This is a genomic window from Pseudonocardia sp. (genome assembly GCF_025965585.1).
Lineage (GTDB): Bacteria > Actinomycetota > Actinomycetes > Mycobacteriales > Pseudonocardiaceae > Pseudonocardia.
This window is the reverse complement of sequence record NZ_JAOPWR010000059.1, coordinates 1-48,983: the sequence shown is the minus strand read 5'-3', so window position 1 is coordinate 48,983 and position 48,983 is coordinate 1. Positions and strand designations below refer to the sequence as shown.

Annotated in this window: 42 protein-coding genes and 1 riboswitch; of the genes, 23 read left to right on the top strand and 19 right to left on the bottom strand. The window is 73.1% G+C overall.

All coding sequences use genetic code 11. From position 1 onward, the window contains the following. Window positions 1–5: 5 nt before the first annotated feature. Window positions 6–953 (bottom strand): type I pantothenate kinase, encoded by a 948-nt coding sequence (gene coaA / locus JWR81_RS03710; RefSeq protein ID WP_297646572.1) that lies wholly within the window; start codon window positions 951–953, stop codon window positions 6–8. Window positions 954–1,209: 256 nt separating this feature from the next. Here coaA and JWR81_RS03705 point away from each other — a divergent pair, with 256 nt between their 5' ends. From JWR81_RS03705 to JWR81_RS03695, 3 genes are read left to right on the top strand one after another with little or no spacing between them, the layout of a single operon-like run. Next, window positions 1,210–2,658 carry a hemolysin family protein gene (locus tag JWR81_RS03705; RefSeq protein ID WP_297646570.1) on the top strand — a complete coding sequence of 483 codons (1,449 nt, stop codon included), beginning with the start codon at window positions 1,210–1,212 and terminating at the stop codon, window positions 2,656–2,658. A 7-nt stretch (window positions 2,659–2,665) separates the two neighbouring features. Further along, window positions 2,666–3,715, top strand: coding sequence for a hemolysin family protein (locus JWR81_RS03700; RefSeq protein ID WP_297646578.1), 1,050 nt, complete (start codon window positions 2,666–2,668; stop codon window positions 3,713–3,715). 33 nt (window positions 3,716–3,748) lie between these two features. Then, complete coding sequence (locus tag JWR81_RS03695; protein WP_297646568.1) at window positions 3,749–4,153, top strand: PPOX class F420-dependent oxidoreductase; 405 nt, start codon at window positions 3,749–3,751, stop codon at window positions 4,151–4,153. Between the two features lie 4 nt (window positions 4,154–4,157). Here JWR81_RS03695 and JWR81_RS03690 read toward each other — a convergent pair whose 3' ends face one another. Next, window positions 4,158–5,150, bottom strand: coding sequence for a right-handed parallel beta-helix repeat-containing protein (locus tag JWR81_RS03690; protein WP_297646566.1), 993 nt, complete (start codon window positions 5,148–5,150; stop codon window positions 4,158–4,160). Between the two features lie 66 nt (window positions 5,151–5,216). Here JWR81_RS03690 and JWR81_RS03685 point away from each other — a divergent pair, with 66 nt between their 5' ends. Continuing rightward, window positions 5,217–6,119 carry a 3-methyladenine DNA glycosylase gene (locus tag JWR81_RS03685; RefSeq protein ID WP_297646564.1) on the top strand — a complete coding sequence of 301 codons (903 nt, stop codon included), beginning with the start codon at window positions 5,217–5,219 and terminating at the stop codon, window positions 6,117–6,119. 199 nt (window positions 6,120–6,318) lie between these two features. On the opposite strand, the gene gcvP is transcribed toward JWR81_RS03685, so the two are convergent. Then, on the bottom strand, window positions 6,319–9,174 hold the full coding sequence (gene gcvP, locus JWR81_RS03680; RefSeq protein ID WP_297646563.1) for an aminomethyl-transferring glycine dehydrogenase: 2,856 nt from the start codon (window positions 9,172–9,174) through the stop codon (window positions 6,319–6,321). Between the two features lie 152 nt (window positions 9,175–9,326). After that, a riboswitch (glycine riboswitch) is annotated at window positions 9,327–9,435 on the bottom strand. A gap of 202 nt (window positions 9,436–9,637) precedes the next feature. Between gcvP and JWR81_RS03675 the strand changes: the two genes are divergently transcribed. Genes JWR81_RS03675 through JWR81_RS03665 form a run of 3 tightly spaced genes read left to right on the top strand, consistent with a single transcriptional unit; the run spans window position 9,638 to window position 11,947 of the window. Further along, on the top strand, window positions 9,638–10,057 hold the full coding sequence (locus JWR81_RS03675; protein ID WP_297646561.1) for a DoxX family protein: 420 nt from the start codon (window positions 9,638–9,640) through the stop codon (window positions 10,055–10,057). A gap of 38 nt (window positions 10,058–10,095) precedes the next feature. Continuing rightward, complete coding sequence (locus tag JWR81_RS03670) at window positions 10,096–11,241, top strand: acyl-CoA dehydrogenase family protein (RefSeq protein WP_297646576.1); 1,146 nt, start codon at window positions 10,096–10,098, stop codon at window positions 11,239–11,241. Window position 11,242: 1 nt separating this feature from the next. Then, window positions 11,243–11,947: a GntR family transcriptional regulator gene (locus JWR81_RS03665; protein ID WP_297646559.1), complete on the top strand. Its 705-nt coding sequence runs from the start codon at window positions 11,243–11,245 to the stop codon at window positions 11,945–11,947. A gap of 206 nt (window positions 11,948–12,153) precedes the next feature. Here JWR81_RS03665 and JWR81_RS03660 read toward each other — a convergent pair whose 3' ends face one another. From JWR81_RS03660 to JWR81_RS03640, 5 genes are all read right to left on the bottom strand, one after another. Further along, window positions 12,154–12,732 (bottom strand): MerR family transcriptional regulator, encoded by a 579-nt coding sequence (locus JWR81_RS03660; RefSeq protein ID WP_297646557.1) that lies wholly within the window; start codon window positions 12,730–12,732, stop codon window positions 12,154–12,156. A 170-nt stretch (window positions 12,733–12,902) separates the two neighbouring features. After that, entirely contained in the window at window positions 12,903–13,376 is a 474-nt protein-coding gene (locus tag JWR81_RS03655; RefSeq protein ID WP_297646555.1) for a bifunctional nuclease family protein, read from the bottom strand. Between the two features lie 131 nt (window positions 13,377–13,507). Then, a complete protein-coding gene (gene garA, locus JWR81_RS03650) occupies window positions 13,508–13,945 on the bottom strand; it encodes a glycogen accumulation regulator GarA (protein ID WP_297646553.1) in 438 nt (145 codons plus the stop codon). 124 nt (window positions 13,946–14,069) lie between these two features. After that, entirely contained in the window at window positions 14,070–14,474 is a 405-nt protein-coding gene (gene gcvH / locus JWR81_RS03645) for a glycine cleavage system protein GcvH (protein WP_297646550.1), read from the bottom strand. Next, on the bottom strand, window positions 14,467–15,120 hold the full coding sequence (locus JWR81_RS03640) for a CDP-alcohol phosphatidyltransferase family protein (protein WP_297646548.1): 654 nt from the start codon (window positions 15,118–15,120) through the stop codon (window positions 14,467–14,469). Before JWR81_RS03640 ends, gcvH begins: the two co-directional genes overlap by 8 nt. Before the next feature lie 73 nt (window positions 15,121–15,193). On the opposite strand from JWR81_RS03640, the gene JWR81_RS03635 reads away from it, so the two are divergent. The 5 genes from JWR81_RS03635 (at window position 15,194) to JWR81_RS03615 (ending at window position 20,412) form a co-directional block, all read left to right on the top strand. Continuing rightward, complete coding sequence (locus tag JWR81_RS03635; protein ID WP_297646546.1) at window positions 15,194–15,715, top strand: OsmC family protein; 522 nt, start codon at window positions 15,194–15,196, stop codon at window positions 15,713–15,715. Beyond that, entirely contained in the window at window positions 15,712–17,274 is a 1,563-nt protein-coding gene (locus tag JWR81_RS03630; protein WP_297646544.1) for an acetolactate synthase large subunit, read from the top strand. The genes JWR81_RS03635 and JWR81_RS03630 overlap by 4 nt, the downstream gene beginning before the upstream one ends. Window positions 17,275–17,528: 254 nt before the next feature. Continuing rightward, window positions 17,529–18,428, top strand: a complete 900-nt coding sequence (locus JWR81_RS03625) for an MEDS domain-containing protein (RefSeq protein ID WP_297646541.1) — start codon at window positions 17,529–17,531, stop codon at window positions 18,426–18,428. After that, the gene (locus JWR81_RS03620; RefSeq protein WP_297646540.1) at window positions 18,425–19,375 is read left to right on the top strand and encodes an ATP-binding protein; all 951 of its coding nucleotides are present in this window, start codon (window positions 18,425–18,427) and stop codon (window positions 19,373–19,375) included. The genes JWR81_RS03625 and JWR81_RS03620 overlap by 4 nt, the downstream gene beginning before the upstream one ends. A gap of 203 nt (window positions 19,376–19,578) precedes the next feature. Beyond that, window positions 19,579–20,412 (top strand): BTAD domain-containing putative transcriptional regulator, encoded by an 834-nt coding sequence (locus JWR81_RS03615; protein ID WP_297646538.1) that lies wholly within the window; start codon window positions 19,579–19,581, stop codon window positions 20,410–20,412. Here JWR81_RS03615 and JWR81_RS03610 read toward each other — a convergent pair. Beyond that, window positions 20,409–20,636, bottom strand: coding sequence for a hypothetical protein (locus JWR81_RS03610; RefSeq protein WP_297646536.1), 228 nt, complete (start codon window positions 20,634–20,636; stop codon window positions 20,409–20,411). The genes JWR81_RS03615 and JWR81_RS03610 overlap by 4 nt on opposite strands. A gap of 216 nt (window positions 20,637–20,852) precedes the next feature. Here JWR81_RS03610 and JWR81_RS03605 point away from each other — a divergent pair, with 216 nt between their 5' ends. Further along, window positions 20,853–21,041, top strand: a complete 189-nt coding sequence (locus JWR81_RS03605; RefSeq protein ID WP_297646534.1) for a hypothetical protein — start codon at window positions 20,853–20,855, stop codon at window positions 21,039–21,041. Here the strand turns inward: JWR81_RS03605 and JWR81_RS03600 are convergent. Both JWR81_RS03600 and fgd read right to left on the bottom strand, forming a co-directional pair. Then, window positions 21,038–21,829 (bottom strand): enoyl-CoA hydratase-related protein, encoded by a 792-nt coding sequence (locus JWR81_RS03600; RefSeq protein WP_297646532.1) that lies wholly within the window; start codon window positions 21,827–21,829, stop codon window positions 21,038–21,040. The two genes, JWR81_RS03605 and JWR81_RS03600, sit on opposite strands and share 4 nt — an antisense overlap. 114 nt (window positions 21,830–21,943) lie before the next feature. Further along, a complete protein-coding gene (fgd, locus tag JWR81_RS03595) occupies window positions 21,944–22,948 on the bottom strand; it encodes a glucose-6-phosphate dehydrogenase (coenzyme-F420) (RefSeq protein WP_297646530.1) in 1,005 nt (334 codons plus the stop codon). 138 nt (window positions 22,949–23,086) lie between these two features. Here fgd and JWR81_RS03590 point away from each other — a divergent pair, with 138 nt between their 5' ends. Together JWR81_RS03590 and JWR81_RS03585 are read left to right on the top strand one after the other, a co-directional pair. Further along, the gene (locus JWR81_RS03590) at window positions 23,087–24,952 is read left to right on the top strand and encodes an ABC transporter ATP-binding protein (RefSeq protein WP_297646529.1); all 1,866 of its coding nucleotides are present in this window, start codon (window positions 23,087–23,089) and stop codon (window positions 24,950–24,952) included. After that, window positions 24,949–26,787: an ABC transporter ATP-binding protein gene (locus JWR81_RS03585; protein WP_297646528.1), complete on the top strand. Its 1,839-nt coding sequence runs from the start codon at window positions 24,949–24,951 to the stop codon at window positions 26,785–26,787. Before JWR81_RS03590 ends, JWR81_RS03585 begins: the two co-directional genes overlap by 4 nt. 174 nt (window positions 26,788–26,961) lie before the next feature. Here JWR81_RS03585 and JWR81_RS03580 read toward each other — a convergent pair whose 3' ends face one another. After that, window positions 26,962–27,951, bottom strand: coding sequence for a DUF5937 family protein (locus tag JWR81_RS03580; protein ID WP_297646526.1), 990 nt, complete (start codon window positions 27,949–27,951; stop codon window positions 26,962–26,964). A 57-nt stretch (window positions 27,952–28,008) separates the two neighbouring features. On the opposite strand from JWR81_RS03580, the gene JWR81_RS03575 reads away from it, so the two are divergent. Next, window positions 28,009–29,217, top strand: a complete 1,209-nt coding sequence (locus JWR81_RS03575) for an MFS transporter (RefSeq protein WP_297646525.1) — start codon at window positions 28,009–28,011, stop codon at window positions 29,215–29,217. Window positions 29,218–29,266: 49 nt separating this feature from the next. Then, window positions 29,267–31,102 carry a DNA helicase RecQ gene (gene recQ / locus JWR81_RS03570; RefSeq protein ID WP_297646523.1) on the top strand — a complete coding sequence of 612 codons (1,836 nt, stop codon included), beginning with the start codon at window positions 29,267–29,269 and terminating at the stop codon, window positions 31,100–31,102. 302 nt (window positions 31,103–31,404) lie between these two features. Here recQ and JWR81_RS03565 read toward each other — a convergent pair whose 3' ends face one another. Further along, the gene (locus tag JWR81_RS03565) at window positions 31,405–33,819 is read right to left on the bottom strand and encodes an FAD-dependent oxidoreductase (RefSeq protein ID WP_297646521.1); all 2,415 of its coding nucleotides are present in this window, start codon (window positions 33,817–33,819) and stop codon (window positions 31,405–31,407) included. Window positions 33,820–33,875: 56 nt separating this feature from the next. Here JWR81_RS03565 and JWR81_RS03560 point away from each other — a divergent pair, with 56 nt between their 5' ends. The 4 genes from JWR81_RS03560 (at window position 33,876) to JWR81_RS03545 (ending at window position 37,708) form a co-directional block, all read left to right on the top strand. Continuing rightward, on the top strand, window positions 33,876–34,781 hold the full coding sequence (locus JWR81_RS03560) for a choline/ethanolamine kinase family protein (protein WP_297646519.1): 906 nt from the start codon (window positions 33,876–33,878) through the stop codon (window positions 34,779–34,781). Between the two features lie 13 nt (window positions 34,782–34,794). Further along, the gene (locus tag JWR81_RS03555) at window positions 34,795–36,159 is read left to right on the top strand and encodes a glutamine synthetase family protein (protein ID WP_297646518.1); all 1,365 of its coding nucleotides are present in this window, start codon (window positions 34,795–34,797) and stop codon (window positions 36,157–36,159) included. Beyond that, window positions 36,140–36,862 (top strand): gamma-glutamyl-gamma-aminobutyrate hydrolase family protein, encoded by a 723-nt coding sequence (locus JWR81_RS03550; protein WP_297646516.1) that lies wholly within the window; start codon window positions 36,140–36,142, stop codon window positions 36,860–36,862. The genes JWR81_RS03555 and JWR81_RS03550 overlap by 20 nt, the downstream gene beginning before the upstream one ends. A gap of 78 nt (window positions 36,863–36,940) precedes the next feature. Then, window positions 36,941–37,708, top strand: a complete 768-nt coding sequence (locus JWR81_RS03545; RefSeq protein ID WP_297646514.1) for a 3-oxoacyl-ACP reductase — start codon at window positions 36,941–36,943, stop codon at window positions 37,706–37,708. Between the two features lie 27 nt (window positions 37,709–37,735). Here the strand turns inward: JWR81_RS03545 and JWR81_RS03540 are convergent, their stop codons facing one another. The 6 genes from JWR81_RS03540 to JWR81_RS03515 form a co-directional block, all read right to left on the bottom strand. Further along, a complete protein-coding gene (locus JWR81_RS03540; protein ID WP_297646574.1) occupies window positions 37,736–40,012 on the bottom strand; it encodes an ATP-binding domain-containing protein in 2,277 nt (758 codons plus the stop codon). 212 nt (window positions 40,013–40,224) lie between these two features. Continuing rightward, a complete protein-coding gene (locus JWR81_RS03535) occupies window positions 40,225–40,770 on the bottom strand; it encodes a type 1 glutamine amidotransferase domain-containing protein (protein WP_297646512.1) in 546 nt (181 codons plus the stop codon). A 54-nt stretch (window positions 40,771–40,824) separates the two neighbouring features. Next, window positions 40,825–41,181, bottom strand: coding sequence for a TraR/DksA C4-type zinc finger protein (locus tag JWR81_RS03530; RefSeq protein WP_297646510.1), 357 nt, complete (start codon window positions 41,179–41,181; stop codon window positions 40,825–40,827). 77 nt (window positions 41,182–41,258) lie between these two features. Beyond that, window positions 41,259–43,619 (bottom strand): glycoside hydrolase family 65 protein, encoded by a 2,361-nt coding sequence (locus JWR81_RS03525; RefSeq protein WP_297646508.1) that lies wholly within the window; start codon window positions 43,617–43,619, stop codon window positions 41,259–41,261. Further along, window positions 43,616–44,362: an HAD family phosphatase gene (locus tag JWR81_RS03520; RefSeq protein WP_297646506.1), complete on the bottom strand. Its 747-nt coding sequence runs from the start codon at window positions 44,360–44,362 to the stop codon at window positions 43,616–43,618. The genes JWR81_RS03525 and JWR81_RS03520 overlap by 4 nt, the downstream gene beginning before the upstream one ends. A 64-nt stretch (window positions 44,363–44,426) precedes the next feature. Further along, the gene (locus JWR81_RS03515) at window positions 44,427–46,019 is read right to left on the bottom strand and encodes a histidine kinase (RefSeq protein WP_297646505.1); all 1,593 of its coding nucleotides are present in this window, start codon (window positions 46,017–46,019) and stop codon (window positions 44,427–44,429) included. A 72-nt stretch (window positions 46,020–46,091) separates the two neighbouring features. On the opposite strand from JWR81_RS03515, the gene JWR81_RS03510 reads away from it, so the two are divergent. After that, window positions 46,092–48,629 (top strand): RNA helicase, encoded by a 2,538-nt coding sequence (locus JWR81_RS03510; protein WP_297646503.1) that lies wholly within the window; start codon window positions 46,092–46,094, stop codon window positions 48,627–48,629. Window positions 48,630–48,716: 87 nt separating this feature from the next. Further along, window positions 48,717–48,983 (top strand): hypothetical protein (locus JWR81_RS03505; protein ID WP_297646501.1); only part of this gene is annotated, 267 nt, incomplete at its 3' end.

Genomic DNA, 48,983 nt, shown 5'->3' with positions numbered 1-48,983 from the left:
GCCGGTCACACCTTGCGCAGCCGGATGCCCGTCACGTTGTGGTCGGGCCCCTTGCGCAGCACCAGGCTGGCGCGGCCCCGGGTGGGGCGGATGTTGTGCTGCAGGTTGGGGCCGTTGATCTCCGACCAGATGCTCTCGGCCCGGGCCACGGCCTGCTGCTCGTCGAGCGCGGCGTAGCGGCGGAAGTACGAGTCGGGGTCGCGGAACGCGGTCTCGCGCAACCGCAGGAACCGGTCGACGTACCAGCGCCGGATGTCGTCGGTGGCGGCGTCGACGTAGACGGAGAAGTCGATGAAGTCGCTCACCGCGAGCGATCCCGAGACACTGGGCTGCAGAACGTTGAGGCCCTCGAGCAGCAGGATGTCCGGCCGGTGCACGGTCAGCCGTTCGTCCTCGACGATGTCGTAGACGAGGTGCGAATAGACCGGGGCGGTCACCTCGGCCCGCCCCGCCTTCACCGCGGTGACGAACCGCAGCAGCGCGCGCCGGTCGTAGGACTCGGGGAAGCCCTTGCTCGCCATGAGGCCGCGCCGCTCCAGCTCGGCGTTGGGCAGGAGGAAGCCGTCGGTGGTCACCAGCTCGACGCGCGGGTGCTGGGGCCAGCGGGCGAGCAAGAGCCGCAGCAGGCGCGCGGTCGTGGACTTGCCGACCGACACCGACCCCGCGATCCCGATGACGAACGGCGTGCGCGCGGTGTTCGCCCCGAGGAACGTGCGGTAGGCGCGGTAGAGCCGCCCGCCCTCCTGTACGTGCAGCGTGAGCAGCCGCGACAGCGGCAGGTAGACCTCGCGGACCTCGTCGAGGTCGACGGCGTCACCGAAGCTGCGGACGCGGTCGAGCTCCTCCGCCGTCAGGGGAAGGGGGGTGTTCTCACCGAGCTTCGCCCAGGACGTCCGGTCGAAGTCGACGAACGGCGAGGACGACTCGCGCGCACCCGTGCGGCTGCCGTTCATGACGTGTCAACCTAGATCCCGCTCGGACCCGGGTCGCACGGAGGTGACGCGCGGCTCACCACCCGCGGCGGTACGCGGAGGTCACCTGGGCGCCGTCCGGTAGGGCGCGCCGGGCCCCCCTACACTGGCCGGACCCTTCTCGAGGAGTCCCTCTCGTGCCCACCGCACGTCCCGCCGAGCCGGGCTGCAGTACGACGCCGGGCCCGTTCCGGCTCCTCCGCGCCATCGTCGGCGCCCCCACCCCCGTGGTCGCGCCGTGAGCGTCCTGTGGTCGCTGCTCGGCCTGCTCGCCGTCGTGGCCCTGACGGCCGGCACCGCCGTGTCCGTCGCGTCGGAGTTCGCCCTCACCGCGCTGGAGCGCAGCCAGGTGGACGCCCACGTCGCCGAGTACGGCGACCGGGCGGCCCGCCGGGTGCAGCGCGCCCACCGGGCCCTGTCGTTCCAGCTGTCGGGCAGCCAGCTGGGTATCACCGTCACCACGCTCGTCACCGGCTACGTGGCCGAGCCCGCCATCGCGTCGCTGTTCCAGCCCGGCCTCACCGCCCTGGGCCTGCCCGACGGCGTCGCCTCCGGCATCGCCACGGTGCTGGCACTGCTGCTGGCCACGACGGTGTCGATGGTGTTCGGCGAGCTCGTGCCGAAGAACCTCGCGATCGCCGACCCGCTGCGCGTCGCCCGCGCCGTCGTATGGCTGCAGAGCGGGTTCGCCCAGACGTTCCGCTGGCTGATCAGCGCGCTCAACGCCTCGGCCAACGCCATCGTCCGCCGGCTCGGGGTGGAGCCCGCCGAGGAGCTGCGCTCGGCCCGGTCGCCGCGGGAGCTCAGCTCGCTCGTGCGCAGCAGTGCCCAGCACGGCACCCTCGACGCAGGCACCGCGACGCTGCTGGACCGGTCGCTGCGCTTCACCGACCGCGTCGCCGAGGACCTCATGACGCCACGCGTGCGCGTCGAGTCGCTCGACGCCGACGAGACGGTGGCCGACCTCATCGCCGTCTCCCGGCGCAGCGGCTTCTCCCGCTTCCCGGTCTACGACAGCGACCCCGACGCCGTGCTCGGCGCAGTGCACGTCAAGCAGGCGTTCGGGGTCGCGGCGGCGGACCGCGCACGGGTCACCGTGCGCGAGCTGACGCAGTCCGTGCCCACCGTCCCGGAGTCCCTCGACGGCGACGCGCTGCTCACCAGTCTCCGCGAGTCGGGCTTGCAGGTCGCCGTGGTCGTGGACGAGTACGGCGGCACCGCGGGCATCGTCACGCTGGAGGACCTGGTCGAGGAGATCGTCGGCGACGTCCGCGACGAGCACGACCGGGCCGAGCAGGCCCGCGTGCGGCCGATGGGCCGCGGCGTCTGGCTGGTGTCGGGCCTGCTGCGCGGCGACGAGGTGGCCGACGCCACCGGGTTCGAGATGCCCGACGGGGCCTACGAGACCCTGGCCGGGCTCGTGCTGTCCCGGCTGGGGCGCATCCCCGACGTCGGCGCCGACGTCGCCGTCGACGGGTGGACGCTCACCGTGATGCGGCGCGACCGCCATCGGATCGCCGAGCTGCGGCTCGCCCGTCCCGATGCCGTCGACGGGCCCGAGGCGGTTGCCGCGACCCCGCGGCTCGTCCCCGTCGACCGCCCGCGCGACCGGGCCGCCACCCCCGAGCGGCCCCCCGGGAACGTCAACGGGAACGTCACCGACGACCGGGAGCACGTCCGTGGGTAACGACCTGATGGCCCTGCTCGCCACCGTCGCGTTGCTGGGGGCCAACGCGTTCTTCGTCGGCGCCGAGTTCGCGCTGGTCTCCGCCCGGCGCGACCGGCTCGACGCGATGGCCCGCTCGGGTGTCGCGGGCGCCGCCACGGTCCTCCGCGCCGGTGCCGACCTCTCGCGCATGCTCGCGGCGTCGCAGCTGGGCATCACGATCTGCTCGCTGCTGCTCGGCCGTCTCGGCGAGCCCGCTGTTGCACACCTCATCGAGGCTCCGTTCGCCTGGGCCGGGCTGCCGAGGGAGATCCTGGACCCGGTCGCGTTCGCACTCTCCCTGGCGATCGTCGTGATGGCCCACATGGTGATCGGCGAGATGGTGCCGAAGAACATCGCGATCGCCGGCCCGGAGCGCACCGCGATCAAGCTCGTGCCCCCGTTCCTCGTCTTCACCACGGTCATGCGGCCGCTCATCGAGCTGTTCAACGTGATGGCCAACGGCGTGCTGAAGCTGCTGGGGGTGGAGCCCCGCGACGAGCTGGAGGCGGCGTTCACCTCCGGTGAGCTGGCCGACCTCATCGCCGAGTCCGGCCGCGAGGGCCTCCTCGACGACGACGAGCACCGGCGCCTGGAGCGCACGATCAACTCGGTCGAGGCGATGGTGGCCGACGTGCTGGTGCCCCGGGACGAGCTGGTCACGCTCGGGGTGCGGCCCACCGTCGGGGACGTGGCCGTCGCCGTGGCCGACACCGGCTTCTCCCGCTTCCCGGTGCTCGCCGCCGATGGCCGGTTCGCCGGGTACCTGCACGTCAAGGACATCCTCGACCTCGTCGACGACCCCGAGGCCGAGGTGCCGCCCGAGCGCGTCCGGCTGCTGCCGGAGGTGCGCGCGGCCGCCCGGCTGGACGAGGCGCTGGCCGAGCTCCGCCGCACGGGCGCGCACCTGGGCCGGGTGAACGACACCCGCGGCGTCACGGTCGGGGTGGTGACGCTCGAGGACCTCATCGAGCACTACGTCGGCACGGTCTCCGACTCCACCCACACCACCGCGTCTGACGGGGTAGACCTGCCTTGACCTGAAGCCGGGTTCACGTCCGACGATGACGCCATGAGCACCTTCACCGCAGCCGAGCTGGACTACCTGCGCGGGCAGCACCTGGCCCGCCTCGCCACGATCGGCCCCGGCGGAGCGCCCCAGGTGCGCCCCGTCGGCTTCCTGGTCGACGCCGAGACCGGCACCATCGACATCCCCGGCCTGAGCAACCCCGACACCCAGAAGTGGCGCAACGTCGAGCGCGACGGTCGCGTGTCGCTGGTGGTCGACGACGTCGTGGCCGAGCCGCGGCAGCCGCGGGCGCTGGAGATCCGCGGGACCGCCGAGGTGCTGCCCGACGAGCACCCCGTGGCCGCCTTCCCGGGCGTCGCACCGGGCGTCATCCGGATCCATCCGCGCCGGATCCTCGCCTACGGCATCGAGGCCGACGGCCCGGGCAACCGGACCGTCGGCTCCTGACCGCTCAGCGGCAGGCCACGTTGGAGTAGCCCTTGGCTGCCTTGGTCACCGTGTTCGTGCAGGTCACGCGGTTGCGGTCCTTGTTGGTGGTGACGAGGAACCCGTAGCCGGTGCCGTTGACGGTGGCCTTGTTGCCGCTGAACACGTTGTCCAGCGCCCAGCCCGCGAGCACGGCGTGCACCTGGAAGCCGTCCACCGAGCTGGTGGTGCCGGTGTTCTCGCTGATCGTCCAGCCGTTGCCCTTGACGTCCACCCACGAGTCGGCGGCCGTCGTGCCGGCGCCGGTGAACGTGTTCTTGCGCAGGATCCCGCCGGTGGTGCCCTCCTTGATGTCCACCGCCTCGGCCGTGGTCGCCGAGACGGCGTTGAGCTCGATCACGTTGCGGTCGCTGCGGTCGGGCCCGCACGCCGTGAGCTCGCACCAGTTGCTCTGCGCGCTGCCCACGTACACGCCCTCGCCGATGGACGGCGTGCGCAGCCCGGCGCGCTGGATGGTGTTGGCGCGCACGAGGTTGTCGCTGCTGTTCGTGCGCAGGTGCAGGGCCTCGTCGCCGACGCCGTCGATCAGCAGGCCCTCGATGCGGTTGCCCTGGGCGTTGTCGGCCATCACGCCCTTCATGCCGCCGCGGACGGTGAAGCCGCTGACCTGCCAGTACGCCGCGCCGTCGAGGTGGACGGTGTAGCCGCGGTCGATCGCGCCCGCGGTGAGGACGGCCGTGCGCGGGCCGCAGAGCGCGATGGGCTTCGCGCTCGTGCCCTTCGCGCGGGCGACGAAGGTGCCTGCGTAGGTCCCGGGCGCCAGGGTGATCATCGTGCCCGGCACGGCCGCCGCGAGGGCCTTGGTCAGGGCGGCCGCGGTCGAGACCTTCACCGCCGTGGACGACGAGCACGTCGTGGACGGCGGCGGCGTGGCCGCGTGCGCCACGCCGGCGGGGAGGAGCACCGCCGCGACGGCCGCGACGACACCTGCGGCGAAGGTCCTGATCGTTCGGTTCACGGGTGCTCCTGCATTCGGCGTAACGGCGCTGGCGACAGTGCTGTCGAACGGGACCTTCCGGACGTTATGGCCGAGGGATCCGCTTCATCAGAAACAGGTACGGTCGAGCCCGTGGAGCTGCTCGACGGGCCGGTGTGGCGTGCTCGCGCCGATGCCCACCGGGCGCGCGTCGAGCGTTGGACGCTCCCCCACCGCGAGCGCAGGCGCCGCCACGAGGCGCACCCGGTGATGGATTTCCTCTTCACCTACTACTCGCTGCGCCCGGTACGGCTGGAGGAGTGGCACCCCGGCCCCGGGGTGGCGCTCCGCGACGCGGAAGAGTTCCTCGACCGGCCGGGCTACGTCCGCGACGGAGACGGTCTGCGCCTCGACCCGGCGCAGCTCCCCGAGCGGCTGGGGTCCACGGCGGAGTTCGTGCGGGCCCTGCTCGTCGCCACCGCGTCCCGGCCGCCGCGGCTGGGCTGCTTCGGCCTGCACGAGTGGGCCATGGTCTACCGCACCGACGCACCCCGCCACGGCGCCGTCCCGCTGCGGCTGGGTGCCGCGGGCACCGACGCGGTCGTCGAGCAGCTCCCGATCCACTGCACGCACCACGACGCGTTCCGGTTCTTCACCGTCGCCGCGCGCCCCCTCAACGCGCTGACGCCCGAGCGCGCCGACCAGGCGGAGCACGAGCAGCCCGGCTGCCTGCACGCCACCATGGACCTCTACAAGTGGGCGTACAAGCTCGCTCCCGTCACGCCGTCGGAGCTGCTGGCCGACTGTTTCGCCCTCGCCGTCGACGTGCGCGAGCTCGACATGCGGGCGAGCCCGTACGACCTGGCCGATCTCGGCTACCCGCCGGTCCGCATCGAGACCCCCGCCGGCCGCGCCGAGTACGCCCGCGCCCAGGCGGGCTTCGCCGAGCGTGCCGCTCCCCTGCGGTCCCGGCTCGTCGCGGTGTGCGACGAGCTCGCCGTCACGATCTGATCCCGCCGCTCCCCTCGTCGTGGTCGAGGCGTTGCCGGTCGGTCATCGTTTGATCGACGATTCGATGGCGTCAATGATTGCTTGACACCGAAAGATACGGGCGACGAGGTATCACGGCGCGGATCCGCGCCTCATGGAGATGGCGGGTGGGCGCTGGAGGGGGCCCACCCGCCAGGGTGTTCGGCCCGCCGTCAGCGGCTCAGGAGTACGCCTCCACGGGCGGACAGCTGCAGACGAGGTTGCGGTCGCCGTGGGCGCCGTCGATGCGCCGGACCGGCGGCCAGACCTTGTGGTCGTGCACACCCGGCGTCACGCCGGTCGGATAGGCGGCGAGCTCGCGGCTGTAGGGGTGGTTCCACTTGTCGGCGATGCACGCCGCGGTGTGCGGGGCGCCGCGCAGTGGGTTGTCCTCCACCGGCCACTCCCCCGCCGCCACCCGGTCGATCTCCCCGCGGATGCCGATCATGGCGTCGACGAAGCGGTCGATCTCGGCGAGGTCCTCGCTCTCGGTGGGCTCCACCATGAGCGTGCCCGCCACCGGGAAGGACATCGTCGGGGCGTGCAGGCCGTAGTCGGCGAGCCGCTTGGCCACGTCGTCGACGGTGACGCCGGAGGCCTTCGTGATGCCGCGCAGGTCGAGGATGCACTCGTGGGCCACGTGCCCACCGGCGCCCGCGTAGAGCACCGGGTAGTGCTCGCCGAGGCGCTTGGCGACGTAGTTGGCCGCGGCGATGGCGGTCAGGGTGGCGCGCCGCAGGCCCTCGGCCCCCATCAGCCGCACGTACGCCCACGAGATCGGCAGCACACCCGGGCTGCCGTGCGGAGCGGCCGACACCGCGCCGACGGTCCCGCGGCCGGGAAGGAACGGCGCCAGGTGCTCGGCCACGGCCACCGGTCCGACGCCGGGCCCACCGCCGCCGTGCGGGATGCAGAACGTCTTGTGCAGGTTCAGGTGACTGACGTCGCCGCCGAACGCCCCCGGCCGCGCCACGCCCACCAGCGCGTTGAGGTTCGCGCCGTCGACGTAGACCTGGCCGCCGGCCTCGTGGACGGCCTCGCACACGTCGCGCACGGTGGCCTCGTACACGCCGTGCGTGGACGGGTAGGTGATCATCAGCGCGGCGAGGGAGTCGCGGTGGTCGGCGATCTTGGCGCGCAGGTCGTCGAGGTCGACGTCGCCGGTCGGGCTCGTGGCGACGACGACCACCCGCATGCCCGCCATCACGGCCGACGCGGCGTTGGTGCCGTGGGCGCTGGCCGGGATGAGGCAGACGTCGCGGTGGTCGTCGCCGCGGCTGCGGTGGTAGGCGGCGATGGCCAGCAGCCCGGCGAACTCACCCTGGCTGCCCGCGTTGGGCTGCAGCGACACCGCCGCGTACCCGGTGAGCTCGGCGAGCCAGCGCTCCAGGTCGGCGATCAGCTCCAGCGTGCCCGCGGCGTCGCTCTCGGGGGCGAAGGGGTGCAGGTCGGCGAACGCCGGCCACGTGATGGGCTCCATCTCGGTGGCCGCGTTGAGCTTCATCGTGCACGAGCCGAGCGGGATCATCGTGCGGTCGAGCGCGAGGTCGGCGTCGGCGAGGCGGCGCAGCCAGCGCATGAGCGAGGTCTCCGAGCGGTGCTCGTGGAAGACAGGGTGCGACAGGTAGTCGCTGGTGCGGGTGAGCTCCGCCGGCAACGCGTCGTCGGTGGTGGCGTCCAGCGCCGTGGCGTCGGCCTCGATCCCGAACGCGGCCCAGACCGCCTCCACGTGCGCGACGGTGGTCAGCTCCGAGCACGCGATGCCGACCGTGTCGGCGTCCATCCGGCGCAGCGCGATCCCGGACGCGTGGGCGGCATCGGCGACCGCATCGGCACGGCCCGGCACGCGGGCCTGCACGGTGTCGAAGAACGCCCCGTGCACGACGTCCGCTCCCCCGGCCCGCAGCCCGGCGGCGAGCACCGCGGCCATCCGGTGGGCGCGCCGGGCGATGCGGCGCAGGCCGTCGGGGCCGTGGTAGACGGCGTAGCAGGCGGCGACGACGGCGAGCAGCACCTGCGCGGTGCAGATGTTGCTGGTGGCCTTCTCCCGGCGGATGTGCTGCTCGCGGGTCTGCAGGGCCAGCCGTAGCGCGGGGTGGCCGTCCGCGTCGAGGGAGAGGCCCACGAGACGCCCGGGGAGCTGACGGGAGAGCTTCTGGCCCACCGAGAGGTAGCCGGCGTGCGGCCCGCCGTAGCCCAGCGGCACGCCGAAGCGCTGCGTGGTGCCGACCGCGGCGTCGGCGCCGAGCTCGCCGGGCGGGGTGAGCAGGGTCAGCGCGAGCAGGTCGGCCGCGACTGCGACGAGCGCGCCCCGCTCGTGAGCCGCGTCGATCAGGGGCGCGAGGTCCCGCACCGCCCCGGACGCACCGGGGTAGGAGAGCAGGACCCCGTAGAACTCGCCCTCGGGCAGACCGGCCGACAGGTCGGCCACCACCAGCTCGATGCCCAGCGGCGCAGCGCGGGTGTGCAGCACGTCGAGGGTCTGGGGCAGGGTGTCGGCGTCCACCACGAACCGGGGCGAGGCCGCCTTCCCGGCGCGGCGCAGCAGCGTCATGGCCTCGGCGGCCGCGGTGGCCTCGTCGAGCAGCGACGCCCCCGCGACGGGCAGCCCGGTGAGGTCCGAGACGGTCGTCTGGAACGTCAGCAGCGCCTCGAGCCGGCCCTGGCTGATCTCGGGCTGATAGGGCGTGTACGCGGTGTACCAGGCCGGGTTCTCCAGCACGTTGCGCCGGATCACCGTGGGCGTGACCGTGCCGGAGTAACCAAGCCCGATCATCGGGACGGTCACGGTGTTGCGCTCGGCCAGGCGGCGCAGGTCCGCGAGCACCTCGGTCTCCGTGGCCGCGGCCGGGAGGCTCGACGGGGCAGGCTCGCGGTCCTGGATGCTGTCCGGCACCGCCGCGGCGGCCAGCTCGTCGAGGGAGCCCGCGCCGATGGCGGCGAGCATCGTGTCCAGCTCGGCCGGGCGGGGGCCGATGTGGCGGTCGGCGAACGGGGTGCCCCGCTCCAGATCCTGGAGGGAAGGTCGCTCAGACAAAAGGGGCTCCTCGAGACTCGGGCGGCGCGGGGCACTGCCCTCCCCCTCTGTCTCCGCCCGGTACCCGGGCGCCTGAGAGATTCACCCGGATCGAACCGGGCTTTCCCCGTCGGCGGACGCCCAGCATTGCGGGCGTCGCTTTCCAGAGGCGTCTCGCCAACGCGGTCCTGGCTGCCTGAGAGGTTCCGGGGAGGATTTGCTCCTTCGGCGCCCGGCTCTGTCCCTTCATTCGGGAGTCCGGGTCTCTCCCGCGCTGGTTCGGCGACTGCGCCGCCCACTCTAGCCGGTGGTCAGGGCGATGCGCCCGTGCGTCCGGCCCCGGTCGCGTCGCACGCGCGTTCCTCCCGGCGCGCGCGCAGCTCCGTGCACGCCCGGCACAGAGGGCGCGCGCCGACCGATGACTCGCGCTCGGCGCGCGGGTCTCCCCTGTGTCCGTTCCGCTTCGGCTCACCCAGGAGTTCCCATGACCACCACGACCCGCCCCGCCGTCCCGATCAGCCGCGCCGCCGCCGTCACGGGCATCGTGCTGACCGTCGGCCTCACGCTGTTCCTCGCCTTCGACTGCATCACCAAGCTCCTGCAGGTGCAGGCCGTCGTCGACGCGACGGTGCAGATGGGCTTCCCCGCATCAGCCGTGCCCGTCGTCGGGGCGACGCTGCTCGGCTGCCTCGCCCTCTACCTGGTGCCGCGGACCTCGCTGCTCGGTGCGGTGCTGCTCACCGGCTACCTCGGCGGCGCCGTGTGCTCGCAGCTGCGCGTCGAGGCCCCGCTGTTCTCGACGCTGCTCTTCCCCGTCTACACCGGGATCGTCGCCTGGGTGGCGCTCTACCTCCGCCACGCCGGCCTGCGGGCGATCGTCCGCGACCTCGTCACACGCAGCTGACCGAGCACGAACTCTATATTATGTTGACGCCCGTGGAGCTGAGCACCGAGGAACAGGCCGTCGTCGACGTCGTGCGCGAGTTCGTGGACCGTGAGGTCCGCCCCGTGGTCCGCGAACTCGAACACGCGAACGAATATCCCGAGAAGCTGATCGAGCAGATGAAGGAGCTCGGGATCTTCGGGCTCGCCATCCCGGAGCCCTACGGCGAGGCGCCGGTCTCGATGCCCTGCTACGCGCTGGTCACCGCCGAGCTCGCACGGGGCTGGATGAGCCTCGCCGGCGCGATGGGCGGCCACACCGTGGTCTCCAAGCTCCTGCTGGCCTTCGGCACCGAGGAGCAGAAGCAGCACTACCTGCCGAGGATGGCCACCGGCGAGGTCCGGGCCACCATGGCGCTCACCGAGCCCGGCGGCGGGTCGGACCTGCAGGCCATGACCACCCGCGCCACCCGCGACGGCGACACCTACGTTGTCGACGGCGCCAAGACCTGGATCACCAACTCGCGGCGCTCCCAGCTCATCGCGCTGATGTGCAAGACCGACCCCACCGCCACTCCCCCGCACAAGGGCGTCTCGATCCTGCTGGTCGAGCACGGCCCCGGGCTCACGGTCTCCAAGGACCTGCCCAAGCTCGGTTACAAGGGCGTCGAGTCCTGCGAGCTGCTCTTCGACGGCTACCGCGCCCCCGCCTCGTCCGTGCTCGGCGGCGTCGTGGGCAAGGGCTTCGCCCAGATGATGAAGGGGCTGGAGACCGGCCGCATCCAGGTCGCGGCCCGCGCCCTCGGCGTGGCGCGCGCCGCCTTCGACGACGCCCTCCGCTACGCCCAGGACCGCGAGAGCTTCGGCCAACCCATCTGGAAGCACCAGTCCATCGGCAACTACCTCGCGAACATGGCCACCAAGATCACCGCAGGCCGCCAGCTCATCCTCTACGCCGCCGACAAGTACGACGCCGGCCAGCGCGCCGACATGGAGGCCGGCATGGCCAAGCTCTTCAACTCCGAGATGGCCATGGAGGTCGCGCTGGACGCCGTCCGCATCCACGGCGGATACGGCTACTCCACCGAGTTCGACGTCGAACGCTACTTCCGCGACGCCCCGCTCATGATCGTCGGCGAGGGCACCAACGAGATCCAGCGCAACGTCATCGCCTCGCAGCTGGTCAAGCGGGGCGGACTCGGCTGAGGTGGACTTCCCGAAGCAGCAGCTCAGCGAGCGGGTGGCCAGCCACATCCGCGAGGCGATCATGGTCGGCGAGCTGCGCGCCTCGGAGTTCATCCGGGTCGAGCACCTCGCCACCCGGCTCGGTGTCAGCGCCACCCCGGTGCGCGAGGCCCTCATGATCCTGCAGAGCGAGGGCACGGTGCGCTGGGAGCCGCGCCGTGGGTTCCGCGTGGTGCCGGTCGAGCGCGGCGACGTGCACGACCTGTTCGCCGTCCAGGCCCACATCGCAGGCGAGCTCGCGGCCCGCAGCGCGACGTTGCTGCCCCGCACCGAGATCGACCGGCTGCGCGCCGTCCAGCGCGACCTCGAGGCGGCGGCCCGCGCCGGCGACGCCACGCGGGTGGACCAGCTCAACCACGAGATCCACCGCACGATCAACAAGGCCCCCGGCGCCCACCGCCTCACGTCGATGCTGGTCATGACCGTGCACTACGTGCCGCTCGACCACTTCGGCCGTGTCGAGGGCTGGGCCGAGGCGTCGGCGCACGACCACGACGCGATCTTCGACGCCCTGGCCCGTCGTGATCCCGGCGCCGCCCGTGCGGCGATGGAGGAGCACGTGCACCACGTCGGCCGACTGCTCGTGGACCATCTGGCCGAGCGTGGCGCCTTCGACGACGGCGGGGCGGCCGGGCGCGGTGACGACCTCGTGACCCACGCGCCGTAGCTCCACGGACGCCGGAGCGGCGGGGAGCGGCACGCTCTCCCATGACCACGAAGCCCCGCCGCCCGCGACCACCGCCGCCTACCACCCGCAGGCGATGATCTCGTTCGGCGTCTCACTGCCCGCCGTCGGCCTCGCGCTGTGGAACCAGGCCCGTCTCGACAGGCTGCCGGCCGAGTACGGCCCCTTCGAGTCGAGAGCTGAGAGAGCTAGCTGATGGCCTTGCGGGAGCGGCGGCGCGACAGCTCGTCCTCGGGCGACTCGTCGACGGTGCCGCCGTCGGCGCGCTCCACCGGGAAGTCCTTGATGGAGCCGCTGATCTCGCGCATGGCCCCGGACACCGCGATGCCGAACACGCCCTGGCCACCACGGAGCAGGTCGACGACCTCCTCAGGCGAGGAGCACTCGTAGACCGTGGTGCCGTCGCTGAAGAGGGTGATGCCGGCGAGGTCGCGGATGCCGCGGCGCCGCAGGTGCTCGACGGCGACACGGATGTTCTGCAGGGACACCCCGGCGTCGAGCAGCCGCTTGACGACCTTGAGGACGAGCACGTCCTTGAAGGAGTAGAGGCGCTGCGACCCCGAGCCCGCGGCCCCACGGATCGACGGGACGACGAGACCGGTGCGGGCCCAGTAGTCGAGCTGCCGGTAGGTGATGCCCACGACCTGCGTGGCGGTGGGCCCCCGGAACCCGACGAGTTGGTCGGGCGTCCCGTCGAACCCCGCTCCGAGGAGGGGATCAGGGAAGAGCTCGCCCTGTTCAGGCGTGCTGGTCGGCGGGTCGTCCACCGAGCTCCTTCCCGCCGGGGTGCACCCGGTGCGGAGGAACCGTCCGGTGGATCACCACTGTGTTGCACTGACCGTAAGCGGGCACACGCGACCGGTCAACGCGGCGCGCCGGACCGGTCACCCAGTCCTGGGCGTGTCGCCCGGCGGAATACCCGGACCGGGGCCGGACCTCAGGGCTGGGCGCCCCGGAAGTCCTCGGGAGAGATCGAGTCCAGGAACTCCCGGAACTTCTCGACCTCGTCCTCCTGCTCGTCCGGGATGATCAGCCCGGCCTCGGCGAGGACGCTCTCCTCGGCGTGGATCGGCACCCCGACCCGCAGGGCCAGCGCCACCGAGTCGCTCGGCCGCGCCGACACCTTGACCCCGCCGTCGAAGACGAGCTCGGCGTAGAACGTGCCCTCCTGGAGGTCGGTGATACGCACCTGCTCCAGTCGGCGGCCCAGCCCGGCGATCACGTCCTTGAGGAGGTCGTGGGTCAACGGGCGGGCGGGTTTGACCCCCTGCTGCTCCAGGGCGATCGCGGTGGCCTCCACCGAGCCGATCCAGATCGGGAGATAGCGATCACCACTGGTCTCCCGCAACAGGAGGATCGGCTGGTTCGCGGGCAGTTCGACCCGGACGCCCACGACGCGCATCTCGCTCATGCGCTCTCCTCCTCCTGACGGTCCTGCTGTGCTTCGACGCTACACGTGACGCCCGGCCCGCGCCCGCCTCCGGACGGGCGGCGGACGGTCGCCGAGGGTCGCGAACGCACCCCGGCCGGCGTCGTGCGACGTCAGCCGCGGGCGCCGGTGATGAAGACCAGCCGGAACTTCCCGATCTGGACCTCGTCACCGTTGACGAGGACGGCGGTGTCGACCGGCTCGCGGTTGACGTAGGTGCCGTTGAGGCTGCCGACGTCGACGACGACGAACTCGCCGCCGTCGTTGCGGAACTCCGCGTGCCGGCGCGACACCGTGACGTCGTCGAGGAAGATGTCGCTGTCGGGGTGGCGCCCCGCGCTGGTGGACGCACGGTCGAGCAGGAACCGCGATCCCGCGTTCGGCCCGCGCTTGACCACCAGCAGGGCTGCGCCCTCGGGCAGGGCGTCGACGCCGGAGACCGGCTGGTCCTGGGCGGGAGGCTCGGCCTCGGAGAGGAAGTCAGCCCGGAAGACCGACGTGGTCTCGGGGGAACGCTCCGGGGGCACGCCGGGCCCGTCGTTCGTGGTCACCTCGGGGACTCCTCCTGCACTCCTGCAAATGTGCGCTGGACGATGTGCCGGGGCGGCCTGATGGGCCGTCCGGCGTGGTTGGTGCGGTCAACCTACCGCGTGGGGCAGGACCCGCACGGGCCGGTCAGCTGCCGACGAGCTCGCCGTACGCCGCGGCGTCGAGCAGGTCGGCGGGGACGCCCGTGGCGCCGTCCGCGAGCTGCACGTCGATCATCCAACCGGCCTCGTACGGGCCGCTGTTGATCAGCTCGGGATTGTCGGCCAGAGCCTCGTTGACCGCGACGACGGTGCCGCCGACGGGGGCGTAGAGGTCCGACACGGACTTGGTGGACTCGACCTCGCCGACCGCGGCGCCCGCGGCCACCGTGGTCCCGACGTCGGGGAGCTGGACGAAGACGACATCGCCGAGCTGGGACTGGGCGTGGTCGGTGATGCCGATCCGCACCACCCCGTCCCCCATCTCGCGCACCCACTCGTGGGCTTCGGTGTACCGCAGGTCCTCGGGGATCACGCCGGGGAGCCTAGCCATCCGACGGGGTGGGCCGGGGCACCGCCCCATCGGCAGGCGGCCGGTCCACCGGACGCCGCAGCGCCAGCACGAACTCCGCCAGGTAGAGCGCGCCCGAGTAGAGGTAGAGGGCCGTGCCCCAGATCGCGAACGCATAGCCCAGCGGGCGGCAGATGTCGGAGAACCAGCCCTCCCCGAGGCCGGCCAGCAGCAGCGGGAAGGCGTACAGCAGCAGGAACGTGGCGGCCTTGCCCAGGTAGGTGACGACGAAGGGCCCGTACCCGCGGCGGCGCAGCACCAGCACGCAGACGCCCAGCACCAGGTCGCGGGCGACCAGCAGGACCACGCCCCACCAGGGCACGACGTCGCGCACGGCCAGCGCCACCAGCGCGGCGAGGATGTAGAGCCGGTCCACCGCGGGGTCGAGCAGGGCCCCCAGACGGCTGTGCTGGTCCAGCAGCCGGGCGAGCTTGCCGTCGAGCCAGTCGGTGATGCCGCCGATGCCCAGCACGACGATCGCCCAGACGTCCTGCACGGCGAACCCGTCGGGCCGCGAGCCGATCAGCAGCCAGACGAACAACGGCACCCCGAGCAGGCGCAGCACGCTCAGCGCGTTGGGGATCGTCAGGACGCGGCTGTGGTCCGAGAGCGTCGGTGCGGCGGGCACGGGAGCAGACAGTACTGCCGGCCCGTCCACCCGGCGGGTGCGTGGCGCCCGGCCGGGAGGCACGATGTCGCCCATGGACGCAGACACGCTCAAGGGCATCCAGGGCCCACTGAAGGCGCAGTACAAGGACGACCCCGCCTCCGCGGTGGTCACGCTCAAGGCCGACGGCGAGCTCGACGGCACCGGTATCGCCTGCCGGGTCACGACCGCCACCGCGCTGGTCGAGGCCGGCCTGCACCCCGCCACCGGGGGCGACGGCATGCAGCTCTGCTCGGGCGACATGCTGCTCGAGGCCCTCGTGGCCTGCGCCGGCGTCACGATGCGGGCGGTCGCCACATCGCTGGGCATCGACGTCGCCGGCACCCTGCACGCCGAGGGCGACCTCGATTTCCGCGGCACGCTCGGCGTCGACAAGGAGGCCCCGGTGGGCTTCCGCGACATCCGCCTGACCTTCGACCTGGACACCACGGCCGACGCCGACCAGGTCGCCACGCTGATGAAGCTGACCGAGCGCTACTGCGTGGTGCTGCAGACGCTGGTCAACTCCCCCAGCACGGCCGTGAACGTCCGGACGCCGGAGAGCACGAGCGCGTGAACGGAGCGCACGCACTCCTGCACTCCCTCGTCGCGAGCGGCGTGGACGTCTGCTTCGCCAACCCCGGCACGTCGGAGATGCACTTCGTCGCCGCGCTGGACGGGGTGCCGGAGATGCGTGCGGTCCTGACCCTCTTCGAGGGCGTGGCCACCGGCGCGGCCGACGGCTACGCCCGGATGGCCGACCGGCCCGCGGCCACGCTGCTGCACCTGGGGCCGGGCCTGGGCAACGGGCTGGCCAACCTGCACAACGCCCGCCGGGCCGGCACGCCGATCGTCAACGTCGTGGGCGACCACGCCACGTTCCACGCGCGGTACGACGCCCCGCTGCAGTCCGACATCGACGCCGTCGCCGGGTCGGTGTCGGGGTGGGTGCACCACAGCGCCTCCTCCGCGGACGTCGGGGCCGACGCGGCCGCCGCCGTGGCCGCGGCCCGTGCGGGCACCATCGCGACCCTCGTACTGCCCGCCGATGTCAGCTGGTCCGACGGCGGGGCTCCCGCCGCACCGCGGCCTGTCGCGTCCCGGGTCACCGCCGAGCCGGAGGCGGTCAAGGCGGCCGCCGACGCCCTCACCTGCGGGGAGCGGTGCGTCCTGCTGGTCGGGGGCGACGCCACCCGGGCCGACGGGCTCGCCGCCGCCGACCGGATCGCCACCGCCACCGGAGCGCGGCTGCTCACCGAGACCTTCCCGACCCGGCTCGAACGGGGTGCGGGCGTCGCCCCCGCCGGGCGGCTCGGCTACGCCGCCGACATGGCCGTCCACCAGCTGCGGGGCGCGCGGCACCTCGTCCTGGTCGGGGCCCGCTCGCCGGTCAGCTTCTTCGCCTACCCCGGCCAGCCGGGCGATCTCGTGCCCGAGGGCTGCACCGTGCACGAGGTGGTGGTCCGCGAGGGCGCGGCCGCCGACGCACTGGCCGAGCTCGCCGACCTGGTCGCCCCCGGCACCACCCCCACCCTGGCGCGGGCGTCCCGGCCGCAGCTGCCCACGGGCGCCCTGACCGTCGAGACCGCCTCGGCCGTGGTCGGGACGCTGCTGCCCGAGGGGGCGATCGTCGTCGACGAGGCGATCACGTCAGGCCTCGGACTGCCCGGGGCCACCGCGGGCGCCCCGCGCCACGACTGGCTCACCCTCACCGGCGGCGCCATCGGCTACGGCCTGCCCGCCGCCACCGGTGCGTCCGTGGCCTGCCCGGACCGTCCCGTGTGGTGCCTGCAGGCCGACGGCAGCGCGATGTACACGATCTCGGCACTGTGGACGCACGCCCGCGAGAGCCTCGACGTCACCACCGTCGTCTACAACAACAGCGCCTACGCGATCCTGCGGGGCGAGCTGCAGCAGGTCGGGGCGTCGGGCTTCGTCGTGGGCGACGGCGCCCGCGCGAAGGCGCTGCTCGACATCGGCGGCCCGCGGCTGGACTTCGTCGCGCTGGCCACGGGCATGGGCGTGCCCGCCGTACGGGTCGACACCGCCGAGGGTTTCGCCGGCGCGCTGCGGAGGGCGGCGGCCGAGCCCGGCCCCCATCTCGTGGAGGCGATGGTGCCACCGCTGGTGGCGTGACGGGCTCCGACGGGGTGTGAGCGGACCGGCGCCGGCCGTGGTCGAGGCCCGCGTCGGCACGTGCATCTGCATGAACGATCACCGTTCGTCGCCGACGATCAGCATCTCACCGCCTCGTTCACCGCTCGGGCGGGCGAGACCCCCGGGAGGCGGACGTAGAGTAGGACCCGGTTCACGCTGCGTTCATCGCCTGCTCAGGGCGTGTCCGGGCGCCACGAAGGTGGACCCACGATCAGGTTCCGGCGGGGTGGGCCATGACGAGAGCGATCGGGGATCTCTCCCTGGCCGATCACTCGTGCGTCATTCCGGACAGTGACGAGCACCTGTGGGAGGTCACGGCCGCGTGGGTCGCCGACGGACTCGCCGCGGGTGACCGGGTGGTCTACTTCGAGGACGACACCGCCGACCGGATGCTGCGCCGGCTCTTCGAGGACCGCGTCGGCGTCCGCGACGCCCTGGACGGGGGCCAGCTGCTCATCGTGCCCACGGAGATCACGCGCAAGACGCTGACCCAACCGGCCGAGGCGATCACCCAGGTCATCGCCGAGCAGATCGACGAGACGCACGCGCAGGGCTGGCCGGGGCTGCGGCTGGCCGGCGAGTCGCAGTCCGGGCTACGGGCCGGCGGCCTGCAGAAGATCGTCGACTTCGAGCGCTCGGTCGACCGCCTCCTGCACACGAGCCCCACCACCCGCATGCTGTGCCGGTACGACCGGCGGTACTTCGACGACCACGCCGTCGCGGAGATGCGCGACATCCATGAGACCGAGCTGGTGACGCCCGCCGTGTACGACGACACCCTGCTGCGCATCACCCACATCGGGCCCGCCTCGGCGCGCATCGCCGGGGAGGTCGACCACAGCAACAGGCTGCAGGTCCGGCGGCTGCTCGAGTCCACGCTGGACGCCGCACTCCGCTCGCACTCCGCGCCCACCGACATCACGCTGGACCTGTCGTCGCTGCGGTTCCTCGACGTGGCGGGGGCGGTCGGCCTCGTGCACGCCGCCGAGGAGTTCCCCAGCACCCACCGGCTGGTGCTCGCCGGCGTGCAGCCGCGGGTGATGCGCGTGCTCGACCGCTGCGGGGCCCCGTTCGCTGCGCAGCTCGTGGTCATCCCGCTCCCGGCGGTGGAGCAGCCGGGAGCGATCTCGTGAAGGTCGAGAACACCCGCGAGCCGCAGCCCCGGATGACGCACGCCGTGGGCCTCCACAGCTCCCGTGACAACCTGCTCGCTCAGCTCCTCCCGCTGGTCACGGCCGGGCTCGAGCGCGGCGAGCCCGTCGCCGTCGCCGTGCAGCCGTCCACCATGGAGGCCGTGTACGACATGTTCGGGAGCCTGCCGGGGCTCATGCAGCTGGCCCCGCCGGAGGGATCCGACGGGGGCTCCGGCCAGACGCTCGCCGCCCGCCGCGCCCGCCAGCTCCGCGAGCTCACCGCGGCCTCGGGTTCCGCCACCGTCGTCACCGAGCACTGGAACCGCTTCGACGGGCTCGACGGCAGCTTCTGGACCGAGCTCGACGCCGCCATGAACGTCGCGTTGTCCGACCTGCCGGTGCACATCACCTGCTTCTTCCCGGAGATGCCGCTGCACCTGGAGGTCCTCGCAGGCGCGCGGCGGAACCACCCGCTGCTGCTGGTCGACGGCGAGCAGCGCCACAACCCCTGGTACCGGCGCCCGCGCGACGTCCTCGCCGAGGTCCCCGCCCCCTCCCCCGTGCTGCTCGGCCCTCCGGACTCGCGGATGGTGTTCGGCGCCTGGCAGCTCAACGAGGTGCGCGACGCGGTCGAGCACGCGCTGCTCGCCGCCGGCTACGGGCGCGACCGCGCCGAGGACGTCGTACTGGCGGTCAACGAGGTCACCACCAACGCCGTCGAGCACGGTGCCGGCGAGGCGCAGATCAGCGTGTGGGCCGCCTCCGACGGGTTCGTTTTCGAGGTCCAGGACAACGGTGCCCTCCGCGACCCGCTGCCCGGCCTGCGGGCGCCGCACCCCTCGGAGCCACGGGGCCGCGGGATCTGGATAGCGCGGCAACTGTGTGACTCGCTGCACGTCTGGCCTGATCGCGGAGGCACCCACGTCCGCATGCGCGCCGCACCGTGAGTAAGATCGCAGCAGCGCGTCACCCGGACGGCCGCACGTCAGCCCGAACTGTGACGAACATGCCCCTTGGCAATCCCCTTGACGCGGAGAACACTTCTCTGCGGACTCGGCGCCACGAGGCTGCATTCGGGTCAACAACGGGTACAACCACTTTTGGGACGAGAATGTCTGACGATCAGCGACGATCTCGCACGACTCAGGCCATGCACCGGGACGACGTCCGTCGGATCACAGTGCTCGGCTCGTTCACGCTGGCCGACGGCAGCGTGGCCGTACCCCTCGGCGTCGACTCTCGACGCCTCGTGGCCTACCTCGCCGTCCACCCCCGTCCGCAGGAGCGCGCAGCGCTCGCGGCCGACCTCTTCCCCGGTGTCGCCGCCAACGCCGCGGCCCGGCTGCTCCGCGACGCCGTCGACGCCGTCGACGTCCCGGGCCTGCTCACCGGCACCGACGACCCCGATGCGCCCCTGGCTCTCGCCGCCGACGTCGAGGTCGACCTCGCGTTCGCGATGGCCCTGATCCGCGCCCTGCCGACGATCTCGGCCGACGCGGTCACCGACACCACCGCGCTGGGCGCCGACATCCTCCCGGACTGGACGGCCGCGTGGATCGCCGTCGAGCGGGAGCGCTTCCGCCAGCTGCGCCTGCACGCCGTCGAGGAGCGCAGCCTGCGGCTCTCGGCCGTCGGCCGTTACGAGGACGCCGTCGAGATGGCGCAGATCGCCGTCACCACCGCCCCGAGCCGCGAGAGCGCCCGCCGCGCCCTCATCGAGGCGCACCTGGCCCAGGGCGACATCGCCGCGGCCGTCGCCGAGTACGACCAGTACCAGGAGCTGCTGCGCTCCAGCGTCGGCGGGCCCACCCCGTCCGGTCTGGAGGGGCTGTTCCCGCCCGCGCCGGTGTGGCCGGTGCTGCGTGCCCGCCGTGCGATGCCGCGCTCGGCCGTGCAGCTGCCCGGCATCCGCTCGGTCCGTGGCGCCGCGGGCGGCACCCGCCGCCTCGTGGCCGGCGGTTCGGTGCCCGGCACCTCCCGCTAGACCTCACCGTTCGAACGCCCCGGCCAGCGCTGCTGACCGGGGCGTTCAGCGTTGCGCACCGCGCCCCGGGAGCGCCGCGTCCGCAGCACCCACGCCAGCTCCACGGCCGCGAACACGGCCAGCACGACGGCAGCCACCCCGAAGAACCGGTAGCCGCACAGCATCGCCACGGCCGCGAGCCCGAGGAACACGAGCACGGCCAGGCCCGACAGCCACGCCGTCACGCGCGACCGCTCCTCGGCCGGGGCAGGATCGTCGGAAGCAGGCACGACCTCGGGTTACCCCATCGGGTGTCGGACGAATCGGGCGCGGGCGCCGGGGCGTGAGCCGGCGGCGGCCCGGATGGCCACCGGCCATGCGCCCATCCGGCTGACGCCCCCTCCCTCGCCGCCCGCCCGGACCGCGAACGCCACGGCTGCCTCGACCGCCGCCGGATCGCCATGGGGCGGGTCTACGCGCTGTTCCCGCGCCTGGAGGAGCCGGCGAAGCAGCTGGCCGGGACGCTCTCGGCGGCGAGCAGCAGATACCGGCCATCGGCAGCGTGGTCGCGTCCGGCACCCTCGCGGGAGCCGGCCGACGACCCGGCGGTGCGCCGCGTCCACCTCGGGGCGGAGCCCGCCTCTCCCTAGTGGAAGCGGGGGGCTCGCTTCTCGACGAACGCGGCGAGCCCCTCAGCCCCCTCCGGTCCGCCGGCACTGACGGAGATCGACTCGGCCTCCAGCGCCAGGTGCTCGCTGAGGGTGTGGTCGGACGAGCCCGCCAGCAGGCGCTTGATCCGGCCCAGCGCCGCCGTCGGGCCCTGGGCGATGCGCAGCGCGGTGTGCTCGGCCTCCGCGACGACGTCGGCGTCGTCGACGACGGCGGTGACGATGCCCGCGGCCAGCGCGGCGTCGGCGTCGAGCACCTGGTCGGTGAGCAGCATGTGCTTGGCCCGGCCGGCGCCGACGATCCGGGGCAGCGTCCAGCTCATGCCGCCGTCCGGGGAGAAGCCGATGCCGGGGTAGGCGGGGCGCACGTGCGTGGACCGGCCGGCCACGGCGAGGTCGGCGGCGCAGACGATCGACAGGCCCGCGCCCGCCGCCCACCCCGGTACGCCCGCGACGACGGGCACCGGGCAGGCGACGAGCGCGGTGATGAAGCGGTGGAAGCTGTCGGCGAGCTGCTTGACGTACGCGCCGCGGTCCTCGGCGCCGGCGAAGGCGCGCACGTCGCCGCCGGTGCAGAAGCTGGCGCCCTCGCTGACCAGCAGCACGGCGCCGACCTCGGACGGGTCGAGCGACTCCAGCACCGCGACGATCTCCGGAAGGGCGTCGCCGTCGAGCGTGCCGTGCCGTCCGCGCGCCACCCGGACCCGGAGCACGCGCCCGTCCCGCACGACCGCAGGGACCTCGGTTCCGACCGCCTCGCTGGTGCTCACGTCCGCTCCCCTTCCGCCCGGGGCGGCGTCGCCCCGGTGCCCGCTCAGCCTAGGGACTGATCCGGAAACGGTCAGCAGTGACCGCCCCCGGTTCGGTCACAGTTCGCGGAGCTGTCACAGCTCGCGGAGCCTGGGCAGCACGTCCTCGGAGAACTGGGTGAGGAACCGCTCCTGGTCGTGGCCGGGGCCGTGGAAGACCAGGTGGTTGAGGCCGGCGTCGACGTAGGGCTTGATCCCATCGAGGGCCTCGTCGGGGTTGGACGCCACGATCCAGCGCTTCGCGACCTGCTCGATGGGCAGCTCGTCGGCGAGGCGCTCCATCTCCGTGGCGGAGTCCACGCTGTTCTTCTGGTCGGCCGTGAGCGACAGCGGAGCCCAGAACCGGCAGTTCTCCAGCGCGACGTCCTTGTCCCGGTCGTAGGACAACTTGATCTCGATCATGTGGTCGATGTCGGCCGGATCGCGCCCGGCCTTCGCCGCACCCTCGGCCACCGACGGGATCAGCTTCTCCGTGTAGAGGTCCATCCCCTTGCCGGAGGTGCAGATGAACCCGTCGGCCGCGCGACCGGCGTACCGGGCCACCATCGGCCCACCCGCGGCGACGTAGATCGGGACCGGCTGCTCGGGCTTGTCGTAGATGATCGCGTTGACCGTCCGGTAGTACTCCCCGTCGAAGGAGACCTCCTCGTCGGACGTCCACAGCTGCCGGATCAGGTCCACGGCCTCGCGCAGGCGGGCGAAGCGCTCCTTGAAGTCCGGCCACTCACGGCCCGACACGGCGATCTCGTTGAGCGCCTCCCCCGTACCGACGCCCAGCATCACCCGGCCGGGGTACAGCAGGCCCAGCGTGGCGAACATCTGCGCCAGCACGGCGGGGTTGTAGCGGAACGTCGGGGTCAGCACCGAGGTGCCCAGCTGGATGCGCGAGGTGCGCTCCCCCACCGCCGGCAGCCACGCCAGCGCGGCCGGCGCGTGTCCGCCCTCGTGACGCCACGGCAGGAAGTGGTCCGACACCACAGCGCTGTCCAGGCCCACCTCCTCGGCCCGCACCGCGTACTCCACCAGGTCACGGGGCCCGAACTGCTCCGCCGACGCCTTGTAGCCGATCCGCAACGCCACGACTGCGCTCCCTACTCACGTACCGCCGCCCGATCGACGTGCGGCGCTTGTGTCCCAACCTAGGCGACGCCCGCACCGCACGACGGACCAGGAACTCGGATGCGCCCAGCATCACGGGGGCATAGCGTCGACCGAGCCATGAGCGAATCCTCCTTCGCCGGCGCCCCGCGACCCACCCTCTCCGCCCTGCGCCGGCTGCTGCCCTATGTCCGCCCCCACCGCCTGCCGCTGGTCGGGAGCGGTGTCGCCGCGCTCGTCGGCACCCTGGCCGGTCTCGCCGTCCCGCTCTGGACGCGTGCCATCGTCGACGGTTCCATCGCCCGGGGCGACCTCGGGCTGCTGCCCTGGCTGGTGCTGGGCGTGCTCGCGCTCGGCCTCGTCGAGGCGGGGCTGGTCTTCCTGCGGCGGATGCTGGTCGCACGGCCGAGCAACCAGATCGAGGCCTCGATGCGGGCAGACCTGTTCGCCCACCTGCAGCGGCTGCCCGTGGCGTTCCACGACCGCTGGGCGTCGGGCCAGCTGCTGTCGCGGGCCACCTCCGACCTGACGACGATCCGCTGGTTCGTCGCGTTCTCCGGCATCTTCCTGGTGGTCAACGCACTGACCCTGGTGGTCGGCATCGGCGTGCTCGTCTGGCTCTCGCCGCCCCTGGGCCTCGTCGTGGCGATCACGGCCGTCCCGCTCACCGCTCTCACGCTGATGCTGGAGCGCCGCTTCTCCCGGGCCGCGCGCCGAGCCCAGGACCAGGCGGGCGACCTGGCCAGCGTCGTCGAGGAGTCGGCGCTGGGCATCCGCGTGCTCAAGTCGCTGGGCCGCGGACGCGAGCTGACGGCCCGGTACCTGGCCGAGGCACGGCACCTGCGCGGCACCGAGCTGTTCAAGGTGCGGCTGCTCGCGGCCCTCTGGGCGGTGCTGATCATGCTGCCCGAGCTCGCGATCGCCGCGATCCTCGGCGTCGGCGCGCGGGGCGTCGCCACCGGGACCATCACGCTGGGCACGCTCGTCGCCGCGGTCTCCGTGCTCACCTACCTGTACTGGCCGATCGCGTCGATCGGGTACCTGCTCGCCGAGGCGAGCAACGCCGCGGCCGCCACCACGCGGTACTGGGAGGTCCGCGACATCGCACCGGCCATCACCGACCCCGCCGCGCCCGAGCCGCTGGCGGCACCGGTGCTCGGCGAGCTCGTGCTGCGCGACGTGCACTTCACCTACCCCGGTGCCGACCGCGAGATCCTGCGCGGGGTGGACCTGACCGTCCGGCCCGGCGAGACGATGGCGCTGGTCGGGGCCACCGGATCGGGCAAGACCACGCTCACGGCGCTGCTGTCGCGCCTCTACGACGTCACCGGTGGCGCGGTGCTGCTCGACGGCGTCGACGTCCGGCACGTGCGGCTGGCCGAGCTGCGCCGCGCCGTCGTCACGGCGTTCGAGGACCCGGTGCTGATCTCGGCGAGCGTGCGGGAGAACGTGGCGCTGGGTGTCCCGGACGCCCCCGACGACGCGATCTGGGACGCGCTGCGCGTCGCGAGCGCCGACGGCTTCGTCGCGGCCCTGCCGTGGGGGCTGGACACGCGCATCGGCGAGCAGGGCATGTCGCTCTCGGGCGGGCAGCGCCAGCGGCTCGCGCTGGCCCGCGCCGTGCTCGGGTACCCGCCCGTGCTGGTGCTCGACGACCCGCTCTCGGCGCTCGACGTGCACACCGAGGCGGAGGTGGAGGGCGCCCTGCGGCGCGTGCTGGGCGGCCGGGACCGAGCTGGCGAGGTCGCGCATCGACACGTCACGGCACGCCGTGACGGCGCCGCCGAGCGCAGGCGAGGCGGCGGTGTCACGGCGCTGGTGGTGGCCCACCGGCCGTCAACGGTGCAGCTCGCCGACCGCGTCGCGATGCTGCAGGACGGGCGGATCACGGCCGTGGGTGACCACAGCGAGCTGCTCGCCACCGACCCGGCGTACCGGGCCCTGGTCTCGAGCCTGGACGACCATCGAGAGGGGGCGATCGCTTGAGCACCGACACCGGCACCGACTGGCGTGGGATCGGCGGCGACGACGACGAGGCCGACGTCGTCTCGACCAGCACCGGCCTGCGGTTGCAGCGTCGCGCCCGCGCGCTCGTCGCCGATCTGGTGCGCCCGCACCGGCCGGCCGTCGTGCTCGCGATCGTGCTGCTGGTGGCCGAGAACGCGCTGATGCTGGCCGGGCCGCTGCTGGTGGCGACGACCATCGACACGGGCGTGCCCGCGGCGCTACGCGGCGAGCTCGGTCCGCTGGCCTGGGCGATCGGCGGCTACGCGGCGACCGGCCTGGGCGCGGCGGCCCTGCGCGCGGCGTTCCTGGCGCTGTCGGGCCGCATCGGGCAGGACCTCCTGCTCGAGGTGCGCCGGCGCGTCTTCGCGCACGGGCAGCGGCTGTCGCTCGACTTCCACGAGTCCTACACCTCGGGCCGGCTCATCTCCCGGCTCACGAGCGACCTCGACTCGCTCAACGACCTGCTGGAGAAGGGCCTCGACGGGCTGCTGGGTGCGATGCTGTCGCTCGTCGGCATCACGGTGCTCCTGATCTGGCTCGACCCGCTGCTCGCGGGGATCGTGCTGGTCGGGTTCGTACCGCTGGTGGCCCTGACGCGCTGGTTCCAGCGGCGGTCGAGGGCGAGCTACCGGCGCACCCGGACCACGGTGGCGCGGCTGATCGTGCACCTCGTCGAGTCGATGAACGGCATCCGCGCCGTGCAGGCGTTCCGCCGGGAGCGGCGCAGCGAGCAGATCATGCACGGCCTGTCGAGCGCCTACCGCGACGCCAACGCCGACGCGTTCCGCACCGTCGCCTGGTACGTGGGCTGGCTGCGGCTGGTCGGCAACGTGACGCTGGCGCTGGTGCTGCTGGTCGGCGGCCTGCGGGTGGTCGGCGGGTCGCTGGAGCTGGGCGCGCTGACGGCGTTCCTGCTCTACCTGCGCCGCTTCTACGACCCGCTCGACGACCTGGCGCAGTTCTTCAACGCCTACCAGTCGGCGGCCGCGGCGCTGGAGAAGATCGCATCGGTGCTCGACACCCCCGCCGGGGTCCCCGAGCCCCTGCGGCCGACGGCGCTGCCCGTCCCGGTGAAGGGGGCGCTCGACTTCGACCGGGTCCGCTTCGCGTACAGCCGGTCCGCCGAGCGGGAGATCCTGCCCGAGTTCTCGCTGCGCGTGCCGGCCGGCCAGACGGTGGCGCTGGTCGGGGCGACGGGCGCGGGCAAGTCCACGCTGGCCAAGCTCGCGGCGCGGTTCTACGACCCCACCGCCGGTGCGGTGCGGCTCGACGGCGTGGACCTGCGTGACGTGAGCGACGACGACCTGCGCGCGGCGCTGGTGATGATCACCCAGGAGGCGTTCCTGTTCTCCGGGTCCGTCGCCGACAACGTCGCGATGGGCCGGCCGTCCGCATCACGCGCCGAGATCGTCGCGGCTGTGGAGGCGGTGGGGGCGCGGGAGTTCGTCGAGGCGCTCCCCGACCGGTTCGACACCGACGTGCGCAAGCGCGGCGGGCGCCTGTCGGCCGGTCAGCGGCAGCTCGTGTCGCTGGCCCGGGTGGTGCTCGCCGACCCCGCGGTGGTGCTGCTCGACGAGGCCACCTCGTCGCTGGACGTGCCGTCGGAGCGGGCGGTGCAGGCGGCGTTGGAGACGGTGCTCGCCGGGCGCACCGCGCTGATCATCGCCCACCGGCTGTCGACGGTGCTCATCGCCGACCGCGTGCTGGTGATGGCCGACGGTGTCGTCGTCCAGGACGGCAGCCCGGAGGAACTGCTGGGAAGGGGCGGCGAGTTCGCCGACCTGCATGCGGCATGGCGCGCGTCGCTGGCCTGACCCGCCGCGCCCTCGATACCAGGGCAGGCTGACGGTAGGGCGGACACCGGGCCCGTCACGGTGGTGGCGCCGCCGTGCCGTGCCCGCACTCCCCGGGTCGACACCCGCGACCGCGACCCGACACGTTCCGGCGCCCGAATCGACACGGCCGGGCGCTCGTGACCGCCGGCGCCGTCAGGCGGCGCCGCCGGCCAGGGCCGCTCCGAGGGCGGTGCGGCGGTGCAGCACGTCCCGCCCCGATCGCCGCGCGGCCACCAGCCCGTTCTCGCGGAGCACCCTGAGGTGCACCGACGTGGTCGGCAGCCCGATCCCGGCTCGCCGGGCCAGCACGCTCGTCGACGCCTCCTCCCCCAGCGCGCGCAGCAGGGCGGCCCGGGAACCGCCGAGGAGCTCGCCCAGCGCGCCGGGGTCACGGGCGGGGGCGGGCGGCCATAGCGTGCCCACCCCGCGGGCCGGGTAGACGACCGTGGGCTGCATCGGCGGGTCGGTGATCGCGATGACGTGCGGCCACGCGAACACGCTCGGCAGGAGCACCAGCCCGCGGCCGCGGACGTCCTCGGTGAAGCCGTGCGACCCGCCGCGGAACGCCAGCACGCCGTCGGCCCACGACAGCTCGGTGTGCAGGTCGTTCAGCACCGACGCGAGGCCGCCGGTGGCCAGCGCCGCCGCCCGGTGGGCGATGTCCGCGGCGAGCAGGTCGTCGATCGCCGCCCAGAACGGCCGGATCAACACCTCCCAGCAGACGCGCTGCGCGGCCACGATGCGGCCCAGGCTGCGGGCCGGGTCGGCGAGCAGGTCCGCGAGACCGTCGCGCACGTCCTGAGCCGCCCGCGCGTGGGTCCGGCCGATCTCCAGCTCCCGGACCACCTGGTCGACCGGCGTCGCCGCGACCGCCGCGAGCTCGTCGTCGAAGGAGGTGGTGGGGCCGACCGGGGTCGGGACGAGGAAGTCGGGCGTGAACCCGGGCCGCGGTACGAGCGGTGCCAGCACCTCCGACGCAGCCGCGAGCACACGTCGGTCGAGTGCCCGCAGCCATGAGAGGTGGTAGGCCTGGCGCCACGGCTCCCGCGTGACGCGCAGCGCCTCCATCGTCTCCCACAACGGTGATCGCGCGAACCGGAGGCCGAGCACGTCGGCGGTGTCGAGCTGCAGGTCGAGGGGCACGTTTCGATCCTGCCCGAAGCGTGCGGGATCCGTCCCGCGATCGGGGAGGCTCGACGCGTGTCCACCTACCGCACCGTCCTGCGCGGAGCCGAGTTCCGGGCCGTGCTGGGCGCGCATGTGTTCGCGATGCTCGCCATGATCATCGGCGACGTCTCGCTGACCGTGCTCGTCTACCAGCGGACCTCCTCCCCGTTGCTCGCCTCGCTGACGTTCGCGATCGGGTTCGTGCCGATGGGCCTCGGCGCGCTGTTCCTCGGCGGGGTCGGGCGGAACCGGCCGAGCCGGGACGTCCTGGTCGCCTGCGAGGCGGTGTGCGCAGGGCTGCTCGTGCTGATGGCCGTGCCCGGCATGCCGATCGTCGCGATGCTCGCGCTGCTGGCGGTCAAGGGCACGATCGACCCGATCTTCTCCGGCACCCGCGCGGCGACCCTGCCCGAACTGCTGGGCGACGACGGGTTCGCCTACGGCCGCTCGTTGCTGCGGCTGGTGTCGCAGAACGCCCAGATGGTCGGCTTCGCCGCCGGTGGCCTCGCCCTCGTGATCGTCACCCCGGCGCAGGCGTTGCTCACCGCGGCGACGGGCTACGCGCTCTCGGCGGTCGTCCTGTTCGTCGGCACCCGCCGGTGCCCACCCGCCGGTCGCGCCGTCGACCCGATCGGGCCGGTCGCCGCCCTGCGGGTGCTGCTCGCGGTGCCGGGCATGCGGTCGGTCCTGGCCATGTCGTGGCTCCCCGCGTTCTTCGCGGTCGCCCCCGAGGCGCTCGCCAATCCCTACGCCCACCGGCTGGGCGAGGGCACCGTCGCGGTCGGGCTGTTGCTCACCGGGCTGCCGGTGGGGTCTGTGCTCGGGGAGCTGCTGGCGGGGTCGCTGCTCACGCCCGCCCGGCGCGCCCGGCTCGTCGTCCCCCTCGCGACCGCAGGCTTCGCGCCGGTGCTGCTGTTCGCGGTCACACCGTCGCTGCCCGTGACCATGGCCCTGCTGGTGCTCGCCGGGCTCACCACCAGCTATTTCATCGGGCTCGACCAGCTCGCGCTGGCCACGGTGCCCGAGGACCTGCGGCGACGGGGCTTCGCCCTGCAGTCGGCCGGGATGATGGTCACTCAGGGCCTCGGGTTCGCGACGGCGGGAGCGCTCGCGGAGTGGCTGCCGGTGAATGCCGTGATCCCGATCGTCGCCGCGTGCGGCATCGTCGTCGCGCTCGTCGTCGGGCTCGGTCTGCGGCGGGCGCACCCCGCCGCGCGACGTCGGGAGACGGCGACAGCCTGATCGACGGTTCCGCCACGGGCCGTCGGACCCGCCGCCTACGATCGGGCCCGTGGCCCTCCCCGACACCGCGCCCGCTCCGCTCGACGTGCTCCGGCGCGTCTTCGGCTACGACGCGTTCCGGGGTGACCAGGCCACCGTCGTCGAGCACGTCAGCGGCGGGGGCGACGCGCTCGTCCTCATGCCCACCGGCGGCGGCAAGTCGCTCTGCTACCAGATCCCGGCGCTGGTCCGGACGGGCGTCGGCGTGGTGGTGTCGCCGCTGATCGCCCTCATGCAGGACCAGGTCGACGCCCTCACGGCGCTCGGCGTCCGGGCCGGGTTCCTCAACTCCACCCAGGATCCCGACGAGCGGCGCGCCGTCGAGTCGGCGTACCTGTCCGGCGAGCTGGACCTGCTCTACCTCGCCCCGGAACGGCTGCGCGTCGAGTCCACGCTGCGCCTGCTCGACCGCGGCACCATCGCCCTGTTCGCCATCGACGAGGCGCACTGCGTCGCGCAGTGGGGCCACGACTTCCGCCCCGACTACCTCGCCCTCTCCCAGCTGCACGAGCGCTGGCCGGATGTCCCGCGCATCGCGCTGACGGCCACCGCCACGCGCAGCACGCACACCGAGATCGCGCAGCGGCTGGGCCTCACCGAGGCGCGGCACTTCGTCGCCAGCTTCGACCGCCCGAACATCCAGTACCGGATCGCGCCGAAGAACGAGCCGCGCAGGCAGCTGCTCGACCTGCTGCGCAGTGAGCACCCCGGCGACGCGGGCATCGTCTACTGCCTGTCGCGCAAGTCGGTGGAGCAGACGGCGGAGTTCCTCGTGGCCCAGGGGATCCCGGCCCTGCCGTACCACGCGGGCCTCGACGCCGGCCTGCGCGCGCGGAACCAGGCGCGGTTCCTGCGCGAGGACGGCATCGTGATGGTCGCGACCATCGCGTTCGGCATGGGCATCGACAAGCCCGACGTGCGGTTCGTCGCCCACCTGGACCTGCCCAAGTCGGTGGAGGGCTACTACCAGGAGACGGGCCGCGCCGGCCGTGACGGGCTGCCGTCCACCGCGTGGCTGGCCTACGGGCTCGCCGACGTCGTCCAGCAGCGCAAGATGATCAACGAGTCGGAGGGCGACCGCGCGCACCGCCAGCGCCTCTCCCAGCACCTCGACGCGATGCTGGCGCTGTGCGAGACGGTCGAGTGCCGCCGTGTCCAGCTGCTCAACTACTTCGGCCAGCAGGGCGACCCGTGCGGCAACTGCGACACGTGCCTGACCCCGCCGGAGTCGTGGGACGGGACCGTGCCCGCGCAGAAGGTGCTCTCCACGGTGTTCCGGCTCGACCGCGAGCGCGGCCAGAAGTTCGGCGCCGGCCAGATCATCGACATCCTGCTCGGGAAGCGCACAGCCAAGGTCGAGCAGTTCGACCACCACTCGCTCACCGTGTTCGGCGTGGGCGCCGATCTCGGCGAGGGCGAGTGGCGCGGAGTGATCCGGCAGCTCATGGCCCAGGGGCTGCTCGGCGTCGAGGGCACGTACCAGACGTTCGTGCTCACCGACGCCAGCCGCCCGGTGCTGCGCGGGGAGCGCAGGGTCAAGATGCGCCGCGACCCCGAACGCACCGCACGCACCCGCACGCGGTCGTCCAAGGCGGCGCAGGTCGAGATGGCCCCCGGCGCGGCACCGGTGTTCGAGCGCCTGCGCGCGTGGCGGGGAGCCACGGCCAAGGAGCAGGGCGTGCCCGCGTACGTGATCTTCCACGACGCCACGCTGCGCGAGATCGCCACGCGGATGCCCACCACCCTCACCGAGCTGGGCACGATCAGCGGGATCGGCGAGAACAAGCTGGCCAAGTATGGCGACGGCGTGCTGGAGACGCTGACCGGGGGCGACGAGGCCGCCTGACCCGGGTGGACGGCCCGCGCCCCCCGACCGGCCCGCCGAGGGTGCACCGGTTCCGTCCACAGCCACACCCGGTGCACGCTGGTCATGGCCTGTCCGGGCCGGCCCCGCCGGGAGTGCGGTGGTCGTGGAGCGAGCCGGACAGAGCGCGCAGTGATCAGCGGTCCGCGGACCTCGCCGATCCGCCGGTACCGCCGCGTCGCCGGCGCTGCCTGCCTACATCGAGGCCCTGCCGGAGCGCGCTCGATCCGAGGCGCGTGGGGTGCGATCCTCGACCACCGAGGTGGCCCGGGGGGTGGCGTGGGTCAGGCCCGGATCCTCGTGCCCTTCGGATCGTGGAGGGGGCCGCTCGCGAGCTGGGCCGGGATCCGCTCGCCGTCCACCGCCACCGTCACCCCGCCCTCGGCGTCCACCGGGATGTACGCGTAGGCGATCGACCTCGCCGCCGTGTAGCCGTAGCCGCCCGAGGTCACCTGCCCCACCACCTGCTCCCCCACCTGCACCGGCTCGCCGCCGAGGGCGACGGCGCGCGGGTCGTCGAGCACGAGACAGCGCAGCCGGCGCCTCACGGGCGCCGCCCGCAGGACCGACGCCCCCACGAACCCGTCCCCGCGACGGACGGCGAAGCCCAGCCCGGCCTCCAGCGGGGTGGTGTCGGGGCCGATGTCGGAGCCCCAGGCGCGGTAGCCCTTCTCCAGCCGCAGGCTCTCGATCGCGCGGTAGCCGCCGGGGGTGGCGCCGGTGGCGGCGAGCGTCGACCACAGCGCGGCGCCGTAGTCCGTAGGGCAGTACAACTCCCAGCCGAGCTCCCCCACGTACGTGACACGCAGCGCCCGCACCGGCACGTCACCGACCACGATCTCCCGCATCGACGGGTACGGGAACGCGGCGTTGTCCAGCGACGACGGCGTGAGCGGCGCCAGCAGGTCGCGCGCCCGCGGCCCCCACAGCCCGAAGCACGCCCACGCCGCGGTGACGTCGGCGATCCGGACGTCCGCGCTCGTCCCCCGCGCGTGCCGGCGCAACAGGCCGAGGTCGTGCGGACCGAACGCCGTGCCCGTGACCACGGAGAACACGTCGGCGGCGACACGGGTGACCGTCACGTCCATCTCGACGCCGCCGCGCTCGTTCAGCGCCTGCGTGTAGACGACGGCCCCGGGCGGGCGGTCGAGATCGCCCGCGAACACCTGCGCGCAGAACGCTGTCGCGTCCGGGCCGCTGATCTCGATCTTCGCGAAGGACGACTCGTCGAACAGCCCCGCCGACGTCCGCGTGGCCACGTGCTCGGTCTCGACGCACGGCGACCAGTTCCGGCCGGCCCAGCCGCGCGGGCGCAGGTCCTCCGACCCGGCCACCGCGTAGTGGTTGACCCGCTCCCACCCGGCCTTCTCGCCGAAGGCGGCGCCGTGGGCGGCATGCCACGGGTAGGCGGGTGAGATGCGCAGCGGGCGTCCGGCGCTGCGTTCGGCGCCGGGGCAGCGGATGTCGTAGTAGCTCTCGTAGTTCTCGACCGTCCGGGCGAGCGTGTAGCCGGGCGAGCGGTAGTGGGCACCGAAGCGGCGGACGTCCATGTGCCACAGGTCCGTGCCCGGGTCGCCGTCGAGGATCCATGCGGCCATGACGTCGCCGATCCCTCCGGCGCCGGCGATCCCGTGGGCGCAGAACCCGGCGGCCACGAAGAACCCGGCCACCTCGGTCTCGCCGAGGCAGAACTCGTTGTCGGGGGTGAAGCCCTCCGGCCCGTTGATCATCGACGCGACGCCGACCTCGGCCAGCACGGGCACCCGGACCTGCGAGTTGGCGATGATCTCGTCGAAGCGGTCCCAGTCCGGCGGCAGCAGCTTGCCGTTGAAGTCGGCGGGCGGGGTGTGGTCGGCCCACGCGGGCGCACAGTGGCGCTCGTAACCGCCCATCACCAGCCCGTCGATCTCCTGCCGGTAGTAGACGAGCAGGTCGGGGTCGCGCAGCGACGGCAGCGGGCGTTCCGGCAGGGAACCGGCCGGCAGGGGCGCCGTCACGACGTACTGGTGCGACATCGGCACCACCGGGATCCGGACGTCGACGAGCCGCGCGATCTCGGCGGCGAACATGCCCCCGCAGTTCACGACGATCTCGCACGCGACGTCGCCCTTGTCGGTGCGCACGCCCGTGACCCGGCGGCCGTGCGGCCCGTCGACGGTGTCGATCGCCGTGACGCGCGTGCGCTGCGCGATCCTCACCCCGGCCTCCCGGGCGGTGGCGGCGAGGGCGTAGCAGAGGCGGGCGGGATCGACCTGGCCGTCGGTCGGCGTCCACGCCGCACCCAGCACGCCGTCGGTGCTCATGATCGGGAACAGCTCGCGCGCCTCGTCGGCCGAGAGCAGCTCCAGCGGCAGCCCGGCCCGCTGCGCCCAGCCGTGCTGGCGGCGGATCTCGCCGAGCCGCTCAGGCGACGACGCCAGCTTCAGCGATCCCGACTCGACCCATCCGGGGGCGTGCTCACCTGCCTCGAGCTTGCGGTACAGCTCCACGGAGTGGACGTTCATCCGGGTCAGGGCCGGGTCGGCGCGCAATTGCCCGACCAGGCCCGCCGAGTGGAACGTCGACCCGCTCGTCAGCTCCGAGCGCTCGAGCAGCAGGACGTCGGTCTCGCCGCGTTCGGCCAGGTGGTGGGCCACGCTCGCGCCGCCGACACCCCCGCCGATGATCACGATGCGGGCGCGGTCGCGCAGGTCGCTCACAGGAGCCGACCCTACGGTCTGGTCCGGTGGCCGGGCGAGTCCCTACGATCCCTGCGGTGCCGGCCGACGACGAGCTCCTCGACGCCATCCCCCGCACGTCCGGCCGTCCGCGGACCGTCGAGGAGCTCCCCGGCGGGCTGACCAACCGCAACCTCAAGGTCACCACGCCCGACGGGACGGTGGTCGTGCGGATCCCCGCGGCCGGGCCCGGGCTGCTGGGCATCGACCGCGACCACGAGTACGCCAACTCCGTCGCCGCCGCGGAAGCCGGGGTGGGGGCCCCGGTGCTGCACTACCGGCCCGGCGAGGGGCTGGTCGTCGGGTTCCTCCCCGGCTCCGCCCTCACCGACGACGACCTGCACGACCCCGCCGTGCTCGGCCGCGTCGCCGCAGCGTGCCGGCAGCTGCACGCCGGCCCGCGGTTCATAGGCGACTTCGACATGTTCGCCGTGCAGGCCCGGTACCGCCGGATCGTCGCCGAGCACGGGTTCCGGCTGCCGCCGCGCTACGACGAGTTCGCGCCCACGCTGGCCCGGGTCCGGGAGGCGCTGGGCCCGCGCACGCACACCCTGCCGTGCAACAACGACCTCCTCGCGGGCAACCTCATCGACACCGGGGACCGCATCCGGATCATCGACTACGAGTACTCGGGCAACAACGACCCCTGCTTCGAGCTGGGCAACGTCTGGAGCGAGGCGACGCTGCCCGTCCCGCTGCTGGACGTGCTGGTCACCGCCTACTTCGGCCGGCCCCGCCCGTCGCAGGTGGCCCGCGCGCGGCTGTTCGGGCTGGTGGCGAAGTACGGCTGGATGCTGTGGGCGTCGATCCAGGACGGGTCGAGCCCGCTGGACTTCGACTTCTGGTCGTGGGGCCTTGAGAAGTACGACCGCGCTGTCGCGGAGTTCGACGGACCCGATCTCGATCACCTGCTGACGGTGGCCCGCAGCACCGACGAGCCGTGAGACGCTCACGCCCATGAGGCATCACCAGGGCAGGCTCACCGTCGAGCAGCTCCGCGTCCACGTCGACGACGGCACGATCGACACCGTGCTGGTCGCGTTCACCGACATGCAGGGCCGGCTGCAGGGCAAGCGCTGCGCCGCCCGCTACTTCCTCGACGAGGTCGTCGGCCACGCAACCGAGGCGTGCAACTACCTCCTCGCGGTGGACGTCGAGATGAACACCGTCGACGGCTACGCCATGTCGAGCTGGGAGCGCGGCTACGGCGACTTCGTGCTCAGGCCCGACATGGCGACCCTGCGCTGGATCCCCTGGCACGAGGCCACCGCGCTCGTGCTGTGCGACGGGCAGTGGGCCGACGGATCGCCCGTGGTGGCCTCGCCACGGCAGATCCTGCGCGGGCAGCTCGACCGGCTCGCCGGGCACGGGCTCGTGGCCGACGTCGGCACGGAGCTGGAGTTCCTCCTCTTCGCCGACTCGTTCGACACGGCCTGGCGCAAGGCCTACCACGACCTGCAGCCGGCCAACCTCTACAACGTCGACTACTCGATGCTCGGCACCGCCCGCGTCGAGCCGCTGCTGCGCCGCATCCGCAACGGGATGGCGGGCGCGGGCATGGTCGTGGAGTCGGCCAAGGGTGAGTGCAACCTCGGCCAGCACGAGATCGCCTTCCGCTACGCCGACGCGCTCACCACCTGCGACAACCACACGATCTACAAGACCGGGGCCAAGGAGATCGCCGACCAGGCCGGCATGGCACTGACGTTCATGGCGAAGTACGACGAGCGCGAGGGCAACTCGTGCCACATCCACATCTCGCTGCGCGACCCCGAACACGGCGCGGTCTTCCCCGGCGACGGCGAGCACGACTTCTCCCCGCTGTTCAGCCACTTCCTCGCCGGGCAGCAGGCCCTGCTGCGGGAGTTCACGTACCTCTTCGCCCCGAACGTCAACTCCTACAAGCGCTACGCCGAGGGCTCGTTCGCGCCCACCGCCGTCGCGTGGGGCACCGACAACCGGACGTGCTCGCTGCGCGTCGTCGGGCACGGTCCGGCCCTGCGCGTGGAGAACCGCGTGCCGGGCGGCGACATGAACCCCTACCTCGGCGTCGCCGCCCTCATCGCGGCCGGGCTGCACGGCATCGAGCACGAGCTGCCGCTCGGCCCGGAGCTCCAGGGCAACGCCTACACCTCGGATGCCGAGCGCGTGCCGTCCACGCTGCGGGAGGCCGCGGAGCTCTTCGCGGCCTCGACGGCGGCGGTGGACGCGTTCGGCCAGGAGGTCGTGGACCACTACGCCAACGCCGCTCGCATCGAGCTGGCGGCGTTCGACTCCGCCGTCACCGACTGGGAGCGCAGGCGTGGGTTCGAGCGCCTCTAGCCGCCCCGTCGTCGGCGTCACCGCGTACGGCGAGCGGGCCGCGTGGGGGGTGTGGGACACCGACGCCGTGCTGCTGCCCCTCAGCTACAGCGTCATGGTGGTGGCCGCGGGTGGCGTCCCGGTGCTGCTCCCGCCGCTGGTGGAGGCGGCCGAGGCCGTCGACCGGCTCGACGCGGTGATCCTCTCGGGCGGCCCCGACGTCAGCTCCGGCCGCTACGGCGCCGACCCGCATCCCCGCACGGGTGTGCCCCGGACCGAGCGGGACGACGCCGAGGCCGCGGTGCTGCGCCGGGCCCTGGACCGGCGGATCCCGGTGCTCGGGGTCTGCCGTGGCATGCAGGTGCTCAACGTCGCGCTCGGCGGCACGCTCACCCAGCACCTCCCAGACGTGGTCGGTCACGACGGCCACAACCCGGCGCCCGGCGTGTTCGGAAGCGTCGAGGTGGCGCTCGACCCCGCCGCGCTCGCCGGACACGCCCTCGGCCCGGCCGTGTCGGTGCGGTGCCACCACCACCAGGCGATCGACCGGCTCGGCGACGCGCTGGTCGCCACCGGCCGGGCCGCCGACGGCACGATCGAGGCCGTCGAACTCGCGGGCGCGCCGTTCGTGGTGGGCGTCCAGTGGCACCCCGAGCAGACGGCCGCCGACGCCCGCCTGATGGCCGCCCTCGTCGAGGCGGCCCGCCCCCGATCCGCGCGCTGATTTGCGTCCTCGCACCGTCCACGGAGTGTGCGCGGACGCAAAACGGCGCGCGGAACGGGGGCTTCTAGGCTGACCGCCATGACGGCACGGTTCGAGGGACGCACCGCGGTGATCACCGGCGGTGGCAGCGGGATCGGGTTGGCCACGGCGCGGCGGCTCGCATCGGAGGGCGCGAAGATCGTCATCGGCGACGTCGACACCGACAGCGGCACGGCTGCGGCAAAGGAGGTGGACGGGCTGTTCGTCCGCACCGACGTCACCTCCGAGAGCGACGTCGAGGCACTGTTCGCCGCCGCCGCGGACACCTACGGCTCCGTGGACGTCGCGTTCAACAACGCCGGCATCTCCCCGCCCGAGGACGACTCGATCCTCACCACCGGCCTGGACGCCTGGCGCCGGGTGCAGGAGGTCAACCTGACCTCGGTCTACCTGTGCTGCCGGGCCGCGATCCCCTACATGCAGCGCCAGGGCAGGGGGGCGATCGTCAACACCGCGTCGTTCGTCGCGGTGATGGGCGCCGCCACGTCGCAGATCTCCTACACCGCGTCCAAGGGCGGGGTGCTGGCGATGAGCCGGGAGCTGGGCGTGCAGTTCGCGCGCGAGGGCATCCGCGTCAACGCGCTGTGCCCCGGCCCGGTCGACACCCCGCTCCTGCAGGAGCTGTTCGCCGCCGATCCCGAGCGCGCGCAGCGCCGGCTCGTGCACATCCCGATGGGCCGCTTCGCGAAGCCCGAGGAGATCGCCGGCACCGTGGCGTTCCTGGCCAGCGACGACGCCAGCTTCATCACCGCGTCCACGTTCCTGGTGGACGGCGGCATCTCCGGCGCCTACGTGACCCCTCTCTGAGGGCCACGCACGCGGGTCGCGGCCGGATCAGGCCTCCAGCTCCGCCAGGCGGTGGAGCATCGGGGGCAGGTCCCGGCTGTGGACCACCGCCAGGCGCTGCGTCGAGCGCGTCAGCGCCACGTAGAGGTCGTTCGCACCCCTCGGGCTGGCCGCCAGCACCTCCGCCGGCTCGACGAGCACCACCGCGTCGAACTCCAGGCCCTTCGCCGCGGTGATGGGCAGCACCACGATCGGCGACTCCAGGTCGACGTCCGGGTCGGGCGGCCCGTCGGGACCGACCGGTCCGAGGTCGCGCTCGACCGTGCCCAGCAGCCGCTCCCGCAGCGCGGCGACCCGTTCCTCGGGGGCGAGGACGGCGGTGCGCCCCTCCCCCACGGCGCCGGTCTCCTCGGCGAGCACCTTGGCGATCTCGTCCTCCAGCTCGCCGGGGACGGTACGGATCACGCGCGGCGGCACCCCTGTGCTCCGCACCGCGCGCGGCGGGGCGAGGCCGGGCTCGATGGCCGCGAGCACGTCGTCGGCGACGTCGGAGATCTCCGCGGGCGTCCGGTAGTTGACGGTCAGCTGCTCCAGTCGCCAACGGCTCGCCACGTACGGCGAGAGCACCTCGCCCCACGAGTTCGCGCCCGACAGGTCGCCGGTCTGCGCGATGTCGCCGACGAGCGTCATCGACCGGCTCGGCGAGCGGCGCATGATCAGCCGCCAGGCCATCGGCGAGAGCTCCTGCGCCTCGTCGACGATCACGTGGCCGTAGGTCCACTCGCGGTCGGCCGCCGCCCGGTCGGCGGTGGAGTCGTAGCGGCGCACCTGCTGACGCTCGGCGAGCCGGTCGGCGTCGACGACGTCACCCGCCCGCAGCAGCTCGTCGTCGAGGTCCTCCTCCAGGTCGAGGACGTCGAGCACGCCCTGCGCGTACTGGATCTCCTCGCGCAGCGCGGCGGCCTCACGGGCGGCGGCCTCGGAGCCGTCGTCGCCGAGCAGCTCCGCGGCCTCGTCGAGCAGCGGGACGTCGGCCGGCGACCAGCGCAGGCCTTCGGGCACGTCGTCGGCGGGCCGGTCGCGCAGCAGCAGCGCCCGGTCGTCGGCGGGGATGCGCCGGGCCACCGAGTTGAGCTTGCGCCGATCGGCGAACAGGTCCGTGAGCAGCTCCTGGGCCGAGAGCGTGGGCCAGAGCTTGTCGAGCTCGCGCATCAGCTCGCGGCTCTCGTTGAGCTCCTCGCGGATGTCGCCGATGTCGCCGCGGTCGAGCAGTCCGCGCCCGCCGAGCGTGCGCGCCACCTGCTCGGCGAGCAGCCGGACGGCCTCCTTCTGGAAGATCCGCTTCGCCTCGTTGTGCGGCTTGCGCGAGCGCCGGGCCCGGGTGCGGGCGGTGTTCGCGATGTCGCGGTCCAGCCGGACGTCCTGCTGGTCGACGACCAGCCGGACCGGGCGCGGCGGCACCTGCTGGCGGTCGCGGACGGCCGCCGCCACGACCGGCGCCATGTCGGGCCGGCCCTTGACCTCCGACACCGCGGGCGGCTCGGGGCGGCGGGCGTCCAGGCCCGGGAAGAGCTGCCCGACGGTGCCCAGCACGACCGACGTCTCGCCCAGCGACGGCAGGACCTGCCCGATGTAGGACAGGAACGTGGGGTTCGGCCCGACGACGAGCACGCCGCGCCGCGCCAGGCGGTCGCGGTGGGTGTAGAGCAGGTAGGCGGCCCGGTGCAGCGCCACGGCCGTCTTGCCGGTGCCGGGGCCGCCCTGCACCACGAGAACGCCCGACGGCTTGGACCGGATGATCGCGTCCTGCTCGGACTGGATGGTCGCCACGATGTCGGACATCCGGCCCGTACGGCTCGCGCCGACGGCGGCCAGCAGCGCGGCCTCGCTGGTAAGGCCGCTGGCCTGGTCGGCGGCACCGGCCGCGTCGATGTCGAGCACCTCGTCGTCGATCGCCGTGACCTCACGACGGCGGGTGCGCAGGTGCCGGCGGCGGCGGATGCCTTCCGGGGAGGCCGCCGTGGCCGTGTAGAACGGCCGCGCCGCCGGGGCGCGCCAGTCCATCAGCAAGGACTCGTAGTCGTTGTCCTCGTCGAGCAGGCCCAGCCGGCCGATGTAGCGCCGCTCGCCGTCGTCGGCGTCGAGGCGGCCGAACGCGAGCCCGTGCTCGGCCGCGCGCAGCGCCGCCAGGCGGTCGGTGTAGATCCCGGCGGCGACGTCGCGCTCGGTCAGGGCCTGCGGGGTACCGACCGTCTCGTCGTGCAGCACGTCGTGCAGCCGCTGCGCGGTCTCGGCCCGCCGCACGTCGAGCCGCTCGTAGAGCATGGCGACGTAGCGACGCTCGCGCTCGATGCCGTCGGGATCGACGTTCGGATCGGTCCCGTTGGACTGCGCGGGAGACGTGCTGTTGGACACCGGCGGATCACCTTCGCGCGCAACGGGATGTGGAGAAGCGACTTACGAACGTACCAGCGCCGCGCTTCCGTCACCTGAAGCCGCCAAAGAGACCGCCGCCGTCCCGAGCGCGCGAACGGCGTTCAGGAGCGGGTGAACTCCTCGACGACGGCGGCGCAGAACGCCGGCAGGTCGTGCGGGTCGCGGCTGGAGACCAGTCCGCGATCGACGACGACCTCCTCGTCGACCACGGTGGCGCCCGCGTTGCGCAGGTCCGTGCGGACGCTCGGGAACGACGTCAGCGTCCGTCCCTCGACCAGCCCGGCGTCGATCAGCGTCCACGGCGCGTGGCAGATCACGCCGATCGGCTTCCCCGCCCCGACGATCTCGCGCACGAACGCGCGGACGTCCCCGTCGACGCGGAGCTTGTCGGCGTTGACCGTGCCACCGGGCATGATCAGGGCGTCGTAGTCGCCGGCCGAGGCCTTGGCGACGGTGAGGTCCACGGTGAACGTGTCCGCGGGCTCGATGTCACCGTTCATCGCCTGGATCGTGCCGTCGGAGAGCGACACGATGTCCGTGGTCGCGCCCGCGGCCGTCACCGCGGCGCGCGGTTCGGTCAGCTCCACCTGCTCCACGCCGTCGGCGGCCAGAATCGCGATGCGCTTGCCGCTCAGGGTGCCTGCCATGGTGCTCGTCCTCTCGTCGGATTCGTCCGAGGAGTACCCCGGGAGGCGGCAGGCCTACACCACCACCGGGGTGTCGGCGTGCTCACGGCAGGTGGGCACCTCGGGACGGGCCTCGAGCCGCTCGTCGTCGATCTCGCGGTCGCAGACGAGGCACCGGCCGTAGCTGCCGGCCTCGATGCGTGCCAACGCGCCGCGCACGCCCCGGCGCTGGTCGGCGACCGTGTCCAGGAGCAGCTCGCTGTCCATCGACGAGGTCACGTCGGCGCCGTGGTCGGCCGGGTGCGTGCCCGAGCCACCCTCGTCACCGGCGTCGGACGCGGCCTCGGCCCGCGACGACTCCGCGTACCGGACGCGCTCATCCAGGTCGGCGAGCTCCGCGGTGAGCAGGTCACGGGCGCGGGCGGTGTCCATGGGAGAACCCTCCGATCGGGGAGCGGGACGACGTCAACGCCACCGCGTACCCGATCGGAGCGGCCCGCACGCGTGGATCAGCTACCCGGGTGGCGCGATTTCGGGGCCCGGCCGTAGGGCTGCTCCACCGGCTCGACGGGCTCGACGGGCGGCACCGGCAGTGTGACCGGGTCGCCCGCCAGCGCCACCGGCTCCCCGTGGTGGCGGAACCGCATCGGAGGGCCGGTGACCAGCGTGTACTCGGCCTCGTCCTGCCGCATCTCGACGCGCAGCCGGCGGCCCTGCCACAGCAGCCCGAACGAGATCCGCGACAGCGCCGGGGGCAGCCGCGGCGCGAACCGCAGGCCGTTCGCGTCGCATTGCATGCCACCGAACCCGGAGACGACGGCGGTCCAGCTGCCGGCCATCGACGCGATGTGCACGCCGTGGTCGGAGTTGCCGGCCAGGTCGTTGAGGTCGACCAGGGCCGACTCGGCGAGGTAGTCGAACGCGAGGTCCAGGTGCCCGGTCCAGGCCGCCATCACCGCCTGGGTGCACGCCGAGAGCGACGAGTCGCGCACCGTCACGGCCTCGTAGTAGGCGAAGTTGCGCCGCATCTGCTCGGGCGTGAACATGTCGGGGCGCAGCACCATGGCCAGCACCAGGTCGGCCTGCTTGACCACCTGCTTGCGGTACAGGTCGAAGTAGGGCACGTGCAGCAGCAGTGGGTAGTGCTCGGGCGGCGTGTGCTCGAAGTCCCACATCTGGTGGTCGGTGAAGCTCTCCGACTGCGGGTGCACGCCCAGCACCTCGTCGAACGGGATGCGCATCGCCTTCGCGGCGTCACGCCAGCTCGCCATCTCCTCGGCGTTGACGCCCAGCCTGGCCGCCGCCCGGTTGTGCCGGGCGGCGGTGTCGGCGGCGGCGCGCAGGTTCAGCTGCGCCATGAGGTTCGTGTAGACGTTGTTGTCGACGACGGCGGTGTACTCGTCGGGGCCGGTCACGCCGTCGATGCGGAACTCGCCCGACGCGTCGTGGTGGCCCAGCGAGCGCCACAGCCGCGCGGTCGCGACGAGCAGTTCGAGGCCCACCTCGCGCTCGAAGTCGACGTCGCCGGTGGCTGCCACGTGGCGGCGCACGGCGTCGGCGATGTCGGCGTTGATGTGGAACGCGCCGGTGCCCGCGGGCCAGTAGCCGGAGCACTCCTGCCCGCGGATCGTGCGCCACGGGAACGCGGCGCCGCCGATGCCCAGCTGCTCGGCGCGCTCGTAGGCCAGCGGCAGGATCGACTGGCGCCAGCGCAGCGCGTCGGCCGCCGCCTCCGGGGCGAGGAACGACAGCACCGGGAGGGTGAACGTCTCGGTGTCCCAGAATGTGTGCCCGTCGTAGCCCTCGCCGGTGAGGCCCTTGGCCCCGATCGCCCGGCGCTCGGCCCTGGCCCCCGCCTGCAGCACGTGGAAGATCGCGAGGCGGACGGCCTGCTGCAGCTCCGCGTCGCCGTCGATCTCGACGTCGGCGGTGGTCCAGAAGTCGTCCATGTACTGGCGCTGCTCGGCGAGCAGGCCCTCCCAGCCGGTGTAGCGCGCGGCGGCGAGCGCGGCCCGCACCTGGTCGTGCAGAGCGGGCTGGCTGCGGCGTGACGACCACCCGTACGCCAGGTACTTGACGATCGTGAGCGTCTCGCCGGGCTTGAGGCGCGCGATCACCGTGGTGCGCCCGATGTCCTCGGTGGCCTCCGAGGTGATCTTCGTGCCCTCGGGGCCGAGCACCTCGTGGTCCATCGCGGCGGCCACGCGCAGGCCCGAGTGGCGGGTCTGGTGGATCAGCGTGGCGCCGGCGTCGTCGCTGCGGTGCTGCTCGGACTGCAAGGGGTCGGTGAGCGCGGCCTCGACACGGGGGTCGTCGTCGTCGCGGGCCGGGAGCTGCTCGTTCGCCACCAGCTCGGACTGGACGACCAGCAGCGCGGGCTCGTCGAGTACCTCGACCTCGTAGCGGATGGCCGCGATCGCCCGCTGGGTCAGCGAGACCATGCGGGTACTGCGCACCTTCACCGCGCGGCCCGCCGGGGATGCCCACTCGACCTCGCGCGTGAGCGTGCCCGCCTGCAGGTCCAGAACGCGCTCGTGGTGGCGCAGCTCGCCGTAGCGCAGGTCGAACGGCTCGTCCTCCACCAGCAGCCGGATGAGCTTGCCGTTGGTGACGTTGATGATCGTCTGGCCGGACTCGGGGTAGCCGTAGCCGCCCTCCGCGTAGGGCAGCGGCCGCTTCTCGTAGAACGAGTTGAGGTACGTGCCGGGGGTGGCGTGCGGCTCGCCCTCGTCGAGGTTGCCTCGCAGGCCGATGTGGCCGTTGGACAGCGCGAACACCGACTCGGTCTGGCCGAGGTTCTCCATGTCGAGGCGCGGCTCGCGCACCACCCACGGCTCGACCGCGAACGCACGAGCGGGATCAGGACTCACGACTTCTCCTCCAGCAGCTCGGCGAGGTCCTGCACGACGACGTCGGCTCCGCGTCGCCGGAGCTCCGCGGCGTGTCCTACCCGGTCCACCCCGACCACGAACCCGAACCCGCCGGCCTTGCCCGACTCGACACCGGCGGTGGCGTCCTCGAACACCACGGCCTGCTCCTTCGGTACTTCCATGTCACCGGCCGCGGCGAGGAACGTGTCCGGCGCGGGCTTGCCGGGCAGCCCGCGCTCCTTGGCGGTCACGCCGTCGACACGGTGGTCGATGTACTGGGCCAGGCCGGCGACGTCCAGCACCTGCTCGGCGTTGGCCGAGGACGAGACGACCGCGCACTTCAGGCCGGCGGCCTTCGCCGCCTTGAGGTACGCGACCGAGCCGGGGTAGACGTCGACACCGACCGTGTTGATCTTCTCCTGGACCAGGTCGTTCTTCTTCGACGACAAGGACCGGATCGTCTGGGCGTCCGGTGCGTCGCCGGGCCTGCCCTCGGGGAGCGTGATGCCGCGCGACCGCAGGAACTCGCGCGTGCCGTCGAGGCGGGGTCTGCCGTCGACGTACGGGCCGTAGTCGGCCTTCACGTCGAACGCCCGGAAGGGCGTGCCGTCACGCTCGGCGCGAGCCTTGAGGAAATCGTCGAACATCTGCTTCCAGGCGGCCGCGTGAACGCTGGCCGTGTCGGTCAGGACGCCGTCGAGGTCGAAGAGGCACGCGCGGGTGCCGTCGGGGAGGCCGAGCATGCGCGAACGGTACCGATCGCGACGATCACCGTCGCCTGCCGTCGACAAATCTTCACGCGAACGCTCACACCGAGGCACCGGCGGTGGGCAGCACGATCACCACCGGATCGCCCGAACCGCCCACGACGGTCACGGCGTGGCGGCCGCCGACGAGGCCCGTGGACACCGTCAGCACGCCGCCCTGCGGGCGCGGCTCGATGTGCTGCTGCACGGCCTCCCGGACGGCGGCGAGCACCCGCATCGGCTCCACCGCGGCACCGTGCATGCCGGCGTCGACGTCCAGCTCGACGCGCAGCCGGGCTCCGAACCGCGCCTGCTCCAGCTGGAGGTAGCCGCGGACCGCGTCGAGCTCGCGCCCGAGGGTGGTGGTGGCGCCGGACTGGTCGGCGGCCCGGGACAGGTCGGCGAACCCGAAGAGCAGCTCGCGCGCCCTCCCGGGGTCGGTGCGGATGAGCGCGGCGATCGTGTTGAGCGCGTTGTAGACGAAATGCTGCTCCAGAGCGCGGGCCTCGGCCCCGGGAGCCCCGGACGCGGTCGGGCCCGCGGCGGGGGTCTCGAGGGCCGACGGGGCCTCCTCCGCCGGCTCGGCGACCGCAGGCACCGCCGCGACCGGCTCGCCCGCCGCCGGAGGGCCGGCCTGCCGGTCGGACGACCGGTGGGCGGGCGGGTCGGCGGCCACGGCCCAGCGGGTCTCGTCGACGTCGGAGGTGGGGACGGGACCGCGCCAGTGCGGCAGCCGCAGCCGGCCGTCGGCGGTGAAGCCGGTGAACTCCACGAACCCCACCAGCCGCGGGGCCACCCAGATGGCCCGCGCCGCCGCCTCCGTGGGCACGCGCGTCCCGTCGCCGAACGGGGACGCGTCGCGCCGCAGCTTGCGCAGGGCGGCGACCTGGCCGCGCTGCTCCCCCGTCACCCCGACCCGGCCGACGTAGCGGAGCGCGCCCGCTGGATCGGGCACACCGAGCAGCAGGCTCGCGATGAGGTCGGGATGGTCGGGGTCGGTGGGCGTCCAGCCGCCCACCACGACCTGCCGGGTGCGCGGCACCGGGACCCGCACCCACAGAGGCGAGCGCCCCCCGGGCCGGTAGCGGGAGCCCAGGTGTCGCGCGTGCAGGGCGTCCACACCCTTCACATCGGCGATCCGGAGCATCGACTCCAGCTCCGACACCGGAAGGGGTGAGGTGGTCCAGACCGGCGCCTCGTCGAAGCCGAGGCCCTCGAGCAGGCTGCGCCGGTCGCGGTAGGGCAGGTCGACGGCGCTGTGACCGTCGAGCCAGAGCAGGTCGGCGACCTGGAAGTCCACCGGAACGGCCCGGATATGCTGCTCGGACGGGTGGAACCGCGCGCTGCGCTTCTTCAGCAGGTTCGGGCGGGGCGCGTGCTCCTCCCCGCGGGCCACGATCGTGCCGTCGAGGATCATCCCGCGCGATGGCGACCGGCGATCGAGCGGCGCGGCGATCTCGGGGTAGGCGGCGGTCACCGAGACGCCACCCGAGCTCAGGAGGCGGATGCGCCCCGGCTCGACGTAGGCGATGCAGCGGTGGCCCGTCCAGGCGAGCTCGACGACCCAGTCCGGTCCGGCGGGTGGCTGGCCCGATCCGGCCGAGGGCTGCATGGGCGACACGAGATCGGGCATACCGCCCGGGGTCCCTGTCACGAGCCCAGGCTAGCGCCCCCGACCGGGGGACATCAGGCACGACCGGAGCACGATGGGACGATCGGAGACATCATGACCCTCACCGAACGCCTTCCCCCCACCCTCGACGATCCGGACGACCTCGTCGAGGCGTTCACCGACTGGGCGTTCGAGGAGCAGGGCCTCTCGCTCTACCCGGCGCAGGAGGAGGCGCTGCTGGAGCTCGTCACCGGCAGCAACGTCATCCTCTCCACGCCCACGGGGTCGGGGAAGTCGCTGGTGGCCATCGGTGCGCATGCGGTGGCGCTGCAGCGCGGGCAGCGCAGCTTCTACACGGCGCCGATCAAGGCGCTGGTCAGCGAGAAGTTCTTCGCGCTGATCGACGTGTTCGGCGCCGACATGGTCGGCATGCTCACCGGCGACGCGGCCGTCAACGAGAAGGCCCCGATCATCTGCTGCACCGCGGAGATCCTGGCCAACATCGCGCTGCGCGAGGGCGCGGCGGCCGACGTCGGCTCGGTCGTCATGGACGAGTTCCACTTCTACGCCGATCCCGACCGTGGCTGGGCCTGGCAGGTGCCCATCATCGAGCTGCCGCAGGCGCAGTTCCTGCTGATGAGCGCCACGCTGGGCGACGTGTCCTTCTTCCAGGAGGACCTGACCCGCCGTACGGGCCGCCCGACGGCGGTGATCACGTCGGTGGAGCGGCCGGTGCCGCTGAACTACCGCTACGTCTACTCGCCGCTGCACGAGACGATCACCGAGCTGCTGCAGACGCACGAGGCGCCCGTCTACGTCGTGCACTTCACCCAGCAGTCGGCCGTCGAGCGGGCACAGGCGCTGATGAGCGTCAACGTCACGTCGAAGGAGGACAAGGCGGCCATCGCCGAGGTGATCGGGGACTTCCGGTTCACCTCGGGGTTCGGCAAGACCCTGAGCAGGCTGGTGCGCCACGGCATCGGCGTGCACCACGCGGGCATGCTCCCCCGCTACCGGCGGCTCGTCGAGACCCTCGCCCAGGCCGGGCTGCTGCGTGTCATCTGCGGCACCGACACGCTCGGCGTCGGCATCAACGTGCCCATCCGCACGGTGCTCTTCACCGCCCTGACCAAGTACGACGGCCAGCGCACCCGCCCGCTGAAGGCGCGCGAGTTCCACCAGATCGCCGGACGCGCCGGCCGGGCGGGCTACGACACCGTCGGCACGGTCGTGGCCGAGGCGCCCGACCACGAGGTGGAGAACGCCCGGCTGCTCGCCCGCGCGGGCGACGACCTCAAGAAGCGCAAGCGGATCGTGCGCAAGCAGGCCCCCGAGGGCTTCATCGGGTGGTCGGAGACCGGGTTCGGGAAGCTGCAGGTGGCCCAGCCCGAGCCGCTGACCAGCCACTTCCAGGTCTCGCACGCGATGCTGCTCAACGTGATCTCCCGGCCGGGGAACGCATTCGCGGCCATGCGGCACCTGCTGGAGGACAACCACGAGCCGCGCTCGCGCCAGCGCCGCCACATCCTGCGGGCCATCGCGATCTACCGGGCGCTGCTCGCGTCCGGCGTGGTGGAGCAGCTCGACGAGCCCGACGCCGAGGGCCGCCGCGTGCGCCTCGTCGGCGACCTGCAGCTCGACTTCGCGCTCAACCAGCCGCTCTCGCCGTTCGCGCTGGCGTCGGTGGAGCTGCTGGACAAGTCCTCGCCCACCTACGCGATGGACGTACTGTCGATCATCGAGGCCACCCTCGACGACCCCCGCCAGGTCCTCTACGCCCAGCAGAACAAGGCCAAGGGTGAGGCCGTCGCGGCGATGAAGGCCGAGGGCATCGAGTACGAGGAGCGCATGCAGCTCCTCGAGGACGTCACCTGGCCCAAGCCGCTCGACGAGCTGCTGACCGGCGCGCTGGAGACCTACCGGCGCGGGGCGCCGTGGGTGGAGGACGCGCGGCTCTCGCCCAAGTCGGTGGCCCGCGACATGTTCGAGCGCTCGATGACGTTCGTCGAGTACATCTCCCACTATCAGCTGGCGCGGTCGGAGGGCCTGGTGCTTCGCTACCTCGCCGACGCCTACCGCGCCCTGCGCCAGACCGTGCCGGACGAGGCCAAGACCGAGGAGCTCACCGACGTCGAGGAGTGGCTGGGCGAGCTGGTGCGCCAGGTCGACTCGTCCCTCCTGGACGAATGGGAGGCGCTCGCGGCGGGCGCCGGGACCGGCGACGAGATCGCGCCGCCCTCGATCGACTCCGGTCCCGCGGGCGTCACCCGCAACGTCCGCGCGTTCCGGGTGCTGGTGCGCAACGCGATGTTCCGCCGCGTCGAGCTCGCCGCCCTGCGGCGCTGGGACCTGCTCGGCGAGCTGGACTCCGACTCCGGCTGGAACGCCGAGGCATGGCGCGAGGCCCTGCTCCCCTACTGGGAGCAGTACGGCGACACGTTGGTCGCGATCGGCACCGGCCCGGACGCCCGCGGGCCGTCGATGATCACGATCACCGAGGAGCCCGAGCGCTGGCTCGTCCGCCAGGTCCTCGACGACCCCGAGGGCGACCACGACTGGGCCATCACCGCCGAGGTCGACCTCGCCGCCTCCGACGAGGACGGCAGCGCCGTGGTGTGGATCACCGGCGTGGAGCCGCTCGGCGGGTTGTAGCCGCTCCTGCTCCCCCGTTGCGGCTTGCGGCGGCGGCGTGGTCGTCGATAGATCGACGTTTTGTTGGCGTCAATGTATCATTGTCGCATGAAGTACGCAGAAGCAGAGCGCTGGATCGAGCGGGTCGACCCCGCCGTCACCCGGGACCGGTCGGTCACCGCCCACCTCGAGTTCCTCAAGGGCCGCAGCACCGAGGGCCCGCTCACCAACGACGCCGCCGCGGCCTGGTATGCCGTTGTGCAGGAGATGCGGCGTCTCGCCGACTACTACGAGCGCGATCTCATCCGCAAGCTCCGCTCCGACGGCATGACGTGGGCGCAGGTCGCCGACGCCGTGCAGGCGCAGCTGTCCAGC

Excerpts from the sequence above, each read along its gene's own strand:
- JWR81_RS03685 (WP_297646564.1), top strand. The coding sequence starts at position 5,217 with ATGGCCGAGGGATCCGCTTCATCAGAAACAGGTACGGTCGAGCCCGTG.
- JWR81_RS03625 (WP_297646541.1), top strand. The coding sequence starts at position 17,529 with ATGACGAGAGCGATCGGGGATCTCTCCCTGGCCGATCACTCGTGCGTC.
- JWR81_RS03695 (WP_297646568.1), top strand. The coding sequence starts at position 3,749 with ATGAGCACCTTCACCGCAGCCGAGCTGGACTACCTGCGCGGGCAGCAC.
- gcvH (WP_297646550.1), bottom strand. The coding sequence starts at position 14,474 with ATGGCTAGGCTCCCCGGCGTGATCCCCGAGGACCTGCGGTACACCGAA.
- JWR81_RS03615 (WP_297646538.1), top strand. The coding sequence starts at position 19,579 with ATGCACCGGGACGACGTCCGTCGGATCACAGTGCTCGGCTCGTTCACG.
- JWR81_RS03700 (WP_297646578.1), top strand. The coding sequence starts at position 2,666 with ATGGCCCTGCTCGCCACCGTCGCGTTGCTGGGGGCCAACGCGTTCTTC.
- JWR81_RS03545 (WP_297646514.1), top strand. The coding sequence starts at position 36,941 with ATGACGGCACGGTTCGAGGGACGCACCGCGGTGATCACCGGCGGTGGC.
- JWR81_RS03530 (WP_297646510.1), bottom strand. The coding sequence starts at position 41,181 with ATGGACACCGCCCGCGCCCGTGACCTGCTCACCGCGGAGCTCGCCGAC.
- JWR81_RS03510 (WP_297646503.1), top strand. The coding sequence starts at position 46,092 with ATGACCCTCACCGAACGCCTTCCCCCCACCCTCGACGATCCGGACGAC.
- JWR81_RS03655 (WP_297646555.1), bottom strand. The coding sequence starts at position 13,376 with ATGAGCGAGATGCGCGTCGTGGGCGTCCGGGTCGAACTGCCCGCGAAC.
- JWR81_RS03635 (WP_297646546.1), top strand. The coding sequence starts at position 15,194 with ATGGACGCAGACACGCTCAAGGGCATCCAGGGCCCACTGAAGGCGCAG.
- coaA (WP_297646572.1), bottom strand. The coding sequence starts at position 953 with ATGAACGGCAGCCGCACGGGTGCGCGCGAGTCGTCCTCGCCGTTCGTC.
- JWR81_RS03535 (WP_297646512.1), bottom strand. The coding sequence starts at position 40,770 with ATGGCAGGCACCCTGAGCGGCAAGCGCATCGCGATTCTGGCCGCCGAC.
- JWR81_RS03590 (WP_297646529.1), top strand. The coding sequence starts at position 23,087 with ATGAGCGAATCCTCCTTCGCCGGCGCCCCGCGACCCACCCTCTCCGCC.
- JWR81_RS03520 (WP_297646506.1), bottom strand. The coding sequence starts at position 44,362 with ATGCTCGGCCTCCCCGACGGCACCCGCGCGTGCCTCTTCGACCTCGAC.
- JWR81_RS03605 (WP_297646534.1), top strand. The coding sequence starts at position 20,853 with ATGGGGCGGGTCTACGCGCTGTTCCCGCGCCTGGAGGAGCCGGCGAAG.
- JWR81_RS03555 (WP_297646518.1), top strand. The coding sequence starts at position 34,795 with ATGAGGCATCACCAGGGCAGGCTCACCGTCGAGCAGCTCCGCGTCCAC.
- JWR81_RS03675 (WP_297646561.1), top strand. The coding sequence starts at position 9,638 with ATGACCACCACGACCCGCCCCGCCGTCCCGATCAGCCGCGCCGCCGCC.
- JWR81_RS03540 (WP_297646574.1), bottom strand. The coding sequence starts at position 40,012 with ATGCTCTACGAGCGGCTCGACGTGCGGCGGGCCGAGACCGCGCAGCGG.